Genomic DNA, 57,671 nt, shown 5'->3' on the forward strand with positions numbered 1-57,671 from the left:
CACGAGCCCGCCGCCGCGGGCGCGGTCGCCGGCACCGTGCTCGCGCTGGCCGAGCCCTCGATGTCGATGCGCTGGGCCGGCGACCTCCCGGCCGGGGCTCTCGACGCCTCCGCCGAGACGCTCGCCCAGCCCGACGAGCTCATCCTCCCGCCGACCCCCGCCGAGGGGGACCCGACCGCTGAGGCGGGTGCCGCCGTCGGGCGGGGTCTCGACCGTGGTGCGCGCGTGGCGCTCGTGCCGACCTCGACGGCCCACGGGGTCGCGTGGGTGCTCGGCACCTGGCTCGCGGGCGGCTCGGCCGTGCTCCTCGCCCCGGGGACCTCGCCCGAGGAGGCGGCGCGACTCGCCGAGGTGGAGCGCGCGACGCTGCAGGCGGCAGACTAGGGCGATGCGCGGAATCATCCTGGCCGGCGGCGCCGGCACCCGGTTGCACCCCATCACCATCGGCGTGAGCAAGCAGATGGTGCCGGTCTACGACAAGCCGATGATCTACTACCCGCTCACCACGCTCATGCTGGCGGGCATCCAGGACATCCTCGTCATCACGACGCCCCACGACCAGGCCCAGTTCCAGCGCCTCCTCGGCGACGGCTCGCAGTTCGGCATCAGCCTCGACTACGTGGTCCAGTCGGAGCCGAACGGTCTCGCGCAGGCGTTCGTCCTCGGCGCCGACCACGTCGGCACGGACCACGCGGCGCTCGTGCTCGGGGACAACATCTTCTACGGCCCCGGCATGGGCACGCGGCTGCGCCGCAACACCGAGGTCGACGGCGGGGCCGTGTTCGCGTACCACGTGGCCGACCCGACCGCCTACGGCGTGGTCGAGTTCGACGCCGACCACCGCGCGATCTCCATCGAGGAGAAGCCCGCGCAGCCGCGCAGCTCGTTCGCCGTGCCCGGCCTGTACTTCTACGACAACGACGTGCTCGAGATCGCGAAGAACCTCGAGCCCTCCGCCCGCGGCGAGTACGAGATCACCGACGTCAACCGCGCCTACCTCGAGGCCGGTCGCCTGTCCGTCGAGGTCCTCCCCCGCGGCACCGCCTGGCTCGACACCGGCACCTTCGACTCGCTCGCCGACGCGACCGCGTTCGTCCGCACCGTCGAGGCCCGGCAGGGGCTCAAGGTCGGCTGCCCGGAGGAGGTCGCCTGGCGCATGGGCTTCCTCACCGACGACGAGCTGCGCGAGCGCGCCGAGCCGCTGCGCAAGTCCGGGTACGGGGAGTACCTGCTCGGGATCCTCGCCCGCGGTCGCTGAGCGGCTGACACGCCGACCATCTGCCCCGCCGGCGGGCGACGAGCCGACCGCCTGGCGACGAGCCGCCGGGCGACACGCCTGACGACTCTCTCGCCCGGTTGTCATCACTTTCTCATGACGCCGTGCTGGGATGACGTTCATCATGACGTCACCCGCAGGACACCTCGGGGGCGCGGCCTCCCCTGCGGTCGGCGCGCCCGGGAGTGGCGCGGGCTCGGGCGTCCCGTCCACGACGAACCCCGGAACCGAGCACGACGACGACACGCGTGCCGCATCGTCGCCGACCCCCGATGAGCCCGGACCCGGCACCCCGACCGCCGGCGCCACGGCTGCGCACCCGGCGCCCTCCGGCCTCGCCGTCGTCCCGTGGCGCCGCGTGGCCGTCGCGCTGTCGGTGGTCTCCCTGCTCGTCACCGTCGCCAGCTACATCCCCACCCGCTGGACCGGGGGCGGGCTGTTCTACGGCGGCGGCGAGTGGCACCACATCTTCGACGTCGCGCTCGAGAACTCGGTGGCCACCACCTGGTCGACGATGCTCATGACCGCCGGGGCCGTGCTGTGCGGCCTGTGCGCGTGGCTCGTCCGGCGCCAACGGTCCGGCGCCGCCTGGCCGTGGGTGCTCCTCGGGCTGGGGCTCGCCGCCTTCGCCGTCGACGAGGCGTCGAGCCTGCACGAGCGGCTGCCGCTGGTCGTCGACCGGCTCGGCATCGAGGCCTCGATCACCTACGCCTGGCTGATGATCGGCATCCCGCTGGCGATCGCGGTGGTGGTCGGCGTCGTCGTGTGCGCCATCCGGCTGCCACGGAGCGCGCGGTGGCTGATGATCGCGGGGATCCTCGTGTTCTTCGCCGGGGCGGTCGGTGTCGAGATGCTCACCGGCGAGCTGCGCACGTACGCCCCGGACGTCCACAACCGGTTCCTCTCCGAGCTCATCCACTCCGAGGAGCTGCTCGAGCTGCTCGGCATCGGGATCGCCGTGTGCGCGCCGCTGAGTGCGCTGCGCGTGACGCCCCGCCGCGCGGACCCGGGCGAGCTGCACCTCGTCGTCGCGACGCGCTGACCGCGGCGCCGACCAGCTCCCGCCGCTCCCGCCTCGGCTCAGGCCCCCGCGACCACCGACACGTCGAGCAGTCCCGGGAAGTCCTCGAACCAGTCCGCGGCGTCGGCGCTGCACCGCAGCCGCACCGTCGTGCCGTGGGGGTCGAGGTTCGCCGGGTGCCGCGGGTGCGCGCCGCACGGCGGCACCGGGAGGCCGTAGAGCTCGCCCTCGTCGAGGTAGTTCTGCACGTCCTCGAAGATCGTCGCCGCCGCGCAGCTCGCCGTCCCGTGACTCATGCCGACCAGCTCCCGGTCATAGCTGAACGGCTCGGTGAGGCGCGGTCCCGAGACCGCCACCCGAACCGTCGGGTGATCACCGGGCGCGGGCTCGCCGGGAACCACGGCCACCGTGACGCCGGCCGACCGGAACGCCCACGTCAGGCACGCCTCGACCAGGCCGATCACGGCCGGGTCGGCAGCGGTGCGCACGGTCACTGCTCAGGCCCGGGGCGCGACGGCTCAGGCCCCGAGGACCTCGGGCGCCGCGGCCCGCCAGCGCTCGTCCCACGCACCGATCGGCTCGACCCCGGCCGCCCGCAGCGAGTCGTGCCCGAGCACCGAGTACGCGGGGCGGGGGGCCTTCGCGGGGAACGCGTCCGCCGTCGTCTCCCCCACCATGGCCGGATCCTTGCCGAGCGTCTCGACGATGAGGCGCGTGAAGCCGTGCCAGCTCACCTGCCCCGAGCTCGTCGCGTGGTAGGTCCCCGGGGCGGCGTCGGCGGCGACGAGGCGCACGATCAGGTCAGCGACGTCGCGGGTCCAGGTCGGCTGGCCCACCTGGTCGGTGACGACGGACAGCGAGTCGCGCTCGCCGGCCAGGCGCGCCATCGTCCGGGGGAAGCACTTCCCCCCGGCGCCGTAGAGCCACGCGGTCCGCACGATGAGCGCGCGCGGGTCCTCGGCGCGCACGGCCCACTCACCGGCGGCCTTCGTCCGGCCGTACGCGGAGGCCGGGGCGATCGGCGCGGCGGCCGGGTACGGCTCGCTCGCGACGCCGTCGAACACGTAGTCGGTGGAGACGTGGACGGTGCGCGCACCGGCGGCCGCGGCGGCGCGGGCGAGGAGCTGCGGGCCGACGGCGTTGAGGCGGAAGGCCGCGGGCTCGGCGTCCTCGGCGTCGTCGACGGCGGTCCAGGCTGCGCAGTTGACGACCACGTCGACGTCCCGCACGGTCCGCGCGACGAGCGCGGGGTCCGTGATGTCGAGGTCGTCCCTGCCGAGCGCCGTCACGTCCTCGCCCGCCTCACGGAGCGCGGCGTCAAGATCCTGGCCGAGCATCCCGGCCGCCCCGGTGACCATCCAGCGCACGTCGTGCCTCCCTCGGCCCGCCCGGCCCCTCCGCGCGACGACCACGACCACAGTAGTGGCGCCCCGCGCGGCTAGGCTGGCCCGGCACGCGGCCCGGTCCCGCGCGGCCACGTACCGCGCACACCCGCGCCGCTGACGACCACACCCGCGCGACGGAAGGACCACGCCATGGAGATCCGCGAGCTGAAGGTCGGCGGCGCCTACGAGATCACCCCGAAGCAGTTCACCGACCCGCGGGGCGTGTTCTTCGAGGCCTACAAGTCGAGCGAGTTCGAGAAGGTCGTCGGGCACACGCTCTCCCTGGCCCAGACCAACAGCTCGGTCTCGGCCGCGGGCGTCCTGCGCGGCATCCACTTCGCGCAGCTGCCGCCCTCGCAGGCCAAGTACGTGTGGTGCCCGCGCGGCGCGCTGCTCGACGTCGTCGTCGACGTCCGGGTCGGCTCGCCCACCTACGGTCAGTGGGACTCGGTCCTCCTCGACGACGTCGACCGCCGCGCGATCTACGTCGGCGAGGGCATCGGCCACGCCTTCTGCTCGCTCGAGGACGGCTCGACCGCGGTCTACATGTGCTCGACCCAGTACGCGCCGGGCCGCGAGCACGGCATCCACCCGCTCGACCCGGCCATCGGCATCGAGTGGCCGAGCGTCGACCGCGCCGGCAACCCGATGGAGCTGCTGCTCTCGGACAAGGACTCCGCGGCGCCGAGCCTGGCCGAGGTCGCCGACCAGGGTCTGCTCCCCACGGCGCAGGAGGCCGCCGACTTCTACGCGAGCCTGAGGTGAGCGAGGGCCCGGCTCGGGAGAGCGCCGCACCGGCGCACGGGGCGGGAGGGCACGGCCCGACGGCGGTCGACACCGCGGTGTGCGCCGTCGTCGTCACGTACTCCCCCGACCTCGAGCGGCTCGACCCGCTCCTCACGGCGCTGGGCGCCCAGTGCGCGCGCGTCGTCGTCGTCGACAACGGGCCGGGCGGTTCGGGGCTCGAGGCGGCCTGCGAGCGCCACGGCGCCGAGCTCGTCGCGCTCGGCGAGAACACGGGCATCGCGAACGCGCAGAACGTCGGGATCGAGCGGGCGGTGGCGGACGGGGCCACCCACGTGCTGCTGAGCGACCAGGACTCGCTGCCCGCCCCGGACATGGTGGCCGAGCTGCTCGCCGGTCTGGACCGCGGCGAGGGGCAGGGACGAGGACCGGTCGGCGCCGTCGGGCCCGTCGCGGGTGACGTGCGCTCGGAGACCGAGGAGCTCGTCTACGTGTCGCGGCGCTGGGGCCCGCGGCGCGCACGGCCGGACGAGGTCGACGACGACGGACTGATCGACGCCGCCTTCCTCATCGCCTCGGGCTGCCTCGTACCGGCCGCGGTGCTCGAGCGCGTGGGGCCGATGAACGCGGACTGGTTCATCGACCACGTCGACCTCGAGTGGGGGCTGCGCGCGCGGCGGGCCGGGTACCGCCTGCTCGCCGTGACGACCGCGCGGCTCGACCATGCCCTCGGCGACAGCCTCGTCAAGCTGCCCGGGCGCGCCCAGGAGGTGCACGTCCACTCGGCGTTCCGCACGTACTTTCTCGCGCGCAACACCGTGCTGCTCCTGCGCTCGGGGCTGCTGCCGCCGGCGTGGGCGGTCGGCTACGCCGTGTGGCTGGGCAAGTACGTCGCCTTCAATTCACTTCTTGTTCCTGGCCGGATCGACCGCGCACGGAGGATGATGCGGGGTGTGGTCGACGGAGTGCTCGGCCGCACCGGTCCCGCTCGCTGAGGAGCCCAGATGTCCTTCCCCCGTCCGCGCCTCGCCACCCTGTGGCTCGCGCTCGCCACCGCCGGCGCCGCACTGGTCGCCCCGTCGGCCGCCGTCGCCTCCCCGCTCGGGCCAGTCGGGACCGACTCCCCCGACGACGACGGATCGCCCGGTGCCGCGGCGTCGTCGTCGGACGGTGTCTCGTCGTCGCCGGACGGCACCACGACACCCGACGGGATCGGCTCCCCGGACGGCATCGGCGCACCCGATGCGGGCGCCCTGCCCGAGGGGTCGACGGACGCCTCCTCCGAGGCCACCACCGATGACGGGACCACCGCCACCGAGGTGTACCCGCGCCCCGCCGACGGCACGTGGGAGATCGAGGGCCACGGCTGGGGCCACGGCATCGGCATGTCCCAGTGGGGCGCCCAGGGCGCGGCGCTGCAGGGCGTGAGCAGCACCGACATCCTCTCCTTCTACTACCCGGGCACCCGGCAGGCGGACATCGGCAACCCGGTCGTCCGCATCCGCCTCCTCGCCCTCGCGGGTCGGACGTCGGTCACCGCGTGGGCGCCGTCGGGCCAGACGCTGCGCGCCACCGCGGGCGGGACGAACCTCGGCGCCCCCGCGGGCGGCCGCCTGACGGTCACGCGCACGTCGACCGGGTTCCGGCTCGAGCACCGCACCACGCCGGGCGGGTCCGTCGGCTGGTCGACGACGACCACGGCCCCGGTCACGCTCGCCACGAACGACGGCGTCGTCGTCGGGGCCTCCCCCACCGGCGGCGGCACCTGGTACCGCGGCGAGGCCGCCGTCCAGCCCACCTCCGGCACGCTCGAGGTCGTCAACCACGTGCGGATGGAGGACTACCTGCGCTCGGTCGTCCCGCGCGAGGCGCCGGCGTCCTGGCACTACTCGGCCCTCGAGGCGCAGTCCGTGGCCGCCCGCACCTACGCCCGGCACGAGATGCGCACCGGCGGCATCTACGACCTGTGCGACACGACGAGCTGCCAGGTCTACGCGGGCCGCGGATCTGTGAGTGCGAGCGGCGCCCTCACCGGCCACGAGCACGCCCGCACGGACATCGCGATCGCCTCGACCAACGGACGCATCCTCGAGGGGCGGACGACCGCCGGGGGCGCGTGGGGCCCGGCGTTCACGCAGTTCTCGTCGTCCAACGGCGGCTACTCGGTGGCCGGCTCGCGCCCCTACCTCATGGCCCGCGCGGACCCGTGGTCCGGGACCGCCCCCGGCGACCCGGTGACGAGCTGGTCGACCACCCTGCGTGCCACCGACGTCGACGCCCGGTGCGCCGCCGGCGGGACCGTGCGAAGCCTCGTCGTCACCGCGCGCGACGGCCGGGGCGACCTCGGCGGGCGCATCACCGGCCTGCGGCTCGACTGCACGACCGGCCCGGTCGACGTCACCACCGAGTTCACCCGTCGCCTCGGCATGCGCTCGAGCTGGTGGCGGCCGGTGCCCGAGGAGTACCCCTCGGTGTTCTTCCTCAACGACGCCTGGACCGCGTGGGCGAACCACGAGGTGCGCCTCGGCGCCGCCACCTCCTCGCCCCTGGCCGGCGACTGGGACGGCGACGGCACGGACACGGTCGGCGTGCGCGACGGCAACCGCCTCACGCTCGCCCGCGACCACAGCGGCGCGACGACGACCACCCTCGACTACGGCCGCGCCGGCGACGTGCTGCTGACCGGCGACTGGGACGGCGACGCGGGCGACAGCTTCGCGGTCCGCCGCGGGAACACCTACCTCCTGCGCGACGCCCTGACGTCGGGGGTCGCCGACACGGTGCTCGACTACGGCCGGGCGGCCGACGAGGTGTTCGTCGGGGACTGGGACGGCGACGGCGTCGACACGCTCGCGGTACGCCGCGGGAACCGGTTCTTCGTGTCGAACTCACTCGTCTCCGGCTGGGCCGATGCCGAGCTCGACTACGGCCGGGCCGGGGACACGGTCCTCGTGGGCGACTGGGACGGCGACGGCGTCGACACCTTCGCCGTGCGGCGCGGCAACACCTACCTCGTGCGCAACGAGCTGACCTCGGGCGACGCGGACATCGAGCTCGCCTTCGGACGCGCGAGCGACTCGGTCGTCGTGGGCGACTGGGACGGCGACGGCGAGGACACCCTGGGCGTGCACCGCGTCGAGGCCTGGTAGCAGGCCCACGAGCTCACCGCCGAGATCTCAGCGCTCGGGCTGCCCGTCCCCGTCCGCAGGCACGGACCCAGTCCCGTCCGCGGGCACCGGGCCCGCCTCGTCCACAGGCACCGGCCCGGCCTCGTCGACCGCCACCTCGGCGGCACCCTGCGGCGCGTGCCGCCGGACGAGCACGCCGGTGCCCAGGCCCAGCGCGAGGTCGACCACGGTGAGCAGCACCCGCGACATGAGGATGGTGACGAGCACGCCGCCCCCGCTGAGCAGACCGGCGAGCATGATGCCGAGGATGCTCTCGCGCACACCCACGCCGGCGGGCACGATGACGACGAGGAACCCGACCACCCACGCCAGCGCGTAGCCGCTGACCGCACGCGCGAACGTCCCGAGCGTGGGGTCCAGACCGACGGCGGTGGCGATGAGCCACACCTGCAGGCCGGCCAGCAGCCAGCCGACGATCGCCCACGAGGATGCCCTCAGCACGCCCCGCGCGGAGAGCGGGTGCTCGAGCGGTGGGCGCCGGATGAGCTTCAGCGCCACGCCGAGGATGCGGTTGAGCACGGGCGGCAGGAGCACGACGACGAACACCGGCAGGAACCAGACGACCCACCCGACCTCGGAGCGCACGGCCGGGTCGAACGCCACCGCACCGGCGGCGAGCGCGAGGCCGGTGACGATGGAGACGAGCAGCGAGACGACCATGCCGGAGACCGACCGGCGCCGCGGGATGTCGATGTCCTTGCCCATCTCGGCGGCCGCCACGATGTTCCACACGCCTCCCGGCAGGTACTTGCCCACCTGGGACACGAAGAACAGCCGCGCCGCCGGGGCGAGCCCGAGCCGGGACCCGAGGTCGATGAGCACCTCGCGCCACGAGAGCATCGTCGCGACGACGTAGAGGACCGAGACGAGCAGGCCGACGACGACGATCCACCACGGCATCTGGCTGAGCGAGTCGACGACGATGTCCCACTGGTTGGCCACCGCCAGGACTGCCGCGCCGATCGCCGCGACGAGGAACAGGCCGCGCACCCACGGCGACCGCAGGGCTCCGAGGATCTTCTTCACGAGGTCAGCTCGCGCCACAGGGGCTCGACGACGGCGGACGGCGTGAGGTCGCGGGCCCGTTCGCGCGCGCGGGCGCGGAGGTCGGCGACCCGCTCGGGGTCCGCGAGGAGGCGCTCGAGCGCGTCGGCGAGCGCGGCCGGGTCGCCCGGAGGGACCAGCAGCGCGGCGTCGCGGAGGAACCGGCGCTGCGGTGGGGTGTCGGAGGTGACGACGGCGCAGCCCGCGGCGAGCGACTGGTAGACCTTGTTCGGCACGACCTTGAGGCCCTTGTCGGTGTCGCCGAAGATGCCGAGACCGATGTCGTGGGCGGCCACGAGGTCCGGCAGCTCGTCGGGAGCGACCCAGTCGACCCACTCGATCCCGGGCACGCCGCCCAGGACAGCCCGCGCCTCGGCGTGGTCCTGCCCCGTGCCGACGAGCGTGACGCGCAGCGGGACCCCGCGCCGGTGGAGCTCGGCGAGCGCCCGGGCGATCGTCACGGTGCCCTGCAGCGGGGTGAACAGCCCGTAGAAGACCATGCGGGGCGTGGCCGAGGTGCTCGTGGCGCGCCGCTCCCCCGCCAGCCGCCAGACCTCGGTCGCACCGACGGGGACGACGACGGTCCGCTCCCGCACGGCCGGCGCCGCGAGCTCGGCGTGCTCCTCGGTGTCGACGACGACGACGTCCGCCGCGCCGGTCGCCATCCGGTCGAGCGCCGAGAGCGCGGCTCCGCGGACCCGGTCGTCGACGCCCCGGTCCCGCGCGGTGCTCGCGGCGAAGATGAGGTGGTCGAGGACGATCGTCGCGCGCGGGAACAGGGCCCGGGCGAGGAGGACGTCGAAGTGTCCGAGGTAGCCGACGACGACGACGTCGGGCGCCCGCTCGCCGCCGAACGCGAACGAGCCGTCGACGAGCCCGGCCCAGCGACTCGCCAGACGCGCGGCCAGCCGCGGGAGGAGCCACGGCCGCCGCAGCATGTCGACCCGGTCCGCCGTGGTCAGGCCGAGCGGGCGGTCGAGCTCGCGGACCGTGGCGCCGCGCGCGGCGAGGCCCGCGAGCAGAACCCCGGAACGCGGGTGGACGGACGTGTCGTAGGTGCCGAAGCCGAGAACCCTCACCGGCCCGGACGCCCCTGACGCAGCTCCTCGGGCGCGGCGACGTCGGCGTGGCCGTCGGTCGCGTACCCGTTCGTGCCGTTCGCCTCGGGCGCGCCGTAGCCGTCGGCCCCGGCCGACGCGTATCCGGCCGGCTCGTACCCGGCGTGGTCGTCGCCCCCGATGCCGCCGATGTCCCGCGGCACCCCGTTGCTGTCGACCCCGGACGCGGCCCCGTTCGGGGCGACGGCGTAGTCATGGGAGCCGGGCACCACGGCGGCCGGGGTTCTCAGGTGGGGGACCTCGGGGACGGTCGCGCGTCCGGTCGTCGGCTCCGCGGCCCGCGGCGCGGTGCCGGCGGACGGGGCGTCGCCCGGTGCCGGTCCCACGCGGGCGGCGTCCCGACCCGGCTGCGCGTCCGCGCCGCGACCCCCGGCCGTGACGGACGGGTCGGGCCGGCCGTCGAGGACCACGGACGGTCCGTCCATCACGGCCGTCGAGGTCTCGCCGAGCCGGGCCGAGATCGCGTGGTCGGAGTACTGAAGGGACTTCACCCGCTCGAGGTTCTCCTCCATCAGCACGCGGTTGGTGCGCAGGAGGTCGGCGATGACGGACAGCGCGAGGCTCAGCAGGGCGCCGATGAGCGCCGCGGTACCGAAGATGAGGGACTGGACGTGCCCGCCGGCCTCGCCCATGAGGAACAGGACGAGGAACCGCACGAACGGCACAAGCCCGGCGACGAGCAGGATCGTGCCGACGGTGCCGAGGATCGCGTGCGGCTTGAACATGAGGTACGAGCGGATGATCGCCGTACCGGACTTGAACATGTGCTGCCAGATGTTCTTGAACAGCCGGGACTCGCGGGTCTTCGGGTTCGTCGCGATCGGCACCGACGCGATCCGCAGGCGCTTGTTGCCCGCCTGGATGATCGTCTCCATGCAGTAGGAGAACTGGGTGACGACGTTGAGCCGGATGAGCGACTCCTTGGAGTACGCCCGGAACCCGGACGCCGCGTCGGGCAGCTTCGTGCCGGCGGCGAGGTTGACGACGTCGGAGCCGACCTTCTGCATCGCCTTCTTGAACGGCGAGAAGTGGGCGATCGTCGCCGTCTGGCGGTCGCCGATGACGATGTCGGCCTCGTTGTGGACGATCGGCTGGACGAGCTCGCCGATGACCTCCTGGGGGTACTGGTTGTCGCCGTCGGTGTTGACGACGATGTCCGCGCCGTGGGCCAGGGCGTAGTCGACGCCGTCGCGGAACGAGCGGGCGAGCCCCTGGTTGCGCGAGTGCCGCACGAAGTGGGTGACGCCGAGGTTCTTCGCGACCTCGACGGTGCGGTCCGTCGACCCGTCGTCGACGACGAGGATGTGGACCTCGTCGATCCCCGGGATCTCCCGCGGGATCGTGGCCAGGACGAGCGGGAGGGTCTCCTCCTCGTTCAGGCACGGGATCTGCACGAACAGCTTCATGGGGTACCTCGGGTGTCGGTCGCGGCGCACCCGCGGCTGCCCCGCGAGGCAGCGGTCGGGCTGGCCCGGAACCTGGCCAGGGTACCGTAGGGGCCGCGCGAGGCCTGGGACGTCCCCTCGGCGTGAAGGGGAGATCACTGGTGGCAGACGGCGTGGACGACGGGGGTGCTCGAGCACCGGCCCCCGACCTGCCGTCGGAGCAGCCGGGCACCCGGTGGGCGCGCCTGCGGCCCGAGCTCCCCTGGGCCGGCGGAGTCGGCGTCCTCGCCCTGCTCATGAGCGTGACGGCGATCCTGTTCGGCACCTCGCTGTCCGCGCTCGACGAGCAGACGCACCTCGACTACGCCTACCAGGTGGCGCACGGAAACCTGCCGGCCGACGGCGACCGGCTCTCCGACTACGTCCTCGACCAGTGGTCGTGCCGCGGGCAGTCCAACCTGCCCGACCTGCCCTCGTGCGAGGACGCCCTGGCCGACGAGGTCGAGCCCACCGCCTACCCGGCGCTGGGGCAGAACTACAACTCCTTCCACCCGCCCACGTACTACGTGACGCCGGCGGCCACCGGGCTGGTGGCCGAGGCGGTCGGCCTGGAGTTCTCCACCGGCGCCCGGTTCGCCAACGCGCTGTGGCTCACGGCCGGCGTCGTCGCGGTGTACGCCGCCCTGCGCACGTGGCGCCTGCCGAGGCCGACGGCGGCCTCGGGCGCGGCGCTGCTGCTGGCCTTCGAGCCCGTCATCGTCTCCGGCTGGCAGGTGACGAACGACGGCCCGGCCATGCTCGTCGGAGCCGGCGCCCTGTGGGTGCTCGGCCGGTGGGCGCTGCACGGCCGCATCGGCTGGCTGTGGCCCACGCTCGTCGCCCTGCTGGCCGCGGGCACCAAGGTGATGAGCGCCGTCGCGATCCTCGCCGTCGTCGGCCTGATCGCCACCATGGCGGTCGCGGACGTGCGGCGGCGCGACTGGCGCACGCTCGGGCACCGGGCGGCCACCGTGCTCGCGCCGGTCGCCGTCGTCGCCGCCTGCATGGTCGGCTGGTCCCGGTTCCAGGCCGGGCGAGGGGCCGAGGGCTGGGACAACCCGCTGTACGGGATCAGCACGCGCCCGGTCGAGGGCAGCCCGTGGGACGAGACCGTGCCCACCCTGTTCGACGCGTTCGGGCTCGTGAAGTCCTCGCAGTTCCCCGGCGAGCTCACCGGCTGGCAGCTCGACACGGTGACGGCGGCCTGGTGGGTCCTCATGGCGGCCGCGCCGTTCATGGTCCTCGTCGCGTTCGGCGCCGGCCGCGCGGAGCGCCTCCTCGGCCTGGCGGCGATCGCGGGGACGATCGGGGCGGGCATCATCGTCCAGGGCCAGGAGGTCCTCAGCTCCGACCACGCCTTCCGACTGATCTCGGGCCGGTACGCGATCACCCTGCTGCCGATCACGGTGGCGGCGCTCGTCGCCTCCCTGCACCACCGCCGTCTCGGCACGTTCCTCCAAGTCGGCGTCGCCGTCAGCGTCGCCGTCATGTGGCTGTCCCTCTCAGGAGTTCTATGACATCCGCCCCGCGCCGCCGTCGGGACGTCTTCCGGGTCGCGGTCCTCGCCGTCACCCTTCTCGTGGCCGGGATCGGCGCGCTCTGGGCGACGATCACGCCCGGGTTCCGCGCGCCCGACGAGCCCCAGCACGTCAACACGGTCCTGCGCCTCGCCGACGGCGGCGGCTGGCCGGCGCCGGGCGAGCAGACGTTCCTCCAGGGCATGCACGTGGCCGCGGACGAGGCGGGCTGGGTCGACACCGGGCTGGAGCTCATCCGCCAGAACTCCCACCCGCACCCGGGCGCCGACGTCACCTCCGGCCAGCTGCCGTTCGTCCTGGCGGTGCCGGACCCGCCGGCGGTCGCGGACCGCACCGTCGTCCTCGACGTCGACCACCGCGTCACCCTGTTCGAGCAGGTCGACCAGATGACGCAGCACCCGCCGGGCTACTACGCGCTCGCCGCCGGGTACCTCACCGTCCTCGGCGCGGACGACTGGCGCTGGGACACCCAGCTCCTCGCCCTGCGCCTCCTCGACGTCGTGCTCGTGGCCGGGGTCGTCCCTCTCGTCGTCGTCGCGGCCCGGCGGCTCGGCGCCTCCCGCTCGGCCTCCCTCGTGGGCGCGTTCGCCCTCACCGCCCCCTCGCAGCTGCTGTTCGTCGGCTCGGCGGTGACGAACGACGCCCTGCTCAACCTGTGCGGCGCCGGCGTGCTCGCGCTCAGCGCGGTCGTGCTGACGAGCCGGTGGGACTGGCGGCACGTCGTCGGCCTCGGCGCGGTGCTCGGCGCGGGCCTCATGACCAAGGGCTTCATGCTCGGGTTCATCCCCATCGTGGCGCTCGCGTTCCTCCTCTCGCCCGCCTCCGACCGTCCGCTCGGTCGGCGCGCGCTCGGCGGGTTCTGGTCCCTCGGGGTCGCCTTCGCGATCGGCGGCTGGTGGTGGCTGAAGAACCTCGTCGTCCACGGCACGTTCCAGCCCGACGGCTACCCCGGGCGCGAGCCGCTCGAGGACACCTCGCACCTCGGCCTCAACATGTGGGACTTCGCGGTCGGCGCCGAGCGGTCGATCGTCACGAGCACGTGGGGCAACTACGGCTGGCTCGAGTCGCCGATGCCGAGCTGGTTCCAGCACGCGCTCACCTACCTCACGCTCGTGCTCGTCGTCGTCGGCGTGGTCCTCGCGGGCCGGCACCGGCGGCACCTGCTCGTGCTGCTCGCCGCGTGGGTCGGCGTGCTCGGCGTGGTGGTCTACGGCGCGATCGTCGAGTACTACTCCACGGGCCTGCTCGCCGGGCTGCAGGGCCGGTACCTGTACGTGGCGATCCTCGGCATCCTCGTGGCGCTCGCCGTGCTGCTCGAGCGGGTCACCGCACGTCTGGCGCCCGGGCCGATGGTCGCGGCGCGCGTCGGGGCCGCGGCGCTCTGCCTCGCGCTGGCCGGGTACGGGCTGTGGTTCGGGTTCGACGCGTTCTACGTCGAGTTCTACGAGACCTTCTCGACCGGCCTGAGCCGCTGGAACAACTGGAGCCACGTCGGCGTGCCGAAGCTGTTCGCCCTCGCCGCCGCCACCGTGGCGGCCGCCCTCGGTTCCCTCGCGCTGCTCGCGATCCAAACCCGGCGCGACGCCGAAGGTCGCGTCGCGGTCACCCCGGGAACGACGGGCACGACGACGAACGGCGCGCGCCCGTTGACGACCGCCGGCGCGACGACGACCGGCCGGGCGGCGACCGGCGAGGCGGCCCCGGCAGCCTCAGCGGCCGAGCCGGCCCCGGACCTTGCCGACCCCGCGGCGGACGAGCTCGACGGTGCCGGCGTCGCGCCGGACGCGGCGGGCGGCGCCGAGCAGGCGGACGGCCCGGCTCCCGGCGATCGCCGGCGGGACGCGTAGCCCCGAGCGCGGCAGCGCGTACGGCTCGACGTGGGCGCCGGCGGCGTCGAACGGCTCGTCGTCGGTCACCGGATTCCAGCCGGTCGAGACCCGCGGCCCCTCGCTGCGCACCCGCGCCGCGGCGTCGATCAGCAGCTCGCGGTAGGTCCGCCCCTGGACGTGCGGGGACCACGTGAGCAGCGCCTCCCGTCGCGCGCGGGCCCCGACGCGACGCCGCAGGGCCGGGTCGTGCACGAGCGCGTCGAGGGCGTCCGTCCATCCCTCGACGTCGGCCGGGAGGAACCCGGTGACGCCGTCCGTGACCGACTCCCGGAAGGGCTGCGTGGGCGAGGCGACGACCGGCGTCTCGACGAGGGCGGACTCGAGCCACTTGATGGCGGACTTGGCCTCGTTGAAGATCGAGCCCGGCGTGAGGGGGGCGAGGCTGATGTCGACGTCCCGCAGGAGGTCCGGCAGGTCGTACCAGGGGACGAACGGGAGGCGGCGCACGCGCTCCGCGTAGGGCTCGAGCGCCGGCGTGGACGTGAGGTGGCCGCCGAGCCACAGCTCCGTGGCCGGGTGGCGCCGCAGGACCTCGATGACGGCGGGCTCGACCATGGCCCAGTCGGCGTCGTGCGTGGTCGTGCCCGAGAAGTAGCCGATCCGGACCGGGCCCTCGGCCCGCTCGCGCCGCAGCGCCGCGTCGGAGCGGCGCGCGAGAAGGGTGCCGACCCCGTTGGGGAACCGGTAGGAGGGCATCCCGGTGACGGCGGTGGCGTGCTCGCACAGGGTCTGGGTCGAGCCGACGTAGGCGTCCGCGAGCTCCATCGACGTGCGGTAGCGGCGCACGCCCCGCCACCACAGCGCGAGCTCGTCGGCGGGCATCCCCTCGAGGCCGTCGACCTGCCCCTCGAGGGCGGGGTCGAAGATGAGGTCGTCGATGTCGAAGAGGACCGGCACGGCGCGCTCGCGAGCGCGGACGGACGCGACGAGCTCGACGATCTGGTCGGTCGCCGGCACGCGGTAGAGGACGAGGGCGTCGCACGACTGCGCCTCCTGCAGGAGGCGGGGGTCGCGGTAGTGGCGCACCCGGGCGGCCACGCCGTGCAGGCCGAGCGCCTCGGCGGCGAGCTGGGTGCGGTACCGCTGCGGCGCCCCCTGGATGCCGCTGACGAAGAGGACCTTGCGCATGAGGGCCCGCTCGGCCGCCCCCGCCCCGGTCAACGCCCCGGTCATCGCCCCCGCCTCCTCCCCCGCCGGCTGCCCGCTCATCGCCGCGTACCGCTCGATGAGCCCCGCGACCTGGTCGGACAGCGCGCGCACCGGGCTCGCGGCGCCCTGCCCGGTTCTCGCGCGCGCGGCGACGGGGTCGGCCACGAGGTCCCGCAGGCGCGCGAGCAGCGTGTCCGGGTCGCCGGCGGGGACGATCCACCCGTTGACGTCCTCCGCGACGGCCTCCTCGGGCCCGAGCGTGTCGGTCGCGAGGACCGCGAGCCCGGCGAGGAGCGCCTCCCGGGTGAGGATCGAGTGCGACTCGCGCATGATCGAGGGCAGGACGAGGACGTCCACCCCCGCGAGGACCTCGGCGCGCTCCTCCGGGGCGAACGGCTCCCGCAGGCGGACCTGCGGCGGGAGCGGGGAGTCGCCGTCGGCCCGGGTCCCGTACATGTCGAGCGTCCACGCCCGGTCCGGGTCCTCCGCGGCGAGCCTGCGCGCCACGTCGAGCAGGAGCGGCCCGCCCTTGACGGGGTCGTTGCCGCCGGCGAACACGAGGCGCAGCGGCCCGTCACCCGTGCGCGGCACCGGCGCCGGCCTCGTCGTCGGGCCCTCGTCCTCCCCCACGCCCGGCAGCCCGTTCTCGTCGACCTCGAGCAGCTCAGCGGGCACCCCGTTGGCGAGGAACGTCGCGGCGGCGGAGGCGGACGGGGCGAGCACGACGTCGGCGTGGGCGAGCTCGGTCGCCAGCGCCGCGAGTCGGGCGTCGGCGGCGTCGCGCCCGCGCTCGCACCGGCACACGCCGCAGCCGACCACGAGCGCGCACGGCCGCAGGTCCTGGTCCACGAGGAACTGGCGCGTGCACTGCCACCACCAGTCGTGGGCGGTGACGACCACCGCGGCGCCGGACTCCTTGGCCGCGCGCACGAGCGAACCGCCGAGGGTCTGCAGGGAGTGCAGGTGCACGACGTCGGGCCGCACGTCCTCGAGCCACCCGCGGAAGTCGGCCTCGACGGCGGGGTTGGCCCAGTTCTTCCTGTCCGACCACGAGGTGTAGGGGTGGGTTTCGATCCACCGCACCCGCACGGTGCCGTGCTCACCGGTGTCCGTGTCGTCCCAGGTGGACAGGGCGGGGCGCGCGTCGTCGAGGTGGCCGGCGTAGACGTGGGCCTCGTGCCCGGCGGCGGCGAGCGCCCGCGCGATGCGCCGCGGGACGAGCGTGCCGCCCGAGACGAAATTCGGCGGGTAGTGGGCCGAGACCTGGGCGACGCGCATGCCCCCGATCCTAGGCAGCGGGGCCGGTCGCACTAGTTTGGCTGCATGGCCGAGACCCCTTCCACCTGGCTCGACGACCTCGCGGCGACCGACGCCGAGCTGCACGCCACGCTCGCCGGCCGCCTCGAGCTCCTCGGCCGGGACGCCTGGTCCCGCCGCACGCTGGAGGCCGAGGCGGCGCTCGGCCAGGCGCGCGCGACGATCACGCTCCAGGACCGGCTCCTGCGCGACCTCGCGGTTCGCCACACCGAGCTCGAGGACGACATCCGCGAGCTGCAGAACCCCGGGTCCACCCGCGCGCCGGGGGGCGGCGCCCCGGACGACGACGCCGGTCCGTCCCGCGCGCGCCGGCTGCTCGCGTCCGTGCCCGGCCGGGCGAAGGTCGCCGTCACCGATCCGGCGCGGGCCCTGCGCGCGGTCCGCCGCCGGCTCCCGGGCGGCGGCGAGTGACCGCCCCGGGGACGGACGGGGCCACGAGCGAGATGCCCGACGACGACACCCCCGCCGCCGGACCGCCGCGGATCTCGCTGCTCGTCCTGCCCGGGACCGAGGAGCAGCTCGCCGCCACGCGCGCGTCGCTCGAGGCGCAGGGCGAGGGGCCGTGGGAGCTGCTGGAGATCGGGCCCGAGCTCCCGGCCGGCTCGCCCACCGACGGGGCGGCTGCACACTCCACCGACTCCCCCACACCCGAACCTTTCGGCGACGCACCCGCACCCCCGCCCCGCTACCGCGACCTCCCCTCGGCGGCCGCGGCGGCCGGGGGCGACTGGGTCGGCGTGCTCGGCGCGGGCGACTCCCTCGAGCCCGGCGTGCCGGCCGCGATGCTCGAGGCGATCGACGCCGCCCCGGACGTGCGCGTGGTCAACGCCGACGAGCGCCTGCCCGACGGCCGCACGCACGCCAAGCCGTCATGGATGCCGCGGGCGCTCGACCACCTCGACGTCCTCGGCCGGCTCACCCTCGTCCGCGCCGACCTGCTCGCCGAGGTCGGCGGGCTGACCGACGACCCGGCCGCCGAGTGGGACCTCCACCTGCGCCTCGCCGAGCACCTGGGCGCCGGGGACCCGCTCGCGCCGAGCCCGCACGTCCTCCACCTGCCGCTCACCTCGCTCGCCCGCGCCTCCGACCCGGCCGAGCTGCTCGACGCCGGGGCGGCCGCCGTCGAGCGCTCGCTCGTCCGCCGCGGGTCGGGGAACGTCGTCGTCCGGCCGCACGAGACACCGACCGGTCTCGGGGCCGAATCGGGCGCCGGAGCCGGGGCCGGGGCCGACGAGGGTTCGCACGAGACCTCCGCCCCGCCGTCGGACCATCTCGTCCTCGAGCGCGCGCTGCCGACCGCTCCCCGGGTGAGCATCGTGATCCCCACCGGCGGTGGGCACCGGCCGACCCCCGGCGGCGAGGTCCGCTCGGTCGACGTCGCGCTGGCGACCCTGCTCGAGCGGACCGACTACCCCGACTACGAGGTCGTCGTCGTCACCTCCGAGGGGACCGACCCGGGCGTCGCCGCGCACTGCCGCGGCCTCGACCCGCGGGTGAGCGTCGTCGAGGTCGACGGCCCGTTCAGCTTCTCGCGCTCGATCAACGCCGGCGTCGGCGCGGCGACCGGCGAGCTCGTCCTCCTGCTCAACGACGACACCGAGATCGTCGAGCCGACCTGGCTGCGCAGCCTCGTCGCGATCGGGCTCGAGGACGGCGTCGGCGCGGTCGGGGCGCGCCTCCTCTACGGCGACGGCACGATCCAACACGCCGGCATCGTCATGAGCGCGGACCGCACGCCGTCCCACCTCCTCGCGCACGAGGCCGACGGCGAGCGCCGGTTCGGGGTGGGCAGCGCCGACCTCGAGCACCTCGCCGTGACGGCCGCCTGCCTGCTCACGCCGCGCGAGGCGTTCGTGCGTGTCGGGGGCCTGAGCGAGGACCTGCCGCTCAGCTACAACGACGTCGACTACTGCCTCAAGCTCCGGGCCGCCGGGCTGCGGACGGTCTGCGCCGGGAGCGTGCGGGTGGTCCACCACGAGTCGGTCACCCGGGATGCGACCGTGACCGACCGCGAGCACGCGGCCGTGACCTGGTGGTCCGGGGTCACGGCGCTCGACCCCTGGTACTGGGGGGTCTGACCGGGCGCGTGTCCGGAGCGGCGCCGGTCGCGTCAGGCGAACAGCGCGAGCACGTAGACCGCGAACACGGTCAGGTGCACCGCCCCGTGGACCGCCGTCACGCGTCGGCCGGCGAAGGTTGCCACCGAGAGCACCAGCGCGACGCCGAGGAGCAGGAGGTTCGCCGGCGACTCCGCGAGCACCACCTGCTGCCCCGTGAGCGCGCCGATGACGAGGACGGCGGGGATCGTCAGGCCGACCGTCGACACGAGAGCGCCGTGGCAGAGGTTGCTCACGCGCTGCACCTCGCCGGCGAGCGCCGCGCGCACCGAGGTGATCGACTCCGGCAGGAAGACGATGCACGCGATGAGCAGCCCGGACAGGGCGGCGGGCGCGCCGAGGCGGCCGAGTCCGTCGTCGAGCAGCGCGGCCATGTCGTGCGAGAGCAGGACGATCGGGAGGACGGTGACGACGAGCAGGCCGGCCCGCAGGAGGATCTCGGTGCGGTGCGCGGCGAACGTCTCGCCCAGGGACGCCCCGACGTCGCCGTCCGCCGAGTCCTGCCGCACCCGCGGGTCGACCTCCCGGAAGTCGTCGGCCTGCGCGCCCGTCTGGCGCCAGAGGAAGAAGGCGTACAGCACGACCGTCAGAGCGACGACGACCACCGCCTGGCCCCCGGTGTACGAGCCGTCCGTGCCGATCGCGGCCGGCAGCGCGAAGGCCAGCGCCACGAGCACGACGAGCACGGCGAGGTAGCTCGAGGTCCCGGTGCGGTTGTGCTCGAGGTCGCCGTGCCGCATCCCGCCGACGAGCAAGGAGAGCCCGACGACGGCGCACAGGATGATCATCGAGACCGCCATGACGGAGTCGCGGGCGATCGTCGCGTGGTCGCCTGGGCCGAGCATGACGGCGGAGATGAGGACGACCTCGATGACGACGATCGACAGCGTGAGCACGAGCGACCCGTAGGGGTCGCCGAGGCGCCGGGCGAGGTGCTCGGCCTCGCCGACCACGCCGAAGGCGCACAGGAGGATGACGCCGACGATCACCGCGAGCGTGCCGACGAGCAGCGGGCCCGGGACGGGCGGCTCGAGCAGGGGGCCGGCGAGGGCGAGCGCGAGGACGGCGCCCCAGCCGATCGCCAGGCGCAGCCATGCCGCGGGGGTGAGAACGGTGCGGGCGGTATCGCCGAGGCGGGAGGTGACGGTCACGGGTGATCCTTCTCCGCGGGGCCGTCCCCGAGCCGTTCCGCCGGACGGGCCGTCCCGTCCGGGGCGTGCGGTCGCGCACCGGGACGAGGCTAGCCGACCCGGGCGCGCCCGGCAGTGCCCCCGGTCACCAGTGCCGGCGAGCGGGCGGTCCGTGGCCCCGCCCGCTACCGCCCGAGCCGGCGGCGCACCTTCCGCGTCACGCCGCCCACCCCGTCGGCACGCAGCGTCCGCCACGCCCCGCCGACGTCGGCCCGCAGCCGCGTGGCCCGCGAGACCTGTCCCGGCTGCAGGCCGGCGGCGCGCTCGGCGGCGAGCCGCCCCGCGTCCGCGGACCGCCGCGGGTCCCGGCAGAACGCGACGAGCGGCGCGAGTGCGTCGGTCCACGTGTGCGTGGCTGCGACACGGGCGACCGACTCGCGGGCCGCCGCCAGCCGCGCCTCGTCGGTGAGCAGGCCCGTCAGCGCGTCGGCCAGCGCGTCGACGTCCTCTGCCGGTACGGCCGCGCCGAGCCCCTCGGCGGTCACCAGCGCGCCGAAGTGGTCGCCGTCGGTGCAGACGATCGGCAGCCCGGCCCACAGGTAGTCGAGGATCCGGGTGCGGAAGCTGAACGCGGTCTCGACGTGGTCGAAGTGGGCGGAGACGCCGATGTCGGCGTCGAGCAGGTAGTCGGCGCGGCGCTCGTAGGGCACCCAGTCCTCGTTGAAGAACACGTGGGTGCCGGTGAGGCCGAGCTCGTCGGACAGCTCGCGGGTGCGCACGGCCATCGCCATCTCGGGCACGTCCGGGTTGGGGTGCTTCATCCCGAGGAAGTACAGGCGCAGGTTCGGCACCGCCGCGCGCGCCCGGTCGACGGCCCGGATGACGGTGAGCGGGTCGAACCAGTTGTAGACGCCTCCGCCCCACAGGATCACCGGGTCGTCGGCCGCGATGCCGTCGACCACCCCCTTGATGCCGTGGGCGCGCTGCACCGGCGCCGCCGGGTCCGTGCCGAACGGGACGACGTCGATGAGCGAGCGCAGCGACGTGTCGGCGTCGTAGGTGTCGGGGTTGACGCGCCCGGCCGCGGCGAGGTGCCCGATCCACAGGTCGCGCTGCTTGCCCGACGCGCACAGGAAGAGGTCGCCGCGCCGCGCCTGGGCGCCGAGCTCGGTGAGCGCGCGGGCGAGGGCCGCGTGCCGCTCGGCGGCGGGCCGGAAGCGCTCGACCTCGAGGGACTCGAGGTGGAAGGGGTCGTACAGGTCGACCACCAGCACCACGTCCGCGTCCTGCAGCCAGTCGAAGGTGGAGACGACGTACCCCTGCACGACGACGACGTCCGCCGCCCCGACCTCCGCGCGGAAGGTCTCGACGGTGGTCTGCGCCGTCGTGAAGCCCTCCCCCTGCCGCGAGCAGCCCCCGAACGTGACCAGCCGGACGTCGTGCTCCGCGCCGAGCGCGCGGGCGATCTCGAAGGCCCGGATCGCCGGGCCGGCCATCCGCTCGGCGAGCGTGTCGAGGGTGACGACGAGGATGCGTCGGCGGTCGGTCATCGGGTCTCCTCGGGGTCGGGGGCGCCGTCGAGGTCCGGGGTCGGGTCCGCGCTCTCCATGGGGACGATCCCCGTGGGCCCGTCCTGTCCGGTCGGCTCCGGGGCGCCGGCCGGGACGGCCCACGCGGAGGCGGACTGGATGTACCCGCCCCACCACCGCGTCGCGCCGTTCTCGACGACGAACCGAGCCGAGTCCCGCACCTGGTCGTAGGTGTGCTGGGTGGTCGAGTCGGTGAGCGAGGTGACGACCACGTAGCCGCCGGGGGCGAACGGGACCCGCCCGGCCGAGCAGTCGATGACGCCGCGGCCGCGGATCGTGCCCAGCCGCGGCCCGTCGTCGAACGTGTTGGACGCCCACAGGTAGGTGCCGTCGGTGTGCTCGATGCCGATGCCCATGACGGGGTCGGTGACGGGCTCGTGCGCGTCGTAGTGCACGCGGACGGTCATGTCCTCGTCCTGCCGCACCGGGCTGCCGGGCCCGCCGGCGCCGAAAACCTCGACCTCCTCGATCGTCAGCTCGCCCGAGCCCCAGTGCGTGCGCCCCTTGTCGTCCAGCCGGGTCGAGGCGTGGGTGGAGTCGAGGTAGCGCTCGAGGACGTGGGAGGCGGGGCCGACGGCCTTGAGCTCGCCGTGGTCGAGCCACGCGGCCTGGTCGGCCATCGTGCGCAGGGTGGGCATCGAGTGGGACACGACGACGACGGTGCGACCCTCGCGGCGGAACTGCGCGAACTTCGCGGCGCACTTCTCCTGGAACGCGGCGTCGCCGACCGCGAGGACCTCGTCGACGAGCAGGATCTCGGGGTCGACGTGGATGGCCACGGAGAAGCCGAGGCGGACGTACATGCCGGACGAGTAGTTCTTCACGGGCTGGTCGATGAACTGCTCGACGCCGGAGAAGCCGACGATGTCGTCGAACTTCGCGTCGATCTCGGGCCGCGTCATCCCGAGGATCGAGCCGTTGAGGTAGATGTTGTCCCGCCCGGACAGCTCGGGGTGGAAGCCGGAGCCGACCTCGAGTAGCGCCGCCATCCGACCTCGGGTCGTGATCGACCCGGAGGTCGGGTAGAGGATCTTCGCCAGGCACTTGAGCAGGGTCGACTTGCCCGAGCCGTTGTCCCCCACGAGCGCGAACGTCGAGGCCTCGGGGATCTCGAGCGAGACGTCCTTGAGCGCCCAGAAGTCCTCGTGCACGGAGCGACGGCGCCGCATGACGGCGGCCTTGAGCGTCTGGTTGCGCTCGTGGTAGACGCGGAACCGCTTGGAGACGTCGTCCACCGTGATCGCGGCGGCGCCGGGGGTCTCGGTGCTCACAGGGCCTCGGCCAGTCCCTTCTCGTGCCGGGAGAACAGGTGCGCGCCGACCACGAAGGTGCCGGCCGCCCAGGCGAGGACGACGAGCGTGGTGCTCAGCTCCGGCAGGCGGTTGTCGTACAGGAGGTTGCGGAAGACCTCGGCGAACTGGACGAGCGGGTTGAGCAGGTAGACGTCGAGGATCGAGATCGGCCCGAGCAGGTCGCCGATGCGCTCCGACTGCTCGGCGACGAGCCGCACGGGGTAGACGATCGGCGTGAGGTAGAACCACATCTGGAACAGGATCGTCACGAAGTGCTGGGTGTCGCGGAAGTAGACGTTGGCGATCGAGGCGAGCAGCCCGGCGCCCATGGCGAAGACCGCGAACACCGCCATCGCGAGGACGAGCAGCGGCAGCAGCGGCAGCGGGTTCGCGCCGACGATCAGCAGGACCACCGTGAGGACGCCCATCTCGATCGACCACGTGAACAGCCAGGACGCGACCGTGGAGACGATGAGGGCGCCACGCGGGAAGTGGACCTTCTTGATGAGGTTCTCGTTGCCGACGAGCGCGTTCATCGAGCCCGTGACGACGTTGGTGAAGAACGTCCACGGCAGGAGCATGCACAGGAGCCAGACGGCGAAGATGTCGAGCCCGGACGGGTCGCCCGGGTCCGGCTCGATCCGGATGATGAAGGCGAAGACGACCGTGTAGATCGCCATGGCGGCCAGCGGGTTGGCGAGCGACCACAGCTGGCCGAGCGCGGTGCGGCTGTACTTGCCCTTGACCTCGCGCATCGTGAGGTTGACCAGCAGCTCCTTCGAGCCGCGCAGGTCGCGCAGGAACCTCACGTGCGTCCGCCCTCCCGTGGCGCCGGTGCTCCGCGGGCGCGGGGCACCGACCAGGGTAGACCAGCGCCCCGCGGCAGCGAGGCCGCGGGGCGCCGGGTCGGGCTGCGGACGGTCGACGGGGGAAGACGCCGTGCCGCAGCTGTCGGACTGGTCAGGCTCAGTCGGGCAGGACCCGGAAGTACGTCGGCTCGCCGCCGACCCACGAGTTCGGTCCCACGCGGGTACCCATCGAGGGGTTCCAGGCGGCGACGTTCTGGCCGTCGCCGAGGTTGATCGCCACGTGGCCGGGCCACCAGATGAGGTCGCCCGGGCGCGCCTCGGACGCCGGGACCTGCTCGAGGTTGGCGAACGCGCCCCACATCGTGGTCCGCGGGATCTCGATGCCGTGCTGCGCGTAGACGTAGTGGGCGAACCCGATGCAGTCCCAGCCGGCGGGCGTGGTGCCGGCCCAGCGGTAGGGCGAGCCGACGTAGCTCATCGCGGTGGCGACGACCTCGTCCCCGATCCAGTCGGTCGCGGGCGGCGTCTCGCGCTCCTCGGTGCGCGACGGGGCCTCGACGACCCGCGTGTCGCGGCGCACGCCGAGCGTGTCGACGCGGTCGCCGTCCCAGTCGCCGGCCATCACCGTGTCGGCGGTCCGGCCGTAGGAGACGACCTGCTCCGCGACGCCGTTCGAGAGCGTGTTGCGCAGGTGGTACTGGTTGTCGCGGCGCACGCCGAGACCGTCGACGCTGTCGCCGTTCCAGTCGCCGACGATGATCTGGTCGTCCGACTGCCCGTAGTCGACGACGGCGTCCGCGTAGCCCGAGCGCAGCGTGTTGCTGAGGAAGTACTGGTTGCCGCGGCGGACGGCGATCGTGTCGACGCCGTCACCGTCCCAGTCGCCCACGACCACCTCGTCGCCGGCGCGGCCGTAGTGGATGACCTGGTCGGCGACCCCCGAGGTCACCGTGTTGCGGATGTGGAACTGGTTGCCCCGGCGGACCGCGAACGTGTCGACGCCGTCGCCGTCCCAGTCGCCCACGAAGACCTCGTCGCCGGCGCGGCCGTAACGGATGCTCTCGTGACCCGGGCTCGTGGTGTTCGACGTCGTGATCGCGAACTCCTGGCCGCGGCGCACGGCCACGGTGTCCACGCCGTTGCCGTTGAAGTCGCCGACGTAGGCGTTGCCGTCCGGGTGGCCGAACTGCATCGTCACGGCGGTCTGCCCGGAGCTGGAGTTGGACAGGTGGAACTCGCTGCCGGAGCCACCGATGTCACCGCCCGCGGCGGACATGGCCGGCGGGGCGGTCACCACGGCGGCGCCGAGGACGGTCAGGGTCGCGGCAGTGAGCCGGGTCGTCGTTCGCACCAGAGTCGCTCCTCGTTCCGGCGTCCTCGCCCGGGTCGGGCGCGGTCCGCGCAGTTGCGGTCCGGACGCGGATCTGGTGGTCCGCTCCGGCATGGGGGGGGATGTTCGACCGTGACCTTACGGTGATGCGTCTGTGACTGGTGGTGTTCGTGAGGAAGATCACGCGCAGGTGTCGGCGCGTCACGCGACGGTGACGACGACTCGGAGTAATGAACTCGCCCTACACCACTGTGACCGATGGGGCAAACGCGTCACGTGTGACGGGACGCGTGAGGGCAGGAGCGCCCGCTGTGACGGGTGGTGCGTGAGTGGGTGTAGGGAATGTCACGAACGGGTCTCGGCGTGTGCGCCACGATCCGCCCCACGCACGACGACGAACGACCCCGCACGCCTCACCTGCTCCCCCGTACACGCGGTCCACGCACGACGACGAACGACCCCGCGCGCCACCCGTGCACCTCACCCACCCGCCGCACGCACGACGGCGGCCCGGCACCTCGTGAGGTGCCGGGCCGCCGTGGGTGAGGCGCGGAGCTGGTGTCAGCGGACCACGCCGAGGGTGTCGGTGCCGTTGCGGTCCCAGTCGCCGGCGATGACCCGGTCGTCCGCGCGGCCGAAGCCGATCTCGCGGTGCGCGTCCCCGGTCCTCAGGTCGTTGCGCATGAAGTACCGGTTCCCCCGGCGCACCGTGAACGTGTCCGTCCCGTTGCCGTCCCAGTCGCCGACGACGACCTGGTCGCCCGCCCGCCCGTAGTCGAGGACGGTCGACGCGGGGCCCGCGGCGAGCCCGTTCGTCAGGAAGTACCGGTTGCCGCGACGCACGGCGAACGTGTCCCGGCCGTTGCCGGTCCAGTCGCCCACGAGCAGCTCGTCGTCGGTCCGGCCGTAGGCGAACTCCACGTGCGCGGGACCGGACTCCATGTCGTTGCGCAGGTAGAGCACGTTGCCGCGGCGCACGCCGAGGGTGTCGGTGCCGTTGCGGTCCCAGTCCCCCACGAGGAGCTCGTCACCGGGGCGGCCGTAGTTGAGGACGATGTCCGGCACGGAGTCGTGCCCGTTCGTCAGCTCGATCGTGTTGCCGTGCCGCACGCCGACCGTGTCCCGGCCGTTGCCGGTCCAGTCGCCGACCAGCACCTCGAGGCCGCGCTCGCCGAACTCGAACTCGACCTCCGCGGTCGTGGTCCACGTGTTCGACAGGTAGAACTCGTTGCCCACCATGCCGCGGATCTCGGCCATCATCCCGGGCAGCGCCGCGGCCACGTAGGGGCCGGGGCAGATCGTCCGGGTCTGGTAGGCGACGTCCCGGTGGCCCATGATCGCCGGCAGCGGCTGGCCTGCGTAGGCGAAGCTCGTGCCGCGCGAGGTGATGCCGGTCGGGGCGTCGACGTCGACGTCGGCGAGCGCGAAGCGCCACGCGATGACGTCGCGGACGGAGTTCATGGCGGCCTGCGGCGCCGGGCCGTAGGTGAAGTCGCCCATGATCGAGACGCCGACCGTGTTCTGGTTGGCGGGCGCCGCGTGCGCACCGATCGTCATCTGCTCGTTCGGCGACCACAGCGAGCCGTAGCGGCCCTCGTACACGCGGCCCCAGCGGTCGACGAGGAAGTTGTAGCCGATGTCCCCCCAGCCGCGCGTCTGTGCGTGGTAGTAGTAGATGCTCCGCACGACCCCGGGGGCCTCGGCGTACGTGTAGGTGTTCGTCCCCGCGGTGTGGTGAACGACCGCGGCGCGCAGCTCCGAGTACTCGGGCGGCCAGAAGAAGTGGTCCTGGTTCGCGCCCCACGACCAGCGCGAGATGATGTTCGGCCGCGAGGCGATGATGTCCGGCTGGGCCTGGGCGTCGACAGAACCGGCGTCGGGAGCCGCGTCGGGCGTCGAGCCCGCGTCAGGAGCCGAACCGGCGTCGGGCGATCCTTCAAGCGCGGGCGCGTCGCCCGACCCCTCGACCTCTCCCCCGGAGCCGGCCGTCGCCGGGGCGCCGGACACGGACTGCTCGTCGATCGTCACGGCCGCGGTCCCGGGTCCGTCCGGGGCGAGCTCGACCGCGCCGGAGACGTCGGTCGGGACCAGCGTGAGGCGCAGGTCGGCGGGCAGCTCGCCGGAGCCGGGGTCGACCTGGACCTGGACGCCGTCGGACTCGGTCGTGAGGAACGGCTCGGTGCCGCCCGGCAGCGAGTCGTCACCGGGCGACTCGGGCTCGAGGTCGGCCCACGAGGACCACTCGCCGCCCGCGCGCGTGCGGACGTAGATCGAGGCGTCCTGCGGCAGCATCTCGCCCGCCGCCCACGTGACACCGGCGAGGTTGAAGCCCTCGGTGTCGATCTCCTCCGTGAGGATCGTCAGGTCGCCGGACTCCTGGGCGTCGGCCACCTCGGCGTCGATCGCGTTCGGTGCGCTCGCGCCGGGCAGCGCGCTGGCGGAGACCCGGCCCGGGTCGGCCGCGCCCGCGTCGCCGGACGCGGTGGGCTCGCCGGCGTCGTCGGTGAGGTCGAGGACCTGGAGGGGCGTCGGGTCGGAGCCGGGCGCCGGGGAGTCGGTCATGAGGTCGGCGCCGGAGTCGTCGGCGCCCTGCGGGGCGGGTGCGACCGGGTCGGCGGGGTCGGTGGACGCGGTGGGCGCGTCCGTGGGCGAGTCGTCGGGCTCGGCGACGGCGGGGCTCAGGATCGCCGGCACGCTCAGGGCGGTGACCAGGGCGGACGCGAGCACCGCCCGTCGTGGTCGTCGAAGGATCCGGACAGGGCGCTGCGGAGCAGACATGAAAGCGACACCTCGGGGGAAGGACGGGGTGGGTGATGGCGGTTGCCGCGCGCGACGGTACCGTGGCGACATGAGAATGTCTGTAGTCGGAACGGGTTATTTGGGCGCCGTTCACGCGGCATGCATGGCCAAGCTGGGCCACGAGGTCGTCGGTCTCGACGTCGACGCGACCAAGGTGGCGATGCTCTCCGAGGGGCGGGCTCCCTTCCACGAGCCGGGCTTCGACGAGCTGCTCCGCGAGCAGGTCGACTCCGGCCGGCTGACGTTCACGACCGACCCCGCGGACGTCGCCGGCGCGCGCCTCCACTTCATCGGCGTCGGCACCCCGCAGATCGAGGGCGGCTACGCGGCGGACCTCAGGTACGTCGACGCCGCCGTCGACTCCCTGCTCCCCCACCTCTCCCCGGTCGACGGCGAGCGCCCCGTCGTCGTCGGGAAGTCGACCGTGCCCGTCGGCACGGCCGAGCGCCTGTCGACCCGGATCGAGGAGGCCGGCGGCCTGCTCGTCTGGAACCCCGAGTTCCTGCGCGAGGGGTTCGCCGTCGAGGACACGATCAACCCCGACCGCATCGTCTACGGCCTCCCGAAGGACGAGGCCCTGGCCGCCGAGGCCCGCGCACCGCTCGACGAGGCCTACGCACAGCTCCTCGCCCGCGACATCCCGCTCGTGGTCACGGACTGGGCGACCGCCGAGCTCGTCAAGGTCGCCGCGAACTCGTTCCTCGCCACGAAGATCTCGTTCATCAACGCGATGGCCGAGCTGTGCGACGCCACCGGCGCCGACGTCTCCACCCTCGCCGAGGCCATCGGGCACGACGACCGGATCGGGAAGAAGTTCCTCCGCGCCGGCATCGGCTTCGGCGGCGGCTGCCTGCCCAAGGACATCCGCGCCTTCATGGCCCGCGCGGGCGAGCTCGGCGCCGACCAGTCGCTGACCTTCCTTCGCGAGGTCGACCTCATCAACGACCGCACGCGCCTGCGCGCCGTCGACATGGCCAAGAAGATCGTCGGCGGCAGCCTGCGGGGCAAGTCGGTCGCCGTGCTCGGCGCCGCGTTCAAGCCGGACAGCGACGACATGCGCAACTCCCCAGCCCTCGACATCGCGCGCCGCATCCACGACGAGGGCGCGAACGTCAAGGTCACCGACCCGGCCGCCGGTCCGGTGCTGCGCGAGCGCGGGACCCGACTCGAGGTCGTCGACTCCGCGCGCGAGGCCGCCGAGGGTGCCGACGTCGTCATGCTGCTCACCGAGTGGAAGCAGTTCAAGGAGCTCGACCCCGAGGAGCTCGGCGAGGTCGTCTCCGTCCGCGCGATCGTCGACGGCCGCAACGCGCTGGACCCGAAGGCGTGGCGCGCAGCCGGCTGGACGTACGCCGGCGTCGGCCGTCCCTGACCCGACCGCCCACGAGCCAGGAGAGACCATGAAGATCCTCGTCACCGGGGGCGCCGGGTTCATCGGCGCCAACTTCGTCCACCGCACGATCGCCGAGCGCCCGGACGCCGACGTCACCGTCCTCGACAAGCTGACCTACGCGGGGCACTCCGAGTCCCTCGCGGGGGTCGAGCGCACGCGCCTGGTCACGGGCGACATCGCCGACCGGGACACGGTCGACCCGCTGGTCGCGGAGTCGGACCTCGTCGTCCACTTCGCCGCCGAGTCGCACAACGACAACTCGCTCAACGACCCCAGCCCGTTCGTGCAGACGAACCTCGTCGGCACGTTCCAGCTGCTCGAGTCCGTGCGGCGGCACGACGTCCGGCTGCACCACATCTCCACCGACGAGGTGTACGGCGACCTCGAGCTCGACGACCCGGAGCGGTTCCACGAGACGACGCCGTACAACCCCTCCTCCCCGTACTCGGCCTCGAAGGCCGGCTCGGACCTGCTCGTGCGCGCCTGGGTGCGGTCCTTCGGGATCACGGCGACGATCTCGAACTGCTCGAACAACTACGGGCCGTTCCAGCACGTCGAGAAGTTCATCCCGCGCCAGATCACCAACCTCATCGACGGCGTGCGCCCGCGGCTCTACGGCGCGGGCGCGAACGTGCGCGACTGGATCCACGTCGACGACCACAACTCGGCGGTGTGGACGATCATCGAGAAGGGCACCCCCGGCGAGACCTACCTCATCGGCGCGGACGGCGAGAGGTCGAACAAGGAGGTCGTCGAGCTCATCCTCCAGCTCATGGGGCGCGACGCCGGCGACTACGACCACGTGACCGACCGCCCGGGCCACGACATGCGCTACGCGATCGACTCGACGCGGCTCCGCACCGAGCTCGGCTGGGAGCCGGCGTTCACCGGCTTCGAGGAGGGACTCGCCGCCACCATCGAGTGGTATCGCGAGAACGAGGGCTGGTGGCGGCCGCAGAAGGCCGCCGTCGAGGCGCGGTACAAGGCCCAGGGCCACTGACCCCTTCGCCCAGGCGGCGGGTCAGCGGGTGAGGAGGCGGGCGCGGGCCCTGAGGCCGCCCGCCACGGCGACGCGCAGCGGCAGCTGCCACCACGCGTCGTACCGCCCGCGCAGGTAGCGCTCGGCGCTGCGATGGTGCGCCCGCACCATCGGCGCCGGGCGCTCCCGCCAGCTGGCGCCCTGGTCGTGCACCACGCGCGCGGCGGGGACGTAGACGTTCTCCCAGCCCGCGCGTCCGAGCCGGTCCCCGAGGTCGGTGTCCTCGAAGAACATGAAGTAGCCCTCGTCGAAGCCGCCGACCTCGTCGAACGCCGCGCGCCGCAGGAGCAGGCACGAGCCGGACAGCCACCCCACCGCCCGGTCGGTCTCCGCCCCGAGGCCGGAGCGCTGCTGGTAGCGCGCGGTGAACGGGTTCCCCGGCCAGACCGGCGCGAGCACGGCGTGCGCGCCGCCCACCACGAGGCTCGGCACGGCGCGCGCCGAGGCGTAGACGCTCCCGTCGAGGTTGAGCACGGTCGGTCCGAGCGAGCCGGCCCGCGGGCGGGCCTCCCCCGCCTCGAGGAGCGCGTCGAGCGACCCGGGCTCCCACTCGACGTCCTGGTTGACCACGACGAGCCACGGCTCGGTCCCCCCGCGCGCGCCGAGGTTCGCGCCGGTCCCGTACCCGAGGTTCGCGCCCGGCCGGATCACCTCGGCGTCGTGCTCGGCCGCGACCCGGTCGACGTCCGCGTGCTCGCGGCCGTTGTCGACGATCGTCAGGCGGACGTCGGCGCTGGTCGCCGCCTCGAGCGTCTCCGCCATCCGCCCGAGCAGCGGCCCGGGGTCGTACGCGATCGTCACGACCTGGACGGCCCGCCCCCCGGCGCCGTCGGTGCCGTTCACCGGGCCCGCCAGGCCTTCCACGCCGAGTCCACCATCTCGTGCAGCCCGAGCTCGGCGGTGAAGCCGAGGAGGTCGCGCGCGAGCGTGACGTCGGCGACGGCGCGCGGCGGGTCGCCGGGGCGCCGCGCGGTCACCTCGGCCTCGACCGGGTCGCCGGTCACGGCCCGGACCTCGGCGAGCACCTCGCGCACGGAGCTGCCCACGCCGGTCCCCACGTTGACGACCGTGGGCGAGGGCGGCGCCCCCGCCGCGCGCCGCTCGCCGGCCCCCGCGAGGTGGTCGAGCGCGAGCAGGTGCGCCCGCGCGAGGTCGAGCACATGGACGTAGTCGCGCACGCACGTGCCGTCCTCGGTCGGGTAGTCGTCGCCGAAGATCCGCGGCGACTCCCCGGCGTCGAGCCGCTCGAACACCATGGGGATGAGGTTCTGCACGAAGGTGTCCCCGAGCAGCGGCGAGGCGGCGCCGGCGGCGTTGAAGTACCGCAGGGACATCGGGTCGAGCGTGCCGGCCGCGGCGGCGTCGTCGAGGATCTGCTCCCCGACCATCTTCGTGCGCCCGTACGGGCTCAGCGCGCTGGTCGGCGCGGTCTCGGCGAGCAGCTCGGCGTCGGAGACGCCGTACACCGAGGCCGACGACGAGAAGACGATCCGCCGGCAGCCCGTGGACTCCATCGCCCGCACCACGGTCAGCAGTCCGCCCACGTTCTGCGTCCAGTACCAGGTGGGCCGCTCCACGGACTCCCCCACCTGCTTGCGGCCGGCGAAGTGCACGACCGCGTCGATCCTGCGCTCCTCCATCACCTTGGCGAGCTTCTCCTCCGACCCCTCGGCCGCGAGGTCGAGCGTGACGAGCGTGACGCCGTCGATCCGCTCGGCGATGCCGGTGCTGAGGTCGTCGACCACGACCACGTCGTCGCCGCGCTCCCGGAGCAGGGACACGACGTGCCCGCCGATGTAGCCGGCTCCGCCGGTGATGAGGACTGCCATGCGAGCAGGTTATCCGCGCGCCGGGCCGCCGCGCGGGAGGGGCGTGCCCATGAGCACCGGCGGTGGCAGAGCGAGGCACCCTCAGTCGCAGGCCGTGATCTCCCACAGCTCGCCGTGCCCGCCGGTGGCGACGAGCTCGAACCCGTCCCCGGGCCGGAAGGTGAACAGGGTGGGGTCCCCGAGCGGCGCCATCTGGTGCCACGGCGCGGGCCCCGTGTCCCGGGTGTTGGTCCAGAAGTGGGTGACTCCGAGCCGCTCGACCACCGTGCAGACCTCGGGGTTCTCGCCGATCTCGTCGAACCGCGCGAGGAGGAACTGCCCGTCCGGCCCGCGCGGCCCGGCCAGGTGCGGGTAGACCACGTCGACCCCGCCCATCGAGTACCAGTAGGGCGTGCCGCGGAACCGGTCGCCGAGCACCACGGCGTCCTCGGGCAGCAGCTCGTCGGCCCGCCGGAACAGGTCGAGCTCGCCCTCGCCGGCGAGCATCCGGTACGTCAGGTGGCCAGGCACGAAGCTCTCCACCGCGTGGTAGGTCCGCAGGGTGTGGCGCAGCCCGCCGGAGCCGACGACGAGGACCACCAGCAGCGCCCCCGCGACAACCACCTCGGTCCGACGACGACGAACCCCCGCCGCGCCCGCCGCCTCGCGCCCGTCGCCCTTGTCGCCTGCGCCCCGCGAGCCACCCGCCCCACGCCCTCGACGCGCCGCGAGCACACCAGAAGCCAGGGCGACGCCGTCGCGCACGAGCACCGCGAGGGCGGCTGCAGCGAGCGGCGCGGCGCAGATGACGACCAGCGCGTCGAGCCGCATCGTCTCCGAGTACCAGACCCCCGTCGCCCACCGCAGCGGGTGGTCGGCCGGCCCCCAGGAGACCGCGGTCAGCGTGACGGTGACGACGAGCCCGACGGCGAGCCACCGTCCCCGCCGCAACCACCACACGAGCACCGCCCCGCCCACCGCGAGCCCGCTGATCGCGACCTGCGCGAGGGAGTCGAGCCCGCCGAGCTCGTACCCGCCGAACGAGCGCAGCGGCCGGTCGACGAGCAGGGAGGTGAGGATCCAGTCGTACCCGTCGTCGCCCGGGCGCTCGAAGGCCTGGACGGACTCGACGACGCCGTCGGCGAGGAGGGGCACGGACGCGAGGACGGCAAGCCCTGCCGCCGACCACACGGCGACGGCGACCGGGAGCCGCCGGTCGGTGCGGCGCAGTCGCCGGAACGCGCCGACCGCGGTGGCCACGAGCAGCGGCGCGGTGAGCACCAGCGTGGAGAACCAGGCGCTGCCGTGGACGAGGGCGAGCCCGAAGGCCGCGACGGCGGCGGGCAGCGCGGGGGCGGCCGTCGCCCGGACGTCGGGCAGGTTGCGCACCGCGAGGACGACGAGCGTGAGCAGCCCGGGAAGCAGGACGTGGGCGTAGGTGTAGGGGAACTGCCCCATCTGCGTGATGAGCCCGACGGGCAGGGCGAGGAAGGAGTGGGCGAGCACGGGGGCCGCCGCCGCGGCCACCGGGAGGGTCGGCCACGTGGCGCGGACGAGCCCGGCGACCGAGAGGGTCCACAGGAGCCCGACGACGACGATCGACGCGTTGACCGCCGCCGGGACTGACGGGAGGAACGGCACGACGGCGACGACCGAGTGCCAGCCCGTCGGGTAGAACGGCGCGTACCCGTAGTCGTAGAGGGGCGCGAGGCCGCCGAACGCGGAGGCGTCGCCGTACTCCCGGACGGTCTGGATCGCGCTGAGGTGGAACACGCCGTCCCACACCTGGCTGGGCCGGTCCGGCACCCCGATGCCGCGCGTCATCGCCACGACGTACAGGCCGGTGGCGACCGCCGCGGCGACGACGGCGAGCACGAGGTGGGGGCGGGCGAGCGGCGCCGGCTGGAGGACCGCGCCGGGGGCCGACAGCAGGGTCGAGCGGTCGGGGGTCCGCGGGGGCCGCGCCCGCCGAGCCGCCACGGACCGTCCCGCTCGCGGGGCCGCGGCCGAGGGCCCGGCGCGCTCGGTGAGGTCGGCGGCAGCATCCGCGGCGTCGTCGACCAGCCCGGCGGTCCGCCACGGCGCGGTTCCCAGCACGTGGCCGAGACCCGCGCAGGCCGCGGCGCCGAGCAGCATGCCGAGCAGGAATGTCGCCAGGCCCCAGCGCACGCCGAGCGCGCCGAGGACGACCGCCCACCCGGCCGAGAGCGCCACGGTCAGGGTGGCTGCGGGACCGAGCGCCACCAGCCCCCGCAGCCCGAGGAGGCGCAGCATCCCCCACCCGGGCCCCACCATGAGCGCGGTCATGGCGGCCAGCCCGGGCAGGGTCTGCGCCCAGGTCATCCGCCCGCGGGCGTCCCGGCCGCCGGGTCGTCGCAGTAGGTGAGCCGCCAGATCGAGGTGGTGCCCGCGCTGGCGACGAGCTCGAAGCCCTCGGCCGGCCGGACGTAGGCGAGACCCTCGGTCCGGTAGGAGTACTTCTGCTCGTCCTCCTGGGCGCCGCGCGGGTCGGTGTCCGTGTAGACGTGCGTGACGCCGAGGTCGCGGACGATCTCGCAGATCTCGGGGTTCGTGTAGATCTCGTCGAAGCTCGTCCCCAGGGTGGTCAGCTCCTCGCTGTCCCACTGGCCGAGCTGGCGGTAGAGCACGTTGACCCCGCCCATCGACCACAGGTAGCCGGCGCCGGAGAACGGGTCGCCGATGACGACGGCGTCGTCGGGCAGCACGTCGCCCGCGTGCGTGACGAGCTCGATCTCGTCCTGGCTGAGCATCGTGCCCCAGGCGATGCGGTCGGGCACGTAGGAGTTGACGATGACCTGGCTCTTGAGGTCGGCCCGGAGCCCGTTCGTCACGACGACGATCACCCCGAGCACGGCGACCAGCGCGACGAGCGCGGGCCGCGTGTCCGACCGGCGGCCGCGGTCGTTGAGAGTGGTGGTGGCCGCGGACGTCTCGGGCCGCCGGCGCGCGGCCGCCTGCCGTGGCGTGGCGGAGGGGTACGCGTGCTCGGCCTCCGCGCGTCCGGACCTCACGCGCTCGCCGGACATACGTTCGCCCTCCACGCGCTCGGAGTACGCACGTTCGGCCTCCGCGCGGCTGGTGTACCTGCGGTCGGCGTCGGCACCGTCGCGGGTCGGGCCGTCGACCATGCGCGGCTCCTCGACCTCGGTCGCCCTGCCCCGACCCGTCACGGTCACCCAGAGGTCCGCGAGCGAGCGGGCCGCGGCGGAGGCACCGAGCGCGGCGAGCGGCACGGCCATGATCCCGACGAGCACGACCACCCGGCTGGGCTGGGTGTACCAGGGGCCAGCGATCACGCGCAGGGCCCCGTCCTCGGGGCCGGCGGTGATGACGGTGAGGACGACGGCGCACACCCAGCCGAGCGCGACCCACCGTCCCGAGCGCAGGGTGAAGGTGACGGCGAGCCCCACCACCGTCAGCGCGGTGACGACGATCTGGCCCACGGACTGCCGCCAGTCGTAGCTGTAGACCATGGGGTTGTCGATGAGCACCTGCCCCAGCGGCCCCCAGTAGGTCTCCTGACCGCCGCGCTCGAAGCCGGTGACCATGTCGAGCACGGGGAAGTTGGCCAGGGCGACGATTCCGGCGACGAGCAGCGCCGCGAGCACCCCGAGCGTGACGTACACCGGCTGCCGGTGGCCGGCGTCCCACGCGTGGCGTGACGCCCGGTAGATGCCGACGGCCACGAGCGGCCCGGCAAGCAACATCATCGTGAAGGCCGCGGACCCGTGCGTGAGGCCGACCCCGATGAAGCCCACGAGGGACGGGACGGCGAGAGCGACCGTCGGCGCGGCGTGCGGGAGCTGGCGCAGGGCGAGGGCGACGAGTGCGAGCAGCCCGGGCATGCCGACGTGCGCCGCGCCGTAGGGCAGCAGCGAGACCACGCCGAGGAGGACGCCGGGCGTGGTGACGAACGAGGCAGCGACCAGCGGGGCCGCGACGGCGGCGAGGGGGCGCTGCGGCCAGACGGCCCGGGCGAGCGCGGCGCTCGAGATCAGCCAGATCGGACCCATGACGAACGAGGAGGCGTTGGCCGCCGTCGACGGGAGGTCGAACCCGGGCGAGACGGCGACGAACCCGTGCCACACGGCGGGGTAGAAGGGGCTCTCCAGCTCGTCGTACATCGGGGCGAGGCCGCCGAGCACGGAGGCGTTGCCGGTCTCCGCGATCGTGCGGATCGCGCCGAGGTGGAAGACGCCGTCCCAGGTCTGGACGGGCTGCCCGGGGGCAACCATGCCGCGGGCAAGGCTCACGCAATGGACGATCGTGCCGACCAGCACCATGGCCACGAGCACGGCGGTCGCGGTCCGGCCGAGCGGCACGGGCTGGACGATCTCCCTCGCGCGCGGCCCCGTCACCCACGGCGCGGTGCCGAGGCCGTGCCCGATCGCGGCGGCCAGGCCGACGCAGACGAGCAGGCCGAACAGCTGCGTGAATGTCGTGTACGGGACCCCGACGAGGTCATAGATGATGCCGAGCCCGCCCGCCGCGGAGATCGTGAGGACGGCGCCGCCGCCGACAGCGATGAGCCCGCGCACGCCGACCGCCGCGAGCATGAGCGCTCCCGGGACGATCGACGTCACGAGCATGAGGGTCGTCGGCAGGACGAACTGCGCCCAGGTCATCGCTCTCCTTCTCGATCGGCCTCGCCATTGTGGGGCGTGGGCCCGGTCGCGTCGCGGCCCGCTCCGGTCGCCTTGCTCACACCACGCCCCCCGAGGTCACGAGTCAGCCCGCGACGGCGAGCCCGTCACCCGCAGACGGCGATCTCCATGAGGCGCGCGTCCTCGTGCGCGGCGACGGTGCGCAGCGTGTCGGCGGGCACGTCGGCCTGGTCCGGGTAGCTCCAGCCGAGGAGCCGGTGCCCCGGGGTGTCGAGGTAGACGTGCGTGATGCCGAGCTCGATGATCCGTTCGCACACGTCAGGGTCCTGGCCCAGATGCTGGAGGTCGTAGAGGAGCTGGTCGGCCGGGTCGTCCGCCGCCGGGTACAGGGGACGGGGCACGACGTCCCAGCCGGCGAGCGCCGGGGCGAGGACGGCGCCGCTCGCGGGGGCACCGAGCACGCGGGCGTCCTCGGGCAGCTCGCCGGCGAGCGACCGCAGCCACTCGGCCTCGCCCACGTGCATCGAGTAGGGCCGGTCCGGGACGGCCTGGCGGGGCCCCTGGCGCACGGTCTCGGCGGAGACGGAGGCGTGCAGCCCGCCGGTGCCGAGGACGATCGCGGCGGTCACCGCCACGAGGGACACCGCCGCCACGGCGGGGGTGCTGACCGCAGGGCGTCCTTCCCCACCCCGGCGCCGCACGAGCCGGACGGCGAGCGCGACGACGCCGGCACCGCCGGTCCCGGCGATGACCGCCATCGGGGCCACGAGGAGCGCCTCGAGCCGGTCGTAGTCCTTGTACCAGAGCGCCGTGAGGTCGCGCAGCGGCCCGTCCGGCCCGGCCGCGAGGACGCGCAGGACGAGCAGGAGCAGCGCGGTCGCGAGGATCCAGCGGCCGCGCACGTGCTGGACGAGGACGAGCAGCCCGAGCGCGGCGAGCGCCGTGAGCACCCAGGCCGGGTCCTGGACCCCGGTGAGCGGGGGCACCGGGACCGCGTACTGCAGCGTCTCGGTGACCTCGCCGGCCTGGTCGAGGGAGATCCGCTCGAAGTCACCCATCGAGGACAGCAGCGGGATCGTCATCACCGCGATCCACGCCAGTGCGCCCACGAGCAGCGGCAGCGCGAGCACCGCGAGACCTGAGCCGACCCGGTGGCCCGCGGGTCCGCGCGCGATGCCGCGGGCGAGGAGCGCCATGCCCCACGCGGTGGCGGCCACGACGACGACGGCGGGCGCCGAGCCGTGGGCGAGCGTGGCCCCGAGCCCCGCGACGCCGACCGCCACCCAGGCCCGCACGTCCCTGGGACGGGCGACGCACCGCAGCCCGAGGACGAGGACCGGGAGGGTGAGGACGAGCGAGAGCGCCCACGGCCACTGGCCGTGGAAGTACATCGAGTAGTACGGGAAGGCCACCGCGGCCGACGCCACGACGACGGACAGCCCGGCGGCGTACGGCACGCGCGGCGCCGCGGCCCGGGCGAGCGCGGCCACGCCGACGAGGAAGCACCAGGCCACGACGGCGACGACGACGTGGGACGCGACGACGACGTCCGAGGCGAACGCCGGCAGCGCCGCGAGCCCGTGCCACAGCGACGGGTAGTAGACGCCGGACTCGCCGGGGAAGAGGGCGTCGAGGCCGCCGAGCGGGAACGGGCTGCCGTCGCCGGAGGTGACGAGCGCGGTGGCGGAGTAGTGGAAGATCGCGTCGCGGTGCTCGATCGGCTGCCCAAGTCCGAGCCCGCCCAGTCCGGAGGAGACCACGGCGAGCAGCACGACGAGACCGCCCACGAGCGCGAGCCCTGTGACGAGGCGGTCGCCGCGGCCGAGGTCGGGATCGGCGTCGCGGGCACCCGCCCGATCAGGGCCGGGCGCCCCGCTCGGCACGCCCGATGCGGGGCGGCGTCGTCGTCGGGCGCCCGTGAGGACGGCGGCTCCGGTGACGGCCAGGAGGACGACCCACGTGGTCGGCACCCAGGGCAGCCCCAGGGTGGGCACGAGCAGCGAGAGCACGCCGACCACCCCCGCCGTCAGCGGCAGCGCCGCGGCGAGGAGGGTGAGTCGGCGCAGCCCCAGCCACGCGTGTCCGATCGCGAGGCCGGGGCCGAGCAGCGCGAGGAGGGACAGTGCCGCGGTGGCGGCGATCCCTCCCAGCGGGGCTCCGCTGGGGTCCAACTACTGGCCGCCGCCCACCGTGATCCGGGGCGTGCCGGCCCAGCGGGCGGGATCGGTGACGTTGCGGCCGTCGGCAAGGATGCGGATGCCCGGCAGGTCGTCCGGGGTCAGCTCCTTGTACTCCGCGTGGTCCGCCTGGACGACCGCCGCGTCGACCTGCTCGCCGAGGTGGTACGGGGCCCAGCCGAACTCGCCGAGCTCGGCGTCGGAGTACATCGGGTCGTGGACGGCCACCTCGGCGCCGCGGGCGCGCAGCTCGGTGACGGTCTCGAAGACGCCGGAGAACGCGGTCTCCTTGACGCCGCCGCGGTAGCTCGCGCCGAGCACGGCGACCCGGCGGCCGGACAGGTCGCCGAGGGTCGACTCGAGCCGGCCCACCACGTAGGCGGGCATCGAGGCGTTGAGCTGGCGGGCGGTGCGCACGATCGTCGCGTCGGCGTCGGTCGAGAGGTAGAGGCGCGGGTAGACCGGGATGCAGTGGCCGCCGACCGCGATGCCCGGGCGGTGGATGTGGCTGAACGGCTGGGAGTTGCACGCCTCGATGACGGTCATGACGTCGATGCCGACCGTGTCGGCGTATCGCGCGAACTGGTTGGCCAGGCCGATGTTGACGTCCCGGTACGTGGTCTCGGCGAGCTTGGCCATCTCGGCGGCCTCCGCGTTGCCCATGTCCCACACGCCGTTGGCGCGCTCGAGGTCGGGGCGCTCGTCGAAGGTGAGCACGGCCTCGTAGAACTCGATCGCGCGGCGCGTGCCCTCGTCCGACAGGCCGCCGACGAGCTTGGGGTAGCGGCGCAGGTCCTGGAACACGCGGCCGGTGAGCACGCGCTCGGGGCTGAAGACGAGGTGGAAGTCCTCCCCCTCGGTGAGGCCGGAGATCTCCTCGATGAGCGGCTTCCACCGGTTGCGGGTGGTGCCGACCGGGAGGGTCGTCTCGTAGGAGATGAGCGTGCCCGGCGTCAGGTGCTCGGCGAGCGAGCGCGTGGCGGCGTCCATCCAGTCGAAGTCCGGGTCCCACGTGGCGTCGTCGACGAACAGCGGGACGACGAGGACGATCGCGTCGGCGCCGGGGATCGCCTCGGCGTAGTCGGTGGTGGCGCGCAGGCGGCCGGCCGGGACGAGCTCGGTCAGCTTCTCCTGGAGGTGGGCCTCGCCCGGGAAGGGCTCCTTCGCGGCGTTCACCGAGTCGACCGTCGCCGCATTGATGTCGACGCCGATCACCTCGTGCCCGGCGTCCGCGAACTGCACGGCGAGCGGCAGTCCGATCTTTCCCAGGGCGACGACGGCGATGCGCATGAGTGTCCTCTCGACTTCGGTGCGGCACGCGGTGGCCCCGCGCCCGCCTCTTCCGCGGCGGGTCCCATCGTAGGTGCCTCGACCCGCCGGGACGCCCTACCGGTCAGGCCCGCCGGTCGAGCGCGGCGAGGTCGGCCGCGACCTGGCGGGCGCGCGCGGCCCACGTGTGCTCGTGCCGCGCCTCGCGCACGTGCGCCGCCACGGCCTCGACCTCCCCCGCGTCGTCGCGCAGGGCGGCGAGCCGGTCCGCGAGCGCGTCGGCGTCGTAGTCGACCGCCCACCCGAGCCCGCCGGTCTCGATCGTCCGGCCGGCGAGCGTCCCGGTGGCCGCGAGGACCGGCTTGCCGTGACCGATGTACTCGTAGAGCTTGATCGGCGCCGCGAAGTCCCGGTACTCCGAGGGCTCGACGACGATCGAGCACGCGTCGGCCCGGCCGAACAGCGGGAGCAGGCCGTCCCCGCGCTCGTGGACCACCTCGACCCGGTCGCCGAGCCAGTCGGCGTACTCCCCGCGCGCGGCCTCCCACGAGTCCTTCGGGGTGCACAGCAGGAGGTGGACGCCGGGCGTCGCGTCGACGGCGCGCAGCAGCTCGTGCATCCGGTAGTAGGAGGTGACGTTGCCGACGTAGAGGAGTGTGAAGGGGCCCTCGGTGCGCGGCACGTCGCGGAGTGCGCCGCCCGGCGGGAGCGGCGCCATCTGCTCGGGGCGCAGGTGCGGGACGTGCACGGCGAACTCCCGCGAGGGGACGTAGACGCGGTCGAGGAGGCGGCGGTAGGCGCGCAGCTCCGCGTGGTACAGCGTCCGGGTCCCGGCGGCCACGACCGGGTGCACGCGCTCGGTGTACTCGGGGTAGCGCCAGTAGATGTCCCGGTAGAACACGCTCGTCGGCACGCCGTGGCGCCGCAGCAGCCGGGCGAGGCGCACGTCGACCACGGGGTGCGTGGGCAGGTGGTGCGGCTCGGTCAGCACGGTCGGCATCGTCGAGGACTCGCCGTACGCGAGGTCGACCCGCAGCCCGTTCTCGAGGCGTCGGCCGAGGTCGCGGACGGCCGCCGCCCGCTCCTTGCCGTGCCCGGTCACCTCGACGACCTCGTACCCGAGCCCGCGGAACGCGTCGAGCATGCGCACGGGCCGGATGCCGGAGCCCGACGTCGAGCCCTCGCCCACCGGGTAGGGGGCGTGGTAGACCATCGTCCGGCCCTGCCCCACCGACTGCTCGCTCACCGGACCGAGCCGTGGACGTGGGCGGCGAGGGCGTGCGCGTCGGCGTAGCCGGCGGCCACGGTCTCCACGGAGAAGGCGTCGCCGATCGTCGCGGCGACGTCCTCGGCGGAGAGCGTGGCGGTGCGCTCGTGCAGGTCGAGGACCGCGTCGGCGTAGGCGCCTGCGTCCTGGACGTCCACGAGCGTGCCGACGCGCGGGTCGACGTACTCGCCCTGGCCGCCCGTCGAGCCCACGACGACCGGGCGCCCCGCCACGAGCGCCTCGGCGCAGGAGACGAAGAAGTTGTCGCCGCGGGTAGGGCCGAGGAAGAGGTCGGCGCGGGCGAGCTCGCCGAGGACGCCGTCGCGGTCGAGCGTGCCGGTGAGGTGGATCCGCTCCCCCACCCCGACCTCGTCCGCCCGGTCGCGGACGGCGCTCGCGAGCGGGCCGTCGCCGACGAGGGTGAGGTGCGCCGGGTGCCCGCGGCGGCCGAGCTCGGCCACGACGTCGACGGCAAGGAGCGGGTCCTTGCGCTCGACCAGGCCGCCGACGCTGACCATGCGCAGCTCGCCGGATGGCTCGGGCCTGGCCGGGACGGTCGCCAGCGGCGGGACGATGCACGGCACCACGGCGGTCGCGCGGTCGCCGCGCACCTCGCGGATCGGGTCGGCGAGGAACTCGCACACGGCGGTGACGACGTCCGGCCGGTCGAGCAGGCGGCGCACGAGCGGGAGGACGGCGCGCGTTCCGAACCCCAGGTTCTCCGGGCTCGTCAGTCCCGAGTAGTGCTCCGTGTGCACCCACGGGGCGTCCGGGCGCCCGACGACGAACGGCAGGAGCGCGGAGATCGCGGTGGTGTGGACGACGTCGGCGCCGTCGAGGATTCCCGGCAGGGCCGCGGCGACCTGGGCGATCTGGTCCGGGCGCGAGGGCGTCATCGGCAGGCGCAGGACCTTGAGCCCCTCGTGGTAGACGTGCCGCGTGCCGTCGTCCTGGTGGCCGGGGACGAGGTGGACGACGTCGACCGTGTCCCCGCGCGAGGCCATCGCGAGCGCGTCGCGGACGACGAACGAGCCGGAGCTCGGCGCCAGGGCGGTCGGGAACCAGGTGGTGACGACGACGACTCGCATGCCCCCGAAACTACCCGGCCGCTCCGCCTCCGGCGGGAGCAGGCCGCACTAGGCTCGGTGACCGTGAAGATCCTCTCCGTCGTCGGTGCCCGCCCCCAGTTCGTCAAGCTCGCGCCGATCGCGCACGAGAGCGCCCGCCGGGGTGCCGAGCACCTCATCGTCCACACGGGCCAGCACTACGACCCGCTGCTGTCCGACGTCTTCTTCTCCGAGCTGGAGATCCCGGCGCCGGACGTCCACCTCGGCGTGGGGTCGGGGAGCCACGGCCACCAGACCGGGTCGATGCTCGCCTCGATGGACGACGTGCTCACCGAGCACCGCCCCGACTGGGTGCTCGTCTACGGCGACACGAACTCCACGCTCGCCGGCGCCGTGGCCGCCGCGAAGCTGCACGTGCCGATCGCCCACCTCGAGGCGGGCCTGCGCTCGTTCAACCGGCGGATGCCCGAGGAGATCAACCGCGTGCTCACCGACCACGCCGCGGACCTCCTGCTCGCGCCCACGCAGGTGGCGGCCGGGCACCTCGCGGACGAGGGGCTGGCCGGGCGCACCGTCGTCGTCGGCGACGTGATGACCGACGTCCTGCTCGCCACCCGCGAGGCCGTGGGCGACGCCCGCCCGGCAGCGCTGGAGGAGGAGGGACTGGCCGACGGCGAGTTCTACCTCGCCACCATCCACCGCGCGGAGTCCACCGACGACCCCGACCGGCTGCGCGCGATCGTGCAGTCCCTCGCGGGGCTCGACGCGCCGGTCCTGCTGCTCGCCCACCCGCGCCTCGTGGCCAAGGCCGAGGCGGCGGGCATCGACCTGTCCGGCGGCGCGCTGCGCACGCGCACGCCGCTCGGCTACCGGGACCTCGTGGCCGTGGCCGACCGGGCGCGCGGCGTCGTCACCGACTCGGGCGGCCTGCAGAAGGAGGCCTTCCTCCTGCGCACGCCCTGCACCACGGTGCGGACCGAGACCGAGTGGGTCGAGACCGTCGAGCTCGGCTGGAACGTGCTCGTCGAGCCGGGCGACGCGTTGCTCGCGGCCGCCACCCGGCCGCGCCCCGCGGACACCGACGCCACCCCGTACGGCGACGGCGACGCCGCCGCCCGCGTGCTCGACGCCCTGCTCGCGCCCCGCTGACCAGCGTTCACCCTCACCCACCCGCTGCCCACACACGGCCGACACGACGGAGCCCCACCATGACCACCGGCACCGACCCGCTCGACGACTGGGGCCCACAGGCACCTGTGCACCGTGGACGCAGCGGCGGGGCCGACGCGCCCTCGGCCCACCACGCCTCCACCGGCGGCGCCGACGCCTCGCAGGCACCCGAGCGCTCGTCCGCGCCCTCCGGGACGGCCGCGGGGTTGCGCCGGACGCGGGCCTACGTGGTGGGTGCCATGGTCGTCGGTGACCTCGTCGTCATCGCGGTCGGCCTGTTCCTCTTCGAGCCACCGACCCGCTGGGTCGTCCTCGCCGCCGGAGTCCTCGGCTTCGCCGCGGCCGCCTACATGTGGAACCTGTACGGCCGGCAGATCAGGGGGCTCGAGGAGGACGAGGCAGGCATCCCGCGCGCGACCCCGCGCGACCCGAACGCCTGATCCAGCACCTCCCCTCACTCACTCACCCACCCACCCACCGACCTCACCCGCGCGCCGCGAGTCCCCCGATCGCGAGCAGCGCCGTCGCCGCGGTCGCCGTCAGCGTGCGCCACGCGTTCCACCTGGTCCACGGCCGCTCGAACGCCGAACGGGCGGCAGCGAGCAGGCGATCGTCGTCGTCGGGCGCCCGGTCGAGCCGCTCGTTGAGCGGCACGTTGACCGCGAAGGTGATCGCGAGCGTGAGGACCGTCCCCGCGAGGCCGGCGACCAGCCAGGGCAGCGCGGATCCAGCTCCGTCGGCCCCGCCGGCGTCGTCCACCCTCGTCCACCCGAGCACCACGGCCGCGACGGTCGCGACCGGCGTCCCCACGAGGACCACCCCGAACAGCGGGTTGAGGATCGCCCGGTTGACCGACCGCATCGTGGCGACGAACGCGGCGTCGTCGACCCGGCGCAGGCCGGGCATCACCGCGCAGGTGAAGCCGAGGAAGAGTCCCGCGACGAGCCCGTTACCCACGGTGGCCGTGACCAGCGCGGCGGAGGCGGCACTCATCGAACAGTCCCCACCGCAGCTCCTCCGACCAGCGCGCCGATCGTCTCCTCGACGGGCGTCGTCACGCGCACCGTCCGGTCGCCGCGGGGCGCGAGCAGCCCACGTGCGTCGGCGAGGTAGAGCTCGGCGAGACTCTCCGCGACGTGGGCGTCGAAGCCGGCGCCCGCGAGCGTGCCCGCCCACGCCTCCTCCGGTACGACGACGACGTGCAGCTCCCGCCCGAGCGCCCGGCCCAGGTGACCGGCGACCTCGGCCTCGGTGACCTCGGGCCCCAGCACGTCGACCACCTCGCTCGCCCCTCCCTGCTCTCGGATCAGCTGCGCGGCAACGGCCCCGACGTCGGCGGTGGCCCCGAGCGGCAGAGGCTCGTCGGCCGACGGCGCGAGGACCGGGTACACGCCCTCGGTACGCGCGACCTCGAGCACGTCGGTGACCTTCTCCTGGAAGTGCCCGGACCGCATCGCGGTCAGCACGCTCACCCCGCGCAGCGCCTCCTCGAGCCGGTGCAGGCCGTCGACCGGGCCGGTGCCGGCCCCGAGGTCCGCACCGCCCGAGGAGAGCAGCACGACGCGAGGCACCCCGGCATCCTCCACGGCGCCCGCGATCGAGGCGGTGAGCCGGTCGGCGTGCGCATCGAGGTCGTCGGCGGTGAGGTCGAAGGGCAGGAGGGCGAACATCGCTTCCGCCCCGCGCAGGGCGTCGGTCAGGCCCGCGCGGTCCGCGAGGTCGACGACCCTTGCGTCGGCCCCGGCATCGCGCCACCGCTCGGCGTCCGCGTCGCGGCGCACGAGGACCCGCACCTCCTCCCCCTCGTCGAGCAGCCGGCGCGCGGCGGCCCCTCCGACCCGTCCCGTGGCTCCTGCGACTGCGTACATGGCGTCCTCCCCGATGTCGGTGCCGACCGGCGTGCCCGGCGCGGCACCACCGACGCTAGAAGCTCCCTCCAGGCGTTCCCAGCCCCGTTCCGCCGTCGTTCTTGTCCGATCGTCCGGAAGCACTGTCGCGACCCGGCCGGATACGCAAGGCTGAGGTCATGCTGACGACACCCTGGGAGACCCGCGACCGGCTCGCGCGGGCCCTGCAGACGCTGCGGATGCGCGGCATCTTCTACGGGCACTCCGAGCTGACCGCGCCGTGGTCGCTGCGGATGCCGACCGTGCCCGACTCGCTCAGCTTCCACGTCGTCACGTCGGGGGCCTGCCGGCTCGAGGTCGGGGGCAGCGACCCGGTCGAGCTCGGCCCCGGCGATCTCGCGCTGGTCCCGCACGGGCGCGGGCACGACATCGCGAGCGGCGAGGGCGCCGGCACGCCGCGTCCCGTCGAGGACCTCCCCCAGGAGTGGCTGGGCGAGCACTACGCGGTCCTCGAGCACGGCGGTGGCGGCGCGCACACCCGGCTGATCTGCGGGATCGTCGGCTTCGACGAGCCGGCCGCGCGCGAGCTGACGAGCCGCCTGCCGGCCGTCCTCACCGTCGACGCCGACGCCTCCCCGGTCGGCTCGGCGATCCGCGACACGCTCCGCCTCATGGTCGACGAGCTCACCCGCCCGCGCGCCGGCAGCGAGGCCGTGGCCACCCGGCTGGCTGACATCCTCGTGGTCCAGGTCATCCGGGACTGGCTCGCGCACGACGACGCCGCACGGGACGGTTGGCTCACCGCCCTGCGGGACGACCGCATCGGCCGCGCGCTCGACGCGATCCACGCCGAGCCGGGCGGCGACTGGAGCGTGGATCGGCTCGCGCGCACCGCCACGATGTCCCGGTCGACGTTCGCGGCGCGGTTCTCCGAGCTGGTCGGCGAGACGCCGAACGGGTACCTCACCCGGTGGCGGATGCGGCTGGCCCAGGAGCGGCTCGCCGGCGGCGACGCGACGGCCGCCCAGGTCGCCGCCGAGCTCGGCTACCGGTCCGACGCCGCCTTCAGCCGCGCGTTCGTCCGTGCGGTCGGCCGGACGCCGGGGGCCGTCAGGGCGGCCGCGCGCGCGATCTCCACCTGAGCCTCCCCGTCACGCCGACCGCGGCCACGAGAGGTCAGCCGGACGAGGAACCCCGTCGCTCGCGCGCGGCCCGGTCAGCCGCGTCGGGTGGGTCCGCCGGTGAGTGCGCGCCGGACGCGTCCTCCGGGGCGGGCGGTTCGACCGCCTCGGGCGCGCCGGACGCGTCGTCCGGGGCCGCTGCCTCGGTACGAGCCGACCGGGCGGACGCCCCACCGCCCCCGTCGCCGAGCACGAGGCGGCGCAGCCACCGGGGCTCGGCCAGGATCCCGTCGAACGGCAGCTTGTCGCACACGACCCTGAGCAGCACTGGGACACCTACCGCGTACACGAGGAGAAGGAGGACGACGACTCCGGGTCGGGGCTCGGCGAAGGCGCGAGCCGGGCCCTCCACCAGCCATAGCCCCACAAGCAACAAGGGCATGTGGGCCACGTAGATCGGAAGGGTACGCCGCCCCAGCCAACTCCACAGCGCGAACCCTGGTATCCGTGAAAGTCCGATACCTACGAGTGCGACAGCCGTTAGGCCGAGTAGCGCCAGCAGTACGACGTCGGTCCGGTTGTTCGTTAGGACTAGGTCGAACTCGTTACGAGCGATTGCAAGGGGAATGAAGCAGAGCGCCGAGATCGCGCCCAGCACGACCAGCCACCGCTGCCGTACGCGAAGGGCAGGGGCGACGAGGAAGCCGATGAGGAAGAACGGCGCGTAGGTGAAGAGCGGCACCGTTTGCCTGCCGAGGTTCGGGAGTTCCGGGCTCAACAACATCGCCAACGCAACGGCAACGATCAGCACGGGGTAGGAACGCAGGAGTCGCGCCATCAGCGTCATGACGGCAAGTGCCCAGATGAACCACAAGTAGTCCTCAGGCAGCAGCGCTTGCTCGAGTGCCCACGCCGCCACCCCGTCCGGCAACGTCGTCGCGACCGAGAAGCGCCAGCTCCGCACTACGAGTTCGACGAGTAGCCAGACCCCCAAGACCCACGCCATGGGAACGATGCGTGTGCCTATCACCGTCCGCCAGCTTCGCGAGGCAGCATGGAGAAATAGGGCACCAGAGAGCGCGAACAGAGCAGGGATACGGATGGCCTGCGCCACCCGCACCGCAGGCTCCAACTCAGGGAACGGCATACCCCCCATACGCATGAAGTAGAGAGTGTGCCCAAGCACGACGAGAACAACGAGAAATCCACGCGCGGCATCGATCCACGCGACGCGGCCACGGCTGGGCTGTGCGGACTCGTCGCCGGGGCTCACGCGACGACCACGGTGCGCACGTCGTCGGGCCGCATCCAATGGTGGGGGTCGGCGATTCTCCGCCACACACACCGGATGCCAAGGCTCATCCCGTCGAGGCTACCGGAAACCGCCCGACGCTCCGGTGCCCACTTCTCCTCGGCTTGTTTCGCTCTGCGCGGGTACCCGTGCTCGAGGAAGAACTCCCCTCCCGAGGTCCTGCGCCGTGCGGACATGACCGAGACCATGGTCGCCGATCGCTACCGGCACGGAGGACCCATGACGTACGACGCCGCAGGACCACCCGATGGACCGCCCCGGGGCACCCCGTCGCAGGGCACCCCGCCGCGGGGCACCCCGCCGCAGACCGGCGTACACGTGCCGCACCCGCGCGGCGAGGTGATCACCGGCCTCGCCGTCGACTCCTCCACCGCCACGACACGCCTCGTCGGCTACGGCGTCGGCGTGGTGGTGGGGCTCGTGATCGCCGGGTACCACGGCGTCCAGCTCGTCCGCGCGCTCGGGTCGGGCGACGCGCAGACCTCCGACTACGTGACTCCGCTCGGCCTGTCCGTCGTCGGACTCGGCGTGATCGCCGTCTTCGGCATCGCGATCGGGCAGGTCGTGCGGGGTCGCCGCGAGGGCGACGACGCGATCGACCTGCTCGTCACGCCGTCCGGCGTCGTCGGTCCCGGCGGGCTCGGGATCCCGTGGGACGAGATGCACCAGGTCGTGGTCGACGCGCTCCCGCTCGGCACCGGGTCCACCCTCGTGCAGCGGATCTCGACGATGTCCCGGGAGCGGGCGATCCGGCGCCCCGACCGCGACATGACCGCCCGCGAGTACAAGCGCAGGGTGCGGAGCCACGAGCAGGCGGTCGCGCGCCGCACCCCGGTCCTCGTCGTAGTCGAGCTGCGCGACCCGTCGGGCGTCCTCGCGCGCGCCGCCACCGAGCGACAGCGCGGCGCCGTCGTGCCGAACCACCGCCCCCCGCACGTCCGCATCGAGCTGACCGAGCACCCCGGGGACGAGATCGCGCACGTCCTCACGGCCCTCGATCAGCAGCTCGGCGAGCACGGCCTGCTCCTCCACCGGCGCTGACGTGCCGCAGCGCGAGACGCGCGAGCCGTACCCGGCCTCGCGACCGCACCCGGGGCCGCAGCCGCACGGTCCGCAGCCCTACGACACCCCCGCGGTCGGCCGAGGCCACGTCGTCGCGGGCCTGGGCGCGAACCGGAAGGAGGCCGGCGAACGGATCACCATCTACTGCGTCCTCCTGGTCGCCGTCGCTGCGCTCGCCGTCTGGCTCGTCGTCGGCCTCGTCGACTCCCTCACCCCGGAGCGCGTCGGTCCCCTCCAGGTCGAGATGCCGTGGTCCCCGATCCCGACGGCGATCATCTCTGTCGTCCTCGTCCACGTCCTCGGCGCGATCGGGGTCCTCGTCGTCGGCATCGTCCAGCAGGACCGGCGGCGCACGTCCGGCGACGAGGCGATCCAGCTCCTCGTCACCACGGCCGGCCTCACCGGGCCGGGCGGGCTCGACATCCCCTGGGACGAGATCCGGGGCGTGCGCGTCGGCCCGCTCCCGATCGCCCACGGAGCCGACGCCGTCGAGATCGGTGGCATCTGGCTCCTCTCGAGCCTCGGTCGCACGAGGCGACAGGGGCAGTACCTCGCGGGCCGGGCCGCCGGGCACTCGGTCCGCTCCCGCCCACCGGTGCTCGTGCTCATCGACCTCGTCACGCCCGCCGGCGTCATCGAGCGGGCCGTCACGGACCGGCAGCGCCGCGCGGTCCACGTCGCCGGACTCACGTCGCACGTGCGGGTCGAGCTGACGGACCAGCCGGCCGACCGCCTCGAGTTCGTCGTCCGCGTCCTCGCCGAGGAGCTGGGCCGCCGCGGGCGCGGGCTGTACCAGCTCTGACGGACCTGGCCCGGACACGTCCCGTGCACGGACGACGGCCCCGGACCTGGGAAGGTCCGGGGCCGTCGTTCAACGCGATCGGTCGAGCAGCACCGTCAGTCGAGCAGCGCGAGCGCCGTCGGCGAGTCCGTCGCCGACAGGGCGAGGTCCTCGAACTCGTTGACGCCGTCGAGCTGGACACCCATCGCGATGTTCGTGACGCGCTCGAGGATGACCTCGACGACGACGGGCACCCGCGACTCCTGCGCCATCGCGCGGGCCTTGGTGAACGAGGACTCGAGGTCCTCCGGGTCGGTCACGCGCAGGGCCTTGCAGCCGAGGCCCTCGGCCACCTTGACGTGGTCGACCCCGTACTCGGCGACCTCGGTCGAGTTGATGTTCTCGAACGCGAGGGACACGTGGTAGTCCATGTCGAACGCGCGCTGCGACTGCCGGATGAGCCCGAGGTAGGCGTTGTTGACGACCACGTGGACGTACGGCAGGTGGTGCTGCGCGCCGACCGCGAGCTCCTCGAGCATGAACTGGAAGTCGTAGTCCCCGGACAGGGCGACGACGTTCGCGTCCGGCAGGGCGGCGGCGACGCCGAGCGCGGCGGGCCCCGTCCAGCCGAGCGGCCCGGCCTGGCCGGCGTTGATCCAGTGCCGCGAGGCATAGGTGTGGAGGAACTGGGCGCCGGCGATCTGCGAGAGGCCGATCGTCGTCACGTAGACCGTGTCCCGGTCGAACGCCCGGTTCATCTCCTGGTAGACGCGCTGCGGCTTGATCGGCGTCTCCGGGAAGTTCGTCTTCCGCTGGAGGGTGCCCTTGCGGCCGCGGGTGTCGTCGGCCCAGGTCGACCAGTCGGGCACCTGCCCGGCGGCCTTGCGCTCCTTCGCCACCTCGACGGCGGTGCGCAGGAACGCCCCGGCGTCGGAGACGATGCCGTACTCGGGCGCGAACACGCGACCGATCTGGGTGGGCTCGATGTCGACGTGGATGAAGGTGCGGCCCTGGCGGTAGACGTCGAGGCCGCCGGTGTGGCGGTTGGCCCAGCGGTTGCCGATCCCGAGGACCACGTCGGACTCGAGGAACGTGGCGTTCGCGTAGCGCTGCGAGGTCTGGATGCCGACCATGCCGGAGGCGAGCGGGTGGTCGTCGGGGATCGCGCCCCAGCCCATGAGGGTGGAGACGACCGGGACGCCGAGGGTCTCGGCGAGCTCGACGAGCTCGGCCTCCGCGCCGGCGTTGACGATCCCGCCGCCCGCGATGACGATCGGTCGCTCGGCGGCGAGCAGCATGTCGAGCGCCTTGTCGACCTGCGGACGCGTGGCGGCCGGCTGCACCACGGGCAGCGGCTCGTACGTGTCGGGGTCGAACTCGATCTCGGCGAGCTGGACGTCGATCGGCAGGTCGATGAGCACCGGGCCGGGGCGGCCGGAGCGCATGAGCTGGAAGGCCTTGGCGAACACTCCCGGGACCTGGGCGGCCTCGAGGACGGTCTTCGCCATCTTCGTCACCGGCGCGGCGATCGAGGCGATGTCGACCGCCTGGAAGTCCTCCTTGTCGAGCTTCGCGACGGGCGCCTGGCCGGTGATGCACAGGATCGGCATCGAGTCGGCCCATGCGGCGTACAGCCCGGTGATCATGTCCGTGCCGGCGGGACCGGAGGTGCCGATGCAGACGCCGATGTTGCCGCGCTCGGCGCGGGTGTACCCGTCGGCCATGTGCGAGGCACCCTCGACGTGGCGGGCGAGGACGTGGTGGATGCCGCCGTGCTTGCGCATGGCGTCGTAGAAGGGGTTGATGGCGGCGCCCGGGAGGCCGAACGCGTGGGTCGCGTTCTCCTTCTCGAGGATGGCCACCGCGGCGTCGACCGCGCGCATTCGAGGCATGTCGATCTCCTAGGGGGTTCGGTGGGTCACTCGCGCCCGGACAGGCGGGCGATGGTCTGGAAGAGGCCGGAGTGGTCGAGCGAGCCGTCCCCGGTGGCGAGCGCGGCGGCCATGAGCTGACCGACGAGCGCGCCGACGGGGGCGACGACGCCCTCCTCGCGCGCGGCCGACGTGAAGATGCCGAGGTCCTTGTGGTGCAGCTCGATCCGGAAGCCCGGGTCGAAGGACCGGTCGAGGATCTTCTGCGCCTTCTGGTCGAGCACCTTGGACCCGGCGAGACCGCCGCCGAGGACCTCGATCGCGGCCGAGGTGTCGACGCCGTACGCCTCGAGGAACACGACCGCCTCGGCCAGCAGCGCGATGTTGCCGGCGACGATCAGCTGGTTCGCGGCCTTGACGGTCTGCCCGGAGCCGGACGGGCCGACGTGGACGATCGTCTTGCCCACGACGTCGAAGATCTCCTTCGCCGCGGCGAAGTCCTCCTCCGCCCCGCCGACCATGATCGACAGCGCCGCGTTCTTGGCGCCGGCCTCGCCGCCGGAGACGGGTGCGTCGAGCAGGCGGATGCCCTTCTCCTTCGCCTCCTCGGCGAGCTCGACGGTGACGTCGGGCCGGATCGAGGAGAAGTCGATGACGAGCGTGCCCTGCGCGGCGTTCGCGTACACGCCGTCCTCGCCGGTGAGGACGTCGCGCACGTCCGGGGAGTCCGGAACCATGACGGCGACGACGTCGGCGCCGGTCACGGCCTCCGCCACTGAGGAGGCGGCGATGCCTCCCGCCTCGACGAGGGGGGCGGTCTTGTCGGGCGTGCGGTTGTAGCCCCGCACGGTGTGCCCGGCGTTCTGCAGGTGGACGGCCATCGGGCTGCCCATGATGCCGAGGCCGATGAAGGCGATGGTGCTCATTGGTCGGTCCCCAATCTGTGAGGTGGTCGTGAGGGTCAGGCGGAGCGCTGCTCGCGCGGGAGCCAGGCGAACGGGTCGGCGTCGGCGGTCTTGTACTCGAGCCCGACGGGGCCCGTGTAGCCGGTCGCCCGGACGTCGTCGATCCAGCGGGTGATCGGCAGGTCGCCGCTGCCGGGCGCGCCGCGCCCGGGGGCGTCGGCGATCTGCACGTGAGCGATCCGGTCGGCGTAGGCCGCGATGTCGGCGTCGACGTCGGAGCCGTTGACGGCCAGGTGGTACACGTCGAGCAGGAGGCCGAGGTTCGTGGCACCGTGCTCGTCCCGCACCCGGTCGAGGACCCCGACGACGTCGGCAGAGGTCTTCAGCGGGTAGGCGTCGGCCCCGGAGACGGGCTCGAGGAGGATCGTGCCGCCGATGCGGTCGACCGCCTGGGCGGCGAGCGCGAGGTTCTCGGCGCCGAGGGCGTCCTGCTCGGCCGGGTCCACGCCGTCGACGCGCTTGCCGTAGAGCGCGTTGAAGGCGCGGCAGCCGGTGCGCTCGCCGATCGCGGTGACGACGTCGAGGTTCGCGCGCAGCTCGGCGGAGCGCTCGGGCCACGAGATCAGGCCGCGGTCGCCGCCGGGCATGTCGCCCGCGTTGAGGTTGAGGCCGGTCAGCTGGACGCCGGCGTCGTCGATCGCCTTGAGGAGCGCGTCGATCTCGTCCTGCTCCGGCGTCGAGGTCGGGAAGTGCCACCACAGCTCGATGCCGTCGAAGCCTGCCGCAGCCGCGGCCGCAGGGCGCTCGAGGAGCGGGAGGTCGGTGAGCAGGATCGAGCAGTTGACGGTGTAGAGGACGTCGTCGGCCATCAGGTTCCTTTTCCGCTTTGTGGATGTTTCCTTCCTGATGTCGAAAACATTAGCAGCGGCGCCGGGAGGGGTCAACAGACCGGTCAGCACACGACGACGGCCGGGACCCGTCGCGGGTCCCGGCCGTTCGCGGCACTGCGGTCGGGGTACCGATCGCCACGACGCACGTCATCCGGCGGCGCCGACCGCCCCGAGCCCGTCGGCGATCTCCTGGGCGGCCCGGCGCAGGAGGGGTACCGCCCGCGCGCCGAACGCGTCGTCGACCCGCGAGCTCGGGCCGGAGACCGAGATCCCGGTGCGCACGGGCGTCCCGGGCACGGCCATCGCATAGCAGCGCACACCGAGCTCCTGCTCCTCGTCGTCGATCGAGTAGCCGTGCGCACGCACCACCTCGAGCCGCTCGACGAGCTGTCCGAGCGTCGCGGCCGACCGCGGCGTGGGCTGGGCGATGTCCCGACCGACGAGCCGTTCGACGTCGGCGTCCGACATCGTGGCGAGGATCGCCTTGCCCACCCCGGTCGCGTGCGCGAGGGCGCGTCGTCCCACCTCGGTGAACATGCGCATCGACCGGGTCGACTGGACCTGGCCGATGTAGACGATCATCGGACCGTCGAGCGTGGCCATGTTCGCGGACTCCCCGAGCTGGTCGGCGAGGCGCTGGAGGATCGGCCGGCTCGCGACGCCGAGCTGACGGTTCGCGGCCTCCCCGAGGGGGACGAGCCGAGGCCCGAGCGCGTAGCTCCGGCTGGGCATCTGCCGGACGTGGCCGAGGGTGACCATCGTGCGCAGCAGCCGGTGGATCGTCGGCAGCGGGAGCTCGACCGTGGCCGACAGGTCGGACAGGGTCATCTCACCGCCCGCCGCCGCGATGATCTCGAGGACCCGGAACGCGCGCTCGACGGACTGGACACCGCCGCCCTGACCTGTGCTCATCGTCGGACCTCTCTCGTGCTCGTCGCTGACTCGTCCGCGGCCGCCACGGCCGCTCCCTTGTGCCCGATCGCCGCCGCTGACATGCTATCCGCAACGCGATAGCGCTTTTCCGTATCGAGGAATCTACCTCGTCTCCCGGCGCCCGGTGAGCGAGCGCCCCAGCTCCTGCCCGAGGCCGCGCAGCGCGCTCGCGCCCTGCCGCACGGACCGACCCGACGCCCGTCCGACCACCCGTCCCGACAACCGACCGACCGGCACTCCCGCCGCTCGATCGCCCATCGAAAGGACCTCCCGTGAGCCTCTCCCTCGACACCGCCCGGACCCTCGTCGCCGGCACCCTCGCGACGGCCGCCGAGCGCGGGCTCAAGCCGCTCGCCGTCGCCGTGCTCGACCAGGCCGGTCTCGTCATCGCGGCCGAGCGTCAGGACGGCACCTCCGCGCGCCGCCTCGACATCGCGCACGGCAAGGGGCACGGCGCCATCGCGCTCGGCATGGGGTCGCGGGCGATCCAGGCACGCGCCGAGCAGCAGCCCTACTTCGTCTCGGCGGCGACCGCCGCGGTGGGCGGCGCGCTCATCCCGGTCGCCGGCGGCGTGCTCGTCAAGGACGCGAACGGCACCGTGCTCGGCGCGATCGGCGTCTCGGGCGACACCTCCGACAACGACGAGGCCGCCGCCGTCGCGGCGATCGAGGCCGCGGGCCTCGTCGCGCAGGTCGACTGACCGGGCGCCCATGCGGCGTCTACCGCCCGGGCCGGCCGGCGAGCGCGTCGACGTCCGCGGCCGACGCGCCCACGGCCGTCTCGAGCTCCGCCACCGCGATGGCCCCGCAGTCGGTGCCGCGCGCGAGGAACCAGGCGAGCGCGCGTGCCGTCGCCGGCTCGTCCATCACGGCCCCATCCTCGCGCGCGAGGTAGATCCGCAGGCGCTCGGCGGCGGGCAGGAAGCCCTCCCGGTAGTAGGCGTACGTCACGGCGAACCGGCCCGGCAGGTGACCGGGGTGCATGTCCCAGCCCTGGAGGTAGCCCCGCTCGAGGGACCGCCGCACGAGGCGGCCGTGCAGCGCCCACGCCGCGCGCACCTGCTCGGCGTCGCCCACCGGCAGCACGTTCGTCGAGCCGTCGGAGAGCCGCACGCCGGTGCCGGCCGCGGCGAGCTGCATGACGGCCTTCGCGTGGTCCGCGGCCGGGTGCTCCATCGACTGGAAGCGCGCGGCGATGCCGAGCGAGGCGGAATAGTCGTAGGTGCCGTAGTGCAACCCGGTCACCCGGCCGCCGCCGGCGTGGATCATCCGGGCCACGAGCGCGGTCCCGTCGGAGCCGAGCACGGCCTGCGGGGTCTCGACCTGGATCTCGAACCGCAGGCGTCCCGCCGGCAGGTCGTGCAGGGCCTCGAGCCGCTCGCAGACGAGCACCATCGCCTCGACCTGCTCGACCGAGGTCACCTTCGGCAGCGTGAGAACGAGGCCCGCCGGCAGCTCGCCCGACCCGGCGAGCTCCCCGAGGAACAGGTCGAGGGTCCGCAGGCCGCGCGCACGCGTCGGGGCCTCGAAGCTCTTGAACCGGATGCCGACGAACGGGGTCGAGCGCCCCTCGTCCACCTCGGCGCGGACCGCACGGGCCGCCGCGAGCGCGTGCCCGTCCTCGTCGTCGCCCCGGTCCCCGTAGCCGTCCTCGAGGTCGATGCGCAGGTCCTCGATCGGCTCGCTCGCGAGCTTCGACTCGACGAGCGCGCCCACCTCCGCCCGGAGGTCCTCCCGCACACCGACGGCGTCGAGCAGCGCGGCGGTCCCACCGCCCTCCTCGACCACGGCCAGCGCCCGCTCGCCCCACTCCCCCGCGAGGCCCGCGCGGAAGCGGTCCGCGGGGACGTACACGGTGTGCACGGGCTGGCGGGTGCCGTCGTCGCCGGGGTAGGTGCGCGCCAGGTGCTCGTCGGCACCGGCGAGCATCGCGTCGACGTCGTCGTACGTGCCGGCGTCGAGGGACGGTCGAGGGCTGGTCATGCGATCGCTCCGATCGTTGGGCCGGTCGGTTCCGGCACGTGGAAGAATGCGTCGGGTCTCGGCTCCGGGTTCGCGCCCGGGCCCCGCACCACCATCCGACCGACGGCGAGGGGAACATGATGGCGAGTGGTTCCGGCGTGCAGTCGGTCGACCGGGCGATCGACCTCCTCGAGCTCCTCACGGACCTCGGCGGGGACGCCGCCCTCAGCGAGCTCGCGGCCGCCTCGGAGCTCCCGCTGCCGACGATCCACCGCCTCATGCGCACGATGGTCGACCGTGGGTACGCCCGGCAGCTGGCGTCGCGCCGCTACACCCTGGGCCCCCGCCTCATCCGCCTCGGCGAGAGCGCGGGTCGCCAGCTCGGGGCCGGCGCCCGGCCGCACCTCGAGCGGGTCGCCCGCGAGCTCGGCGAGAGCGCGAACCTCGCGATGATCGACCGCGACATGGCGGTGTACGTGGCGCAGGCGTCGTCCTCGCACTCGATGCGGATGTTCACCGAGGTCGGCCGGCGCGTGTTCTGCCACTGCACGGGCGTGGGGAAGATGGTGCTCTCCGAGCTGCCCGAGCAGACCGTGCGCGAGATCGTCGGCCGGGTCGGGATGCCCGCCGTGACCGAGAAGAGCATCGTCGACATCGACGCCCTCCTCGCCGAGCTCGACCGGGTCCGCGAGCAGGGCTGGGCGATGGACGACGGCGAGCAGGAGCTCGGCGTGCGCTGCTTCGCCGTCACGGTGCCGGGCGCCCCCACCCCGACCGCGCTCTCGGTGTCCGGCCCCGAGGCGCGCGTGACCTACGAGTTCGGCGACCGGGCGGTCCCGCTCCTGCACGAGGTCGCCACGGCCGTCGCCACCGAGCTGCTCCCGTCCGTCTGACGGGTCGGCGGAACGAGGAGGACACCCATGCCCGACGACGACGCCGCCGCGCTGCGGCCCGCCCTCGCCGAGATCGCCCGCGACCTCGCGGCCCTGGCGCCGAACGACCGGGTCCAGCTC

General features: G+C 73.9%; 46 protein-coding genes and 2 pseudogenes (2 of these 48 cut by a window edge). 20 read left to right on the forward strand and 28 right to left on the reverse strand.

From position 1 onward, the window contains the following. The 3 genes from AC24FB_RS04020 to AC24FB_RS04030 form a co-directional block, all read left to right on the forward strand. Positions 1-384: the 3' portion of a TIGR03089 family protein gene (locus AC24FB_RS04020; protein WP_425714588.1), read on the forward strand. The gene continues 375 nt to the left of window position 1, outside the view; 384 of the gene's 759 nt are visible here — the last part of the coding sequence; its start codon lies beyond the left edge, outside the window; its stop codon occupies positions 382-384. Between the two features lie 4 nt (positions 385-388). Continuing rightward, positions 389-1,258 (forward strand): glucose-1-phosphate thymidylyltransferase RfbA, encoded by an 870-nt coding sequence (gene rfbA, locus AC24FB_RS04025; protein WP_425714589.1) that lies wholly within the window; start codon positions 389-391, stop codon positions 1,256-1,258. A 142-nt stretch (positions 1,259-1,400) separates the two neighbouring features. Then, positions 1,401-2,318 (forward strand): hypothetical protein, encoded by a 918-nt coding sequence (locus tag AC24FB_RS04030; RefSeq protein WP_425714590.1) that lies wholly within the window; start codon positions 1,401-1,403, stop codon positions 2,316-2,318. A gap of 38 nt (positions 2,319-2,356) precedes the next feature. On the opposite strand, the gene AC24FB_RS04035 is transcribed toward AC24FB_RS04030, so the two are convergent. Then, on the reverse strand, positions 2,357-2,785 hold the full coding sequence (locus AC24FB_RS04035; protein WP_425714591.1) for a hypothetical protein: 429 nt from the start codon (positions 2,783-2,785) through the stop codon (positions 2,357-2,359). A gap of 30 nt (positions 2,786-2,815) precedes the next feature. Continuing rightward, positions 2,816-3,664: a dTDP-4-dehydrorhamnose reductase gene (gene rfbD, locus AC24FB_RS04040; RefSeq protein WP_425714592.1), complete on the reverse strand. Its 849-nt coding sequence runs from the start codon at positions 3,662-3,664 to the stop codon at positions 2,816-2,818. Positions 3,665-3,832: 168 nt separating this feature from the next. On the opposite strand from rfbD, the gene AC24FB_RS04045 reads away from it, so the two are divergent. The 3 genes from AC24FB_RS04045 to AC24FB_RS04055 are packed head-to-tail and all read left to right on the forward strand — an operon-like array spanning position 3,833 to position 7,575. Then, entirely contained in the window at positions 3,833-4,447 is a 615-nt protein-coding gene (locus tag AC24FB_RS04045) for a dTDP-4-dehydrorhamnose 3,5-epimerase family protein (RefSeq protein ID WP_425714593.1), read from the forward strand. Continuing rightward, complete coding sequence (locus AC24FB_RS04050) at positions 4,444-5,421, forward strand: glycosyltransferase family 2 protein (protein ID WP_425714594.1); 978 nt, start codon at positions 4,444-4,446, stop codon at positions 5,419-5,421. The genes AC24FB_RS04045 and AC24FB_RS04050 overlap by 4 nt, the downstream gene beginning before the upstream one ends. 9 nt (positions 5,422-5,430) lie before the next feature. Then, complete coding sequence (locus tag AC24FB_RS04055; protein ID WP_425714595.1) at positions 5,431-7,575, forward strand: SpoIID/LytB domain-containing protein; 2,145 nt, start codon at positions 5,431-5,433, stop codon at positions 7,573-7,575. Between the two features lie 27 nt (positions 7,576-7,602). On the opposite strand, the gene AC24FB_RS04060 is transcribed toward AC24FB_RS04055, so the two are convergent. From AC24FB_RS04060 to AC24FB_RS04070, 3 genes and pseudogenes are all read right to left on the reverse strand, one after another. After that, a complete protein-coding gene (locus AC24FB_RS04060) occupies positions 7,603-8,658 on the reverse strand; it encodes a lysylphosphatidylglycerol synthase domain-containing protein (protein ID WP_487561031.1) in 1,056 nt (351 codons plus the stop codon). Then, complete coding sequence (locus AC24FB_RS04065; protein ID WP_425714597.1) at positions 8,637-9,737, reverse strand: glycosyltransferase family 4 protein; 1,101 nt, start codon at positions 9,735-9,737, stop codon at positions 8,637-8,639. Before AC24FB_RS04065 ends, AC24FB_RS04060 begins: the two co-directional genes overlap by 22 nt. Before the next feature lie 512 nt (positions 9,738-10,249). Further along, positions 10,250-11,182 (reverse strand): annotated as a pseudogene (locus AC24FB_RS04070) (glycosyltransferase family 2 protein); the annotation flags it as partial. Positions 11,183-11,322: 140 nt separating this feature from the next. On the opposite strand from AC24FB_RS04070, the gene AC24FB_RS04075 reads away from it, so the two are divergent. After that, positions 11,323-12,717, forward strand: a complete 1,395-nt coding sequence (locus AC24FB_RS04075) for a hypothetical protein (protein ID WP_425714599.1) — start codon at positions 11,323-11,325, stop codon at positions 12,715-12,717. Beyond that, positions 12,714-13,955: pseudogene (locus tag AC24FB_RS04080) on the forward strand (ArnT family glycosyltransferase); the annotation flags it as partial. The gene AC24FB_RS04075 and the pseudogene AC24FB_RS04080, both read left to right, overlap by 4 nt. A gap of 492 nt (positions 13,956-14,447) precedes the next feature. Here the strand turns inward: AC24FB_RS04080 and AC24FB_RS04085 are convergent. After that, positions 14,448-17,054, reverse strand: a complete 2,607-nt coding sequence (locus AC24FB_RS04085) for a glycosyltransferase (protein ID WP_425714600.1) — start codon at positions 17,052-17,054, stop codon at positions 14,448-14,450. 45 nt (positions 17,055-17,099) lie between these two features. Between AC24FB_RS04085 and AC24FB_RS04090 the strand changes: the two genes are divergently transcribed. Further along, entirely contained in the window at positions 17,100-17,504 is a 405-nt protein-coding gene (locus AC24FB_RS04090) for a hypothetical protein (protein ID WP_425714601.1), read from the forward strand. Between the two features lie 32 nt (positions 17,505-17,536). Then, the gene (locus AC24FB_RS04095) at positions 17,537-19,171 is read left to right on the forward strand and encodes a glycosyltransferase family 2 protein (RefSeq protein WP_425714602.1); all 1,635 of its coding nucleotides are present in this window, start codon (positions 17,537-17,539) and stop codon (positions 19,169-19,171) included. 32 nt (positions 19,172-19,203) lie between these two features. On the opposite strand, the gene AC24FB_RS04100 is transcribed toward AC24FB_RS04095, so the two are convergent. The 6 genes from AC24FB_RS04100 to AC24FB_RS04125 form a co-directional block, all read right to left on the reverse strand. Continuing rightward, positions 19,204-20,361, reverse strand: a complete 1,158-nt coding sequence (locus AC24FB_RS04100) for a calcium:cation antiporter (RefSeq protein ID WP_425714603.1) — start codon at positions 20,359-20,361, stop codon at positions 19,204-19,206. A gap of 164 nt (positions 20,362-20,525) precedes the next feature. Continuing rightward, a complete protein-coding gene (locus tag AC24FB_RS04105) occupies positions 20,526-21,890 on the reverse strand; it encodes a glycosyltransferase family 4 protein (protein WP_425714604.1) in 1,365 nt (454 codons plus the stop codon). Next, positions 21,887-23,200: an ABC transporter ATP-binding protein gene (locus AC24FB_RS04110; protein WP_425714605.1), complete on the reverse strand. Its 1,314-nt coding sequence runs from the start codon at positions 23,198-23,200 to the stop codon at positions 21,887-21,889. The genes AC24FB_RS04105 and AC24FB_RS04110 overlap by 4 nt, the downstream gene beginning before the upstream one ends. Beyond that, the gene (locus AC24FB_RS04115; protein WP_425714606.1) at positions 23,197-24,030 is read right to left on the reverse strand and encodes an ABC transporter permease; all 834 of its coding nucleotides are present in this window, start codon (positions 24,028-24,030) and stop codon (positions 23,197-23,199) included. Before AC24FB_RS04115 ends, AC24FB_RS04110 begins: the two co-directional genes overlap by 4 nt. A gap of 157 nt (positions 24,031-24,187) precedes the next feature. Continuing rightward, positions 24,188-25,381, reverse strand: a complete 1,194-nt coding sequence (locus AC24FB_RS04120; RefSeq protein WP_425714607.1) for a C40 family peptidase — start codon at positions 25,379-25,381, stop codon at positions 24,188-24,190. Between the two features lie 540 nt (positions 25,382-25,921). Beyond that, positions 25,922-28,138: an N-acetylmuramoyl-L-alanine amidase gene (locus tag AC24FB_RS04125; protein ID WP_425714608.1), complete on the reverse strand. Its 2,217-nt coding sequence runs from the start codon at positions 28,136-28,138 to the stop codon at positions 25,922-25,924. Between the two features lie 70 nt (positions 28,139-28,208). On the opposite strand from AC24FB_RS04125, the gene AC24FB_RS04130 reads away from it, so the two are divergent. Together AC24FB_RS04130 and rfbB are read left to right on the forward strand one after the other, a co-directional pair. Continuing rightward, a complete protein-coding gene (locus AC24FB_RS04130; RefSeq protein ID WP_425714609.1) occupies positions 28,209-29,531 on the forward strand; it encodes a UDP-glucose dehydrogenase family protein in 1,323 nt (440 codons plus the stop codon). Between the two features lie 28 nt (positions 29,532-29,559). Beyond that, positions 29,560-30,552, forward strand: coding sequence for a dTDP-glucose 4,6-dehydratase (rfbB, locus tag AC24FB_RS04135; protein WP_425714610.1), 993 nt, complete (start codon positions 29,560-29,562; stop codon positions 30,550-30,552). A gap of 21 nt (positions 30,553-30,573) precedes the next feature. Here rfbB and AC24FB_RS04140 read toward each other — a convergent pair whose 3' ends face one another. The 8 genes from AC24FB_RS04140 to AC24FB_RS04175 all read right to left on the reverse strand — a co-directional run bounded on the left by AC24FB_RS04140 (position 30,574) and on the right by AC24FB_RS04175 (position 42,825). Beyond that, positions 30,574-31,455, reverse strand: coding sequence for a glycosyltransferase family 2 protein (locus AC24FB_RS04140; protein WP_425714611.1), 882 nt, complete (start codon positions 31,453-31,455; stop codon positions 30,574-30,576). Then, complete coding sequence (gene galE, locus AC24FB_RS04145) at positions 31,431-32,420, reverse strand: UDP-glucose 4-epimerase GalE (RefSeq protein WP_425714612.1); 990 nt, start codon at positions 32,418-32,420, stop codon at positions 31,431-31,433. Before galE ends, AC24FB_RS04140 begins: the two co-directional genes overlap by 25 nt. An 81-nt stretch (positions 32,421-32,501) precedes the next feature. Further along, positions 32,502-34,742, reverse strand: coding sequence for a DUF6541 family protein (locus AC24FB_RS04150; RefSeq protein ID WP_425714613.1), 2,241 nt, complete (start codon positions 34,740-34,742; stop codon positions 32,502-32,504). Continuing rightward, entirely contained in the window at positions 34,739-37,045 is a 2,307-nt protein-coding gene (locus AC24FB_RS04155; RefSeq protein WP_425714614.1) for a DUF6541 family protein, read from the reverse strand. Before AC24FB_RS04155 ends, AC24FB_RS04150 begins: the two co-directional genes overlap by 4 nt. Positions 37,046-37,170: 125 nt before the next feature. After that, entirely contained in the window at positions 37,171-39,195 is a 2,025-nt protein-coding gene (locus AC24FB_RS04160) for a DUF6541 family protein (RefSeq protein WP_425714615.1), read from the reverse strand. Beyond that, positions 39,196-40,491: a nucleotide sugar dehydrogenase gene (locus AC24FB_RS04165; protein WP_425714616.1), complete on the reverse strand. Its 1,296-nt coding sequence runs from the start codon at positions 40,489-40,491 to the stop codon at positions 39,196-39,198. It lies immediately after the preceding gene. 103 nt (positions 40,492-40,594) lie between these two features. After that, a complete protein-coding gene (locus AC24FB_RS04170) occupies positions 40,595-41,716 on the reverse strand; it encodes a glycosyltransferase (RefSeq protein WP_425714617.1) in 1,122 nt (373 codons plus the stop codon). After that, positions 41,713-42,825, reverse strand: coding sequence for a glycosyltransferase (locus AC24FB_RS04175; RefSeq protein WP_425714618.1), 1,113 nt, complete (start codon positions 42,823-42,825; stop codon positions 41,713-41,715). The genes AC24FB_RS04170 and AC24FB_RS04175 overlap by 4 nt, the downstream gene beginning before the upstream one ends. Positions 42,826-42,888: 63 nt before the next feature. Here AC24FB_RS04175 and wecB point away from each other — a divergent pair, with 63 nt between their 5' ends. Both wecB and AC24FB_RS04185 read left to right on the forward strand, forming a co-directional pair. Next, a complete protein-coding gene (gene wecB, locus AC24FB_RS04180; protein ID WP_425714619.1) occupies positions 42,889-43,953 on the forward strand; it encodes a non-hydrolyzing UDP-N-acetylglucosamine 2-epimerase in 1,065 nt (354 codons plus the stop codon). Positions 43,954-44,012: 59 nt separating this feature from the next. Next, positions 44,013-44,414, forward strand: a complete 402-nt coding sequence (locus AC24FB_RS04185) for a hypothetical protein (RefSeq protein WP_425714620.1) — start codon at positions 44,013-44,015, stop codon at positions 44,412-44,414. A 43-nt stretch (positions 44,415-44,457) separates the two neighbouring features. Here the strand turns inward: AC24FB_RS04185 and AC24FB_RS04190 are convergent, their stop codons facing one another. Together AC24FB_RS04190 and AC24FB_RS04195 are read right to left on the reverse strand one after the other, a co-directional pair. Next, positions 44,458-44,967, reverse strand: a complete 510-nt coding sequence (locus AC24FB_RS04190; RefSeq protein WP_425714621.1) for an anthrone oxygenase family protein — start codon at positions 44,965-44,967, stop codon at positions 44,458-44,460. Next, positions 44,964-45,842, reverse strand: coding sequence for an NmrA family NAD(P)-binding protein (locus tag AC24FB_RS04195; RefSeq protein ID WP_425714622.1), 879 nt, complete (start codon positions 45,840-45,842; stop codon positions 44,964-44,966). Before AC24FB_RS04195 ends, AC24FB_RS04190 begins: the two co-directional genes overlap by 4 nt. 158 nt (positions 45,843-46,000) lie before the next feature. On the opposite strand from AC24FB_RS04195, the gene AC24FB_RS04200 reads away from it, so the two are divergent. Beyond that, positions 46,001-46,963, forward strand: coding sequence for an AraC family transcriptional regulator (locus AC24FB_RS04200; protein ID WP_425714623.1), 963 nt, complete (start codon positions 46,001-46,003; stop codon positions 46,961-46,963). A gap of 34 nt (positions 46,964-46,997) precedes the next feature. Here the strand turns inward: AC24FB_RS04200 and AC24FB_RS04205 are convergent, their stop codons facing one another. Next, the gene (locus AC24FB_RS04205) at positions 46,998-48,215 is read right to left on the reverse strand and encodes an acyltransferase family protein (RefSeq protein ID WP_425714624.1); all 1,218 of its coding nucleotides are present in this window, start codon (positions 48,213-48,215) and stop codon (positions 46,998-47,000) included. 258 nt (positions 48,216-48,473) lie between these two features. Between AC24FB_RS04205 and AC24FB_RS04210 the strand changes: the two genes are divergently transcribed. Together AC24FB_RS04210 and AC24FB_RS04215 are read left to right on the forward strand one after the other, a co-directional pair. After that, complete coding sequence (locus AC24FB_RS04210; protein ID WP_425714625.1) at positions 48,474-49,295, forward strand: hypothetical protein; 822 nt, start codon at positions 48,474-48,476, stop codon at positions 49,293-49,295. Between the two features lies 1 nt (position 49,296). Further along, positions 49,297-50,118 (forward strand): hypothetical protein, encoded by an 822-nt coding sequence (locus AC24FB_RS04215; protein WP_425714626.1) that lies wholly within the window; start codon positions 49,297-49,299, stop codon positions 50,116-50,118. Between the two features lie 95 nt (positions 50,119-50,213). Here the strand turns inward: AC24FB_RS04215 and gcl are convergent, their stop codons facing one another. The 4 genes from gcl to AC24FB_RS04235 form a co-directional block, all read right to left on the reverse strand. Beyond that, the gene (gene gcl, locus AC24FB_RS04220) at positions 50,214-51,989 is read right to left on the reverse strand and encodes a glyoxylate carboligase (protein ID WP_425714627.1); all 1,776 of its coding nucleotides are present in this window, start codon (positions 51,987-51,989) and stop codon (positions 50,214-50,216) included. A gap of 26 nt (positions 51,990-52,015) precedes the next feature. Beyond that, complete coding sequence (locus tag AC24FB_RS04225; protein WP_425714628.1) at positions 52,016-52,894, reverse strand: 2-hydroxy-3-oxopropionate reductase; 879 nt, start codon at positions 52,892-52,894, stop codon at positions 52,016-52,018. A 35-nt stretch (positions 52,895-52,929) separates the two neighbouring features. Further along, complete coding sequence (locus AC24FB_RS04230; protein ID WP_425714629.1) at positions 52,930-53,742, reverse strand: hydroxypyruvate isomerase family protein; 813 nt, start codon at positions 53,740-53,742, stop codon at positions 52,930-52,932. 168 nt (positions 53,743-53,910) lie between these two features. Further along, positions 53,911-54,675 carry an IclR family transcriptional regulator gene (locus tag AC24FB_RS04235; protein WP_425714630.1) on the reverse strand — a complete coding sequence of 255 codons (765 nt, stop codon included), beginning with the start codon at positions 54,673-54,675 and terminating at the stop codon, positions 53,911-53,913. 293 nt (positions 54,676-54,968) lie between these two features. Here AC24FB_RS04235 and AC24FB_RS04240 point away from each other — a divergent pair, with 293 nt between their 5' ends. Next, positions 54,969-55,397, forward strand: a complete 429-nt coding sequence (locus AC24FB_RS04240; RefSeq protein ID WP_425714631.1) for a GlcG/HbpS family heme-binding protein — start codon at positions 54,969-54,971, stop codon at positions 55,395-55,397. Between the two features lie 19 nt (positions 55,398-55,416). On the opposite strand, the gene AC24FB_RS04245 is transcribed toward AC24FB_RS04240, so the two are convergent. After that, a complete protein-coding gene (locus tag AC24FB_RS04245) occupies positions 55,417-56,679 on the reverse strand; it encodes a DUF6986 family protein (protein WP_425714632.1) in 1,263 nt (420 codons plus the stop codon). A gap of 116 nt (positions 56,680-56,795) precedes the next feature. Here AC24FB_RS04245 and AC24FB_RS04250 point away from each other — a divergent pair, with 116 nt between their 5' ends. Then, positions 56,796-57,551: an IclR family transcriptional regulator gene (locus AC24FB_RS04250; RefSeq protein WP_425714633.1), complete on the forward strand. Its 756-nt coding sequence runs from the start codon at positions 56,796-56,798 to the stop codon at positions 57,549-57,551. A gap of 27 nt (positions 57,552-57,578) precedes the next feature. Then, positions 57,579-57,671, forward strand: the 5' portion of a protein-coding gene (locus AC24FB_RS04255; RefSeq protein WP_425714634.1) for a SufE family protein. 384 nt of this gene lie beyond the right edge of the window; 93 of the gene's 477 nt are visible here — the first part of the coding sequence; it begins with the start codon at positions 57,579-57,581; its stop codon lies beyond the right edge, outside the window.

Source organism: Georgenia sp. Z1344 (assembly GCF_057652375.1).

Excerpts from the sequence above, each read along its gene's own strand:
- rfbA (WP_425714589.1), top strand. The coding sequence starts at position 389 with ATGCGCGGAATCATCCTGGCCGGCGGCGCCGGCACCCGGTTGCACCCC.
- AC24FB_RS04030 (WP_425714590.1), top strand. The coding sequence starts at position 1,401 with ATGACGTCACCCGCAGGACACCTCGGGGGCGCGGCCTCCCCTGCGGTC.
- AC24FB_RS04045 (WP_425714593.1), top strand. The coding sequence starts at position 3,833 with ATGGAGATCCGCGAGCTGAAGGTCGGCGGCGCCTACGAGATCACCCCG.
- AC24FB_RS04055 (WP_425714595.1), top strand. The coding sequence starts at position 5,431 with ATGTCCTTCCCCCGTCCGCGCCTCGCCACCCTGTGGCTCGCGCTCGCC.
- AC24FB_RS04085 (WP_425714600.1), bottom strand. The coding sequence starts at position 17,054 with ATGCGCGTCGCCCAGGTCTCGGCCCACTACCCGCCGAATTTCGTCTCG.
- AC24FB_RS04090 (WP_425714601.1), top strand. The coding sequence starts at position 17,100 with ATGGCCGAGACCCCTTCCACCTGGCTCGACGACCTCGCGGCGACCGAC.
- AC24FB_RS04095 (WP_425714602.1), top strand. The coding sequence starts at position 17,537 with ATGCCCGACGACGACACCCCCGCCGCCGGACCGCCGCGGATCTCGCTG.
- AC24FB_RS04105 (WP_425714604.1), bottom strand. The coding sequence starts at position 21,890 with ATGACCGACCGCCGACGCATCCTCGTCGTCACCCTCGACACGCTCGCC.
- AC24FB_RS04125 (WP_425714608.1), bottom strand. The coding sequence starts at position 28,138 with ATGTCTGCTCCGCAGCGCCCTGTCCGGATCCTTCGACGACCACGACGG.
- AC24FB_RS04130 (WP_425714609.1), top strand. The coding sequence starts at position 28,209 with ATGAGAATGTCTGTAGTCGGAACGGGTTATTTGGGCGCCGTTCACGCG.
- rfbB (WP_425714610.1), top strand. The coding sequence starts at position 29,560 with ATGAAGATCCTCGTCACCGGGGGCGCCGGGTTCATCGGCGCCAACTTC.
- galE (WP_425714612.1), bottom strand. The coding sequence starts at position 32,420 with ATGGCAGTCCTCATCACCGGCGGAGCCGGCTACATCGGCGGGCACGTC.
- AC24FB_RS04150 (WP_425714613.1), bottom strand. The coding sequence starts at position 34,742 with ATGACCTGGGCGCAGACCCTGCCCGGGCTGGCCGCCATGACCGCGCTC.
- AC24FB_RS04155 (WP_425714614.1), bottom strand. The coding sequence starts at position 37,045 with ATGACCTGGGCGCAGTTCGTCCTGCCGACGACCCTCATGCTCGTGACG.
- AC24FB_RS04165 (WP_425714616.1), bottom strand. The coding sequence starts at position 40,491 with ATGCGCATCGCCGTCGTCGCCCTGGGAAAGATCGGACTGCCGCTCGCC.
- AC24FB_RS04175 (WP_425714618.1), bottom strand. The coding sequence starts at position 42,825 with ATGCGAGTCGTCGTCGTCACCACCTGGTTCCCGACCGCCCTGGCGCCG.
- AC24FB_RS04185 (WP_425714620.1), top strand. The coding sequence starts at position 44,013 with ATGACCACCGGCACCGACCCGCTCGACGACTGGGGCCCACAGGCACCT.
- AC24FB_RS04190 (WP_425714621.1), bottom strand. The coding sequence starts at position 44,967 with ATGAGTGCCGCCTCCGCCGCGCTGGTCACGGCCACCGTGGGTAACGGG.
- AC24FB_RS04195 (WP_425714622.1), bottom strand. The coding sequence starts at position 45,842 with ATGTACGCAGTCGCAGGAGCCACGGGACGGGTCGGAGGGGCCGCCGCG.
- AC24FB_RS04200 (WP_425714623.1), top strand. The coding sequence starts at position 46,001 with ATGCTGACGACACCCTGGGAGACCCGCGACCGGCTCGCGCGGGCCCTG.
- AC24FB_RS04210 (WP_425714625.1), top strand. The coding sequence starts at position 48,474 with ATGACGTACGACGCCGCAGGACCACCCGATGGACCGCCCCGGGGCACC.
- gcl (WP_425714627.1), bottom strand. The coding sequence starts at position 51,989 with ATGCCTCGAATGCGCGCGGTCGACGCCGCGGTGGCCATCCTCGAGAAG.
- AC24FB_RS04225 (WP_425714628.1), bottom strand. The coding sequence starts at position 52,894 with ATGAGCACCATCGCCTTCATCGGCCTCGGCATCATGGGCAGCCCGATG.
- AC24FB_RS04230 (WP_425714629.1), bottom strand. The coding sequence starts at position 53,742 with ATGGCCGACGACGTCCTCTACACCGTCAACTGCTCGATCCTGCTCACC.
- AC24FB_RS04235 (WP_425714630.1), bottom strand. The coding sequence starts at position 54,675 with ATGAGCACAGGTCAGGGCGGCGGTGTCCAGTCCGTCGAGCGCGCGTTC.
- AC24FB_RS04245 (WP_425714632.1), bottom strand. The coding sequence starts at position 56,679 with ATGACCAGCCCTCGACCGTCCCTCGACGCCGGCACGTACGACGACGTC.
- AC24FB_RS04250 (WP_425714633.1), top strand. The coding sequence starts at position 56,796 with ATGATGGCGAGTGGTTCCGGCGTGCAGTCGGTCGACCGGGCGATCGAC.